This window comes from Streptomyces sp. NPDC059785 (assembly GCF_042732375.1).
Classification (GTDB): Bacteria; Actinomycetota; Actinomycetes; order Streptomycetales; family Streptomycetaceae; genus Streptomyces.
Window position 1 is genome coordinate 1 of sequence record NZ_JBHWHV010000065.1, and the last position, 56,964, is coordinate 56,964.

Consider the following 56,964-nt stretch of genomic DNA (forward strand, 5'->3'; position numbering starts at 1 on the left):
ACCACGTCACCCGGCTGAAGGAGCTCGGCCAGCTCATCGATCGTGGACTGGGTCGCCGCACCGGCCGGGACCATCACCCACACCACACGCGGGCCTTCGAGCTTCTCGACCAGTTCACCGAGGCTGCCGACGTCGGCGAGGTCGGGGTTGCGGTCGTAGCCGAGGACGGTGTGGCCCGCGCGGCGTATCCGCTCGCGCATGTTGCCGCCCATCTTGCCGAGGCCGACGAGTCCGAGCTGCATGTCTTTCACTTCTTCCGGAGAGTGCGGTACGCGGCGACGAGGGCCGCGGTGGAGGGGTCGAGACCGGGCACGTCGGTGCCCTCGGTGAGCGCGGGCTCGACGCGCTTGGCGAGCACCTTGCCCAGCTCGACGCCCCACTGGTCGAAGGAGTCGATGTTCCAGATGGCGCCCTGCACGAACACCTTGTGCTCGTAGAGCGCGATGAGCTGGCCGAGGACCGACGGGGTCAGCTCGCCCGCCAGGATCGTCGTGGTGGGGTGGTCGCCCTTGAAGGTGCGGTGCGGCACCTGCTCCTCGGGCACGCCCTCGGCGCGCACCTCCTCGGCGCTCTTGCCGAAGGCGAGCGCCTGGCCCTGCGCGAACAGGTTGGCCATCAGCAGGTCGTGCTGCGCCTTCAGGTCGTCGCTCAGCTCGCCCACCGGGTTGGCGAACCCGATCAGGTCGGCCGGAATGACCTTGGTGCCCTGGTGCAGCAGCTGGTAGTAGGCGTGCTGCCCGTTGGTGCCGGGCGTGCCCCAGACCACAGGGCCGGTCTGCCACTGCACGGGGTTGCCGTCGCGGTCCACCGACTTGCCGTTGGACTCCATGTCGAGCTGCTGGAGGTAGGCGGTGAACTTGGACAGGTAGTGCGAGTACGGCAGCACCGCGTGCGACTGGGCGCCGAAGAACGAGCCGTACCAGACGCCCAGCAGACCCAGGAGGAGCGGCGCGTTCTGCTCGGCCGGTGCGGTGCGGAAGTGCTCGTCCACGGTGTGGAAGCCGTCGAGCAGCTCCCGGAAGCGGTCCGGGCCGATGGCGATCATCAGGGACAGCCCGATCGCCGAGTCGAAGGAGTACCGGCCGCCGACCCAGTCCCAGAACTCGAACATGTTGTCCGTGTCGATGCCGAAGTCCGCCACCTTGCCGGCGTTCGTCGACAGCGCCACGAAGTGCTTCGCGACGGCCTCCGAGCCGGCCTTCAGCTCACCGAGCAGCCAGTTGCGCGCCGAGGTGGCGTTGGTGATCGTCTCGATGGTGGTGAAGGTCTTCGAGGCGACGATGAACAGCGTCTCCGCCGCGTCCAGGTCGCGCACGGCCTCGTGCAGGTCGGCGCCGTCCACGTTGGAGACGAAGCGGACCGTCAGACCGCGGTCGGTGAAGGCCCGCAGCGCCTCGTACGCCATCGCCGGGCCCAGGTCCGAGCCGCCGATGCCGATGTTGACCACGTTCTTGATGCGCTTGCCGGTGTGCCCGGTCCACGCGCCGGAGCGGACGCGGTCGGCGAAGTCCGCCATCTTGTCGAGCACGGCGTGCACGCCCGGGACCACGTTCTCGCCCTCGACCTCGATCACCGTCTCGCGCGGGGCGCGCAGCGCGGTGTGCAGCACGGCCCGGTCCTCGGTGACGTTGATCCGCTCGCCGCGGAACATCGCGTCCCGCAGCCCGAACACGTCCGTGGCCACGGCCAGCTCCTGGAGCAGCGCCAGGGTCTCGTCCGTGATCAGGTGCTTGGAGTAGTCGATGTGCAGGTCACCGACGCGCACGGTGTAGCGGTCCGCGCGCCCGGGATCGGCGTCGAACAGCTCACGCAGGTGCGGGCGCGGCAGGTCCTGCGCACGGTGGTCCTCCAGGGCCGTCCACTGCGGACGGTGCGTGAGCAGGGGTGAGTCAGGCATGACGGGGGATCTCCTCCGAGCCCTCGCCCCGCAGGGCGACGGCGTACATCTCGTCCGCGTCGAGGCGGCGCAGTTCCTCGGCGATCAGCTGGGCGGTGGTGCGCACCTTCAGCGCCAGGGTGCGCGAGGGCTGGTGCGGCAGCGACAGGGTGGCCAGCGGGCCCTCCGGGCGGTCGATGACGATCTCGCCGCCCGGGGTGCCCAGGCGCACGGCCGTGACCACGGGCCCGCCGGTGACGACCCGCTCCACCTTGACCTTCAGCCGGGCCTCCAGCCAGCGGGCGAGCAGTTCGGCGCTGGGGTTCTCCGCCTCGCTCTCCACGGCGGCCGAGGTCACGTCGGTGCGGGCCTGGTCGAGCGCGGCGGCCAGCATCGAGCGCCACGGCGTCAGCCGCGTCCACGCCAGGTCGGTGTCGCCCGGCGCGTAGGAGGCGGCGCGGTCCGCGAGCGCGTCGAGCGGCGACTCGACCGCGTACATGTCGGTGATCCGGCGCTGGGCGAGCGCGCCCAGCGGGTCCTTGGCCGCGTCGTCCGGCGCGTCCACCGGCCACCACACGACGACCGGCGCGTCGGGGAGCAGCAGCGGCAGCACGACGGAGTCGGCGTGCCCGGCCACCTCGCCGTACATGCGCAGCACGATCGTCTCGCCGGTGCCGGCCTCGGAGCCGATGCGCACCTCGGCGTCGAGCCGCGACTGGGTGCGGTCGCGCGGGGTGCGGGCGTGCCGCTTGATCACGACCAGGGTGCGTGAGGGGTGCTCCCGGGAGGCGTCCTCGGCGGCCTTGATCGAGTCGTAGGCGTTCTCCTCGTCGGTCACGATGACCATCGTCAGGACCATGCCGACGGCCGGGGTGCCGAGCTCCCGGCGGCCCTGCACCAGGGCCTTGTTGATCTTGCTTGCGTTGGTGTCCGTCAGATCGATCTTCATGGCCTGCGCCAGCTCCGTCCGTCTCGTGCGAGCATCTCGTCGGCTTCCTTCGGACCCCAGGTACCCGCCGGGTACTGCGCGGGCCGGCCGTGGTGCTCCCAGAAGCGCTCGATCGGGTCGAGGATCTTCCAGGACTCTTCCACTTCCTGGTGACGGGGGAACAGATTCGCGTCGCCGAGCAGCACGTCGAGAATCAGCCGTTCGTACGCCTCCGGGCTGGACTCGGTGAACGACTCGCCGTACGCGAAGTCCATCGAGACGTCCCGGATCTCCATCGACGTGCCCGGCACCTTCGAACCGAAGCGCACGGTCATGCCCTCGTCCGGCTGGACGCGGATGACGATCGCGTTCTGCCCCAGTTCCTCGGTCGCCGTGGTGTCGAAGGGGGAGTGCGGCGCCCGCTTGAAGACGACCGCGATCTCGGTGACCCGGCGGCCGAGCCGCTTGCCGGTGCGCAGGTAGAAGGGGATGCCCGCCCAGCGGCGGTTGTCGATCTCCAGCTTCACGGCCGCGTAGGTGTCGGTGACGGAGTGCGGGTCGATGCCCTCCTCCTCGCAGTAACCGGACACCTTCTCGCCGCCCTGCCAGCCCTCGGCGTACTGGCCCCGCACGGTGTGCAGCCCCAGGTCGTCGGGGAGCCGCACCTGCTTGAGCACCTTCAGCTTCTCGGTGAGCAGCGCCTCGGCGTCGAAGGCGATGGGCTCCTCCATCGCGGTCAGCGCCATCAGCTGGAGCAGATGGTTCTGGATGACGTCGCGGGCCGCGCCGATACCGTCGTAGTAACCGGCCCGGCCGCCGATGCCGATGTCCTCGGCCATCGTGATCTGTACGTGGTCCACGTACGACCGGTTCCAGATGGGCTCGTACATCTGGTTGGCGAAGCGCAGCGCCAGGATGTTCTGGACGGTCTCCTTGCCCAGGTAGTGGTCGATCCGGAACACCTGGTCCGGCTCGAACACCTCGTGCACGATCGCGTTCAGCTCACGGGCGCTCGCCAGATCGCGCCCGAAGGGCTTCTCGATCACCGCACGCCGCCAGGAACCCTCCGGCGCGTCCGCGAGCCCGTGCTTCTTGAGCTGCTGGACGACCTTGGGGAAGAACTTCGGCGGTACGGAGAGGTAGAACGCGTAGTTGCCGCTGGTGCCGCGGGAGGAGTCCAGCTCGTCCACGGCCGCGCGGAGCTGCTTGAACGCGGTGTCGTCGTCGAAGTCGCCCGGAATGAAGCGCATGCCCTCGGCGAGCTGCTGCCAGACCTCCTCGCGGAACTCGGTGCGGGAGTGCTCGCGCACCGAGTCGTGGACGACCTGCGCGAAGTCCTGGTCCTCCCACTCGCGCCGGGCGAAGCCGAGGAGCGAGAAGCCCGGCGGCAGCAGACCGCGGTTGGCCAGGTCGTAGACGGCCGGCATCAGCTTCTTGCGGGAGAGGTCACCGGTGACACCGAAGATGACCAGGCCCGAGGGGCCCGCGACCCGGGGCAGCCTGCGGTCCCGGGGGTCGCGCAGCGGGTTGCCCCAGTCGGACTCCAGGGTGCCGTTCCCGGCGAGCCCGAGCGCCTCGGCGATGTCGGAGGAGTCGGCGCCCGTGTGGTCGGGCAGCGCGGTGGCGGGCCGCGCCGCCGCCTTCTCGCCCTTGCTCTCGGCCTTCGCGGCGGCCTTGGTGGTGGCGGCCTTGGCGGCCGTCCTCCGGGCGGCGGGTTTCTTCACGGCACCGGCCGCGGTCCCTTCCGCGGGGGTCCCGGCGGGGGTCTCGGCGGAGGTCTCGCTCTCGCTCATACGGTTTCAGCTCCCTTGCCGCGCAGGGAGGCCGCGACGGCCTCCAGCAGGTCCTTCCACGCGTCCTCGAACTTGGCGACGGCCTCGTCCTCGAGCTGGGCCACGACCTCGTCGTAGGAGATGCCCAGCGCCTCGACGGCGGCCAGGTCGGCGCGGGCCTGCTCGTAGCCGCCGGTCACCGTGTCGCCCTGGATGTCGCCGTGGTCGCCGGTCGCCCGCAGCGTGCCCTCCGGCATGGTGTTGACCGTGCCGGGCGCGACCAGCTCGTCGACGTACAGGGTGTCCTTGTAGGACGGGTCCTTCACGCCGGTGGAGGCCCACAGGGGGCGCTGGGCGTTGGCGCCGCCCGCGGCGAGCGCGGCCCAGCGGTCGCCGGGCGCCGTCGTGCCGGACACCGGCCCGAAGACGTCCTCGTAGGCGGCGTAGGCGAGCCGGGCGTTGGCGAGCGCCGCGCGGCCCTTGAGCGCCAGCGCCTCGTCGGTGCCGTTCTTCTTCAGGCGCTTGTCGATCTCGGCGTCCACGCGGGAGACGAAGAAGGACGCCACGGAGTGGATCTTCGACAGGTCGAGGCCGCTCTCCTCGGCCTTCTCCAGCCCGGCCAGGTAGGCGTCCATGACCTCGCGGTAGCGCTCCAGCGAGAAGATCAGCGTCACGTTCACGCTGATGCCGAGGCCGATGACCTCGGTGATCGCCGGGAGACCGGCCTTCGTCGCCGGAATCTTGATCATGACGTTCGGGCGGTCGACCAGCCAGGCGAGCTGCTTGGCCTCGGCGACGGTCGCCTCGGTGTGGTGGGCGAGACGGGGGTCGACCTCGATGGAGACCCGGCCGTCCCGGCCGCTGGTCGCGTCGTACACCGGACGCAGGATGTCGGCGGCGTCGCGGACGTCGGCGGTGGTCATCATGCGCACGGCCTCGTCGACCGTGACGCCGCGGACCGCCAGATCGGCCAGCTGCTCCTCGTATCCCTCGCCGGAGCCGATGGCCGCCTGGAAGATCGACGGGTTGGTGGTGACGCCGACGACGTGCTCACGCTCGATCAGCCCGGCGAGGTTGCCGGACGTGATCCGCTCGCGCGACAGGTCGTCGAGCCAGACGGAGACGCCTGCGGCGGAGAGGCGGGCGAGGGCCCCCGCGGCGGCGGTTGCTTCGGTGGTCACAGTGATCATCTTCTTTCTTGCGTGCTGATCAACCGCGCGCGGCGGCGAGGGATTCCCGCGCGGCGGCGGCGACGTTCTCGGCGGTGAAGCCGTACTCGGTGAAGAGGGTCTTTGCGTCGGCGGAGGCGCCGAAGTGGTCGAGGGAGACGATGCGTCCTGCGTCACCTGTGAAGCGGTACCAAGTCAGGGCGACGCCCGCCTCGACCGCCACGCGGGCCTTCACTGTGGGCGGAAGGACACGCTCCCGATAGTCCGCGGGCTGCTCCTCGAACCACTCCACGGACGGCATGGACACCACCCGGGTGCCGACGCCCTCCGCCTCCAGGAGATCGCGGGCCGCGACGGCGAGCTGCACCTCGGAGCCGGTGGCGAGCAGCACGACGTCCGGCGTCCCGGTGGAGGACTCCCGCAGGACGTAGCCGCCCTTCGCGGCGTCCGGGTTCGGCTCGTACGTCGGCAGGCCCTGGCGGCTGAGCGCGAGCCCGTGCGGGGCCGGCTTCTCCGCGTGCCGCCGGAGGATCTCGGCCCAGGCGATCGCGGTCTCGTTGGCGTCGGCCGGGCGGACGACGTTCAGGCCGGGGATGGCGCGCAGGGAGGCCAGGTGCTCCACCGGCTGGTGGGTGGGGCCGTCCTCGCCGAGGCCGATCGAGTCGTGCGTCCAGACGTACGTCACCGGGAGCTGCATCAGTGCGGAGAGGCGGACGGCGTTGCGCATGTAGTCGGAGAACACCAGGAAGGTGCCGCCGTAGATGCGGGTGTTGCCGTGCAGCGCGATGCCGTTCATCTCGGCGGCCATGGAGTGCTCGCGGATGCCGAAGTGGATCGTGCGGCCGTAGGGGTCGGCCTCCGGCAGCGGGTTGCCCTCCGGCAGGAACGAGGAGTTCTTGTCGATGGTGGTGTTGTTCGATCCTGCCAGGTCGGCGGAGCCGCCCCACAGCTCGGGCAGCACACCGCCGAGCGCCTGGAGCACCTTGCCGGACGCCGCGCGGGTCGCCACGGACGTGCCCGGCTCGAAGACCGGCAGCGCCTCCTCCCAGCCCTCGGGGAGCTGACCGGCCACGACCCGGTCGAAGAGCCGCGCCCGCTCCGGCTGCGCACCGCGCCACTCGGCGATCCGCTTGTCCCAGGCGGCGTGCGCCTCGGCGCCGCGGTCCAGAGCGGTACGGGCGTGGTCGAGGACCTCCGGCTCGACCTGGAAGGACTGCTCCGGGTCGAAGCCGAGGACGCGCTTGGTGGCCGCGATCTCCTCGGCGCCGAGCGCCGAACCGTGGGACGCCTCGGTGTTCTGCGCGTTCGGCGCGGGCCAGGCGATGATCGTGCGCATCGCGATGATCGACGGCCGCTCCGTCTCGGCCCGCGCCGCTTCGAGCGCGGCGTACAGGGCGTGCACGTCGATGTCGCCGTCGGCCGACGGCTCGATCCGCTGCACGTGCCAGCCGTACGCCTCGTACCGCTTCAGCACGTCCTCGGAGAACGCGGTCGCGGTGTCGCCCTCGATCGAGATGTGGTTGTCGTCGTAGACGAAGACGAGGTTGCCGAGCTTCTGGTGGCCCGCGAGGGAGGACGCCTCGGCGGAGATGCCCTCCTCCAGGTCGCCGTCGGAGACGATGCCCCAGATCATGTGGTCGAAGGGGGACTCGCCCCCGGGGGCCTCCGGGTCGAACAGACCGCGCTCGTAGCGGGCGGCCATCGCCATGCCGACGGCGTTCGCGACACCCTGGCCGAGCGGTCCGGTGGTCGTCTCCACACCGGCGGTGTGCCCGTACTCGGGGTGGCCGGGGGTCTTCGAGCCGTGCCGGCGGAACGCCTTCAGGTCGTCGAGGCCGAGCTCGTAGCCGGAGAGGAAGAGCTGCGTGTAGAGGGTCAGCGAGGTGTGGCCGGGGGAGAGGACGAAGCGGTCGCGGCCGGTCCACTCCGGGTCGGCGGGGTCGTGACGCATCACCTTCTGAAAGAGGGTGTACGCCGCCGGGGCGAGGCTCATCGCGGTGCCCGGGTGTCCGTTCCCGACCTGCTGCACGGCGTCGGCCGCCAGCAGACGGGCGGTGTCGACGGCACGGCGGTCGAGTTCGGTCCACTCGAGGCGGTGCTCGGAAGTCTGCGTACTCATCTTCAAGAAGTCCTCGATAACGGGCGGCTACCAGCTCTGACGTGTTCAAACTTAAAAGTCTGACTTTTGCCGGGGAAGGTGCCCCTGTGTCAGCCTTCGGTGAAAGTGGGACATCGCATGCAGGACAGAGCCGACGCGAGAGGGACATGAAAGACAGAACGACCCATGACCGGACCGGAGCGACGGGCCCGCTCCGGACCGGGGCGACGAGTCCGCTCCGCACCGGGGCCGGGGGCGGGGACGCGATAAGGACCTTCGCCTTCCCCGCCGACCTCAGCGTGTCCGGCGTCGGCATGCAGGTGGGCCCCATGGGCGAGGGCCGCGTCTGGCACGCGGACGCCCCCCTGGAGCGGGTGCACCGCATCGACTTCCATGTGGTGATGCTCTTCCGTCGGGGACCGGTCCGTCACATGATCGACTTCGCCGAGTACGAGGCCCGCGCCGGGGAGCTGCTCTGGATCCGCCCAGGCCAGGTACACCGCTTCGCCAAGTCGGACGGGTACCGCGGGACGGTGCTGACCATGCAACCGGGTTTTCTGCCCCGCGCGACCGTCGAGGCGACCGGCCTCTACCGCTACGACCTGCCGCCGCTGCTGCGCCCCGAGCCGCAGCAGCTCGTCGCGCTGGAGCACTCCCTCGCCCAGCTCGAGCGCGAGTACGTCGACAACGTCACGCTGCCGCTCAGCCTGCACACCTCGGTGCTGCGGCACACGCTGACCGCGTTCCTGCTGCGGCTCGCCCATCTCGCGGCGAGCTCCGCCCAGGCGGCCCAGGGCCGGACCGACACCACCTTCACCCGCTTCCGGGACGCCGTGGAGCAGGGGTTCGTCACCAACCACAGCGTCAGCGCCTACGCCGACGCGCTCGGTTACTCCCGCCGCACCCTGGTCCGCGCCGTGCGCGCGGCGACCGGCGAGACCCCGAAGGGCTTCATCGACAAGCGGGTGGTCCTGGAGGCCAAACGGCTGCTCGCCCACACGGAGCTGCCCATCGGCCGCGTCGGCGCGGCCGTCGGCTTCCCCGACGCCGCCAACTTCTCCAAGTTCTTCCACCAGCACACGGACCTGACCCCGGCCGCGTTCCGGGCCGACATGCGCTGACTACGCTGAAAGGGGCGGGCCGCCGGGCCCGCCCCTTTTGTGGTCGTGCCGGCCGCCGTCAGTGGCCGAACTCGAACCAGTTCACGTTCACGAAGTCGGCCGGCTGGCCGCTGGTGAAGGTGAGGTAGACGTCATGGGTGCCGGTGACGCCGCTGATGTTCGCCGGGACCGTCTTCCAGCTCTGCCAGCCGCCCGTGTTGCTCAGCGCGAAACTGCCGACCGGAGTGGCGGTACGGGAGTCGAGACGCACCTCGACCAGACCGCTGACGCCGGTCGCCGCACCGCTCGCCACCCGGCCGCGGAACTGGGTGGCCGCCGTGGAGCCGAAGTTGACGCCCTTGTAGAGCGCCCAGTCGCCGTTGGCGAGGCTGCTCAGGTTCTGGCCGCCGCCCGAGTCCGTGGTGGTCTCGGTGGCCACCCCGCTCTGGCTGTCGTACGACTCGCCCTGGATGGCGCTGTAGGCGTCGCGGTTGCCGGTCGGGGGAGGCGTGGTGCCGCCGCCGGTGGTGGACTGGAGCACCTGCACGTAGTCGACGGTCATCGGGACGCCCGGGGTGGTGGCGCTGTCCGGGCCGCCGCCGAAGGCGTCCACGAAGCCGCCGCCCATCGCCACGTTCAGGATGATGAAGTAGCCGTGGTTGGTGGCGTTGGCCCAGGTGGTCGCGTCCACCTGGTTGGCGCGCACGGTGTGGAAGTTCTGCCCGTCGACGTAGAAGCGGATCTCCTCCACGCTCGTCGAGCGGTCCCACTCCATGCCGTACGTGTGGAAGCCGGACTGGCAGGTCGAGCCGGGACACGCGGTGCTGCCGCCGATGCCGGTGGTCTCGTTGCAGGGGCCGCCCGGGTTGGTGCCGCAGTGCATGGTGGACCAGACGGTGTTCAGGCCCTGGACGTTCTCCATGATGTCCAGCTCGCCGACGGCCGGCCAGTTCTGGTAGTTGCCGCGGTAGGGGGCGCCGAGCATCCAGAACGCCGGCCAGTAGCCGCGGGCCGCGGTGCCGGTCACGTTCGGCATCTGGATCCGGGCCTCGACGCGCAGCTTGCCGCCCGCGGCCGGCTGGAAGTCGGTGCGGTTGGTCTCGATGCGGCCCGAGGTCCAGTTGCCCGAGGAGTCCCGCCGCGGGGTGATGCGCAGATTGCCGTTGCCGTCCAGCGCCACGTTGTCCGTGCTGCTGGTCATGTTCTCTATCTCGCCGGTGCCCCAGTTGGTGGGGCCGCCGGGGTAGCCGTGGCCGGTGTCGTACCGCCAGTTGGTGGTGTTGACGCCGGTGCCCGCAGTGCCGTTGAAGTCGTCCAGGAAGACCTGGGACCAGCCGGAGGGCGGGGTGGGCGCGGACGCGCTGGCCGGGAGCGTGGCCGCGCCGGCGGCGGCCGCCGCCAGGCCGAGCGTGCTGAACACGGCGATCAGCGCCCGCCGGAGCGGGGCACGTCTGTGCCGGCCGGAGGAGCCGGTGTTGCCGGGGGTATCACTCATGGGTGCCTCTTCAGGTACGGAGTGAGGTGCGGGGGTGTGGGGAGAGAGCCGTTTGAGAGCGCTCTCATGAGAGGTGCGCGGCCAATGTGCTCTCTGTCACTCCGATCGTCAAGAGATAAAGCCGACAAAGTCGTTGCGGGGTGCGGGAGTTCACAGCGTGAATACAGCGAGAGGGTCGCGAGAAAGGAGAAAAGGGCCCTGCCGTGACGGCAGGGCCCGAAGGCGGGAGAAGCGCCCTAAAGCGCGCTGCCCGCTTTCCAGTCCGTCCAGGAGAGGTTCCAGCCGTTGAGGCCGTTGGACGCGGACACCGTGTCGTCGCCCGAGTTCTCCACCACGACGACGTCGCCGAGCATCGAACTGTCGTAGAAGGCGTAGCCCGGCACCGACTTGTCGCCCGCGCCCTTGGTGTCCTGAAGGCCGATGCATCCGTGACTGCTGTTGGTGGAGCCGAAGACGGACGACGAGGCCCAGTAGTTGCCGTGGATGAACGTGCCCGAGGTGGTCAGGCGCTGGGCGTGCGGCACGTCCTTGATGTCGTACTCGTCGCCGAGACCGACGGTGGAGGACTCCATCCGCGTCTCCTTGAACCGCTCGCTGATCACCATGATCCCGGACCAGGTGGTGTGGTCCGCGTCGCCGCCGGTGACCGGATAGGTCGCGAGCTCGCTGCCGTCCCGCCGCACCGTCATGGTCTTCGCCGCCAGGTCCACGGTGCTGATCTGCTCGCGGCCGATGTGGAAGGTGACGTCCTTGGACTGGGAGCCGTAGACCCCGTCCGCGCCCTCGACGTCCTTCAGCCGCAGACTCAACGTGACTTTCGTGCCGGCCGCCCAGTACTGCTCGGGCCGGAAGTCCAGGCGGGTGTCGCTGAACCAGTGCCCGACCACCTCGACGGCCGGGCTCGCCGTCACCGTGATCGCCTTCTCCACCGCCGCCTTGTCGGTCACGGCCTGGGTGAAATTGATGGACACCGGCATCCCGACGCCCGAGGTCGAATTCGCTTCCGGCGTGAAATATCCCACGAAGGTCTCCGAGGGATTCTTCGTGGTGAAGGACGCCGTCTGCTCGTCCTCGCCCTCGGGTTTCACGGTGACCGTGTATTTCGTGCCCGAGTAGGGGTTGTCGTCCGACGTCCACGTCGTCTTGGCGTCGTCGAAGGACCCTTTCAGGGACGAGCCGTCGTTGCCGGTCACCTTCACGGTGGCCAGCGTGCCGTCGTCCACCGTCACCTCGACCGGGCTGGTGAAGCCGGCCTTCTTGCTCCCGTCGGCCGGTGTGACGGTCACCGTGGCCGCTTTGACCTGCTGCTTCTTCGTACTCGCGGTCGTCGTGCCGCCGGTCGCGGCGGAGGTCTCCGAGGCGTCCGCCGAGGCGCTGCACCCCGTCAGCGCGACGGCCGGTACGGCGCCGAGGGCGGCGAGCACCCCGCGCCGGGACAGCCGTCCGCGCCCGCCCGGCCGTCCGGGCTCGTTCGATGTCTGGGGGACGCCCACGGCACGCCTTTCTTCGATGACCACAGGGGAAGCGGCGGAAACGGTCACCGAAGACCGCGCCGCCGGCTGCCGATCGTGCGCCGCTTTCCTGGGTTGATTCTTTGAATCCGAGGGCAGCCGCCTGAGATTCCTGTGAAGAAGCCCTGAGAGACGGCCTGAACCGCGGTTGTCCGGGGGCCGCGGATCGTGAACAGAGTATGAAGGCACGGCCGGTGCGCTGAGTTTCCGGTGAGATCCCCGTCTCCGGTATCGCTTCCCCACCAGTCCGGTCGGAATAGTGCAGAAGGAGAGGAAGAGGGAGTTCCGCGAAGCGGCGGCGGCCGCGCGGTGACGTGAGCCGCGTGGCGGTGAGTGTCGTGCGGGGTCGAGTGCCGCCCGGCGGCAAGCGTCGCGCGGCGGTGAATGCCGTGCGGGGTCGAGTGCCGCGTGGCGGCAAGCGTCGCGCGGCGGTGAATGCCGTGCGGGGTCGAGTGCCGCACGGTGGCGAATGTCGCGCGGGGTGCATGTCGCTGAGCGGGTCCCAGTAATCGACGCCGGAGGTATACGTGAATTCAGTCCGCAAGCGGCACACCGTGGCCGTCGTCGGAGCGGGGGCGGCCGGCACCCTGACCGCCATCCAGCTCTGCGAGACCGCGACGCGCCGCCGGACGCCCCTCGACCTCGTACTGGTCGACCCGGCCCCGGAGGCCGGACGCGGCACCGCCTACGCCACCCCCGACCCCCGCCACCGGCTCAACGTGCCCGCGGGCGGCATGAGCTGCTACCCCGACGACCCCGGCCACTTCACCCGCTGGCTCTGCCGGCACGGCGAACCCACCGTCACCGGCGCAGACTTCGCGACCCGCTACCGTTACGGCGCCTACCTGGCCGACACCCTCGGCCAGGCCGTCGTCCGCGCCCACGGCACCGTCGCCGTACGCCGGCTGCGCACCCTCGCCGAGAGCTGTACCGGCACCCCCGACGGCCGGGCTGAACTGCGCCTCGCCGACGGGGGCCGCCTCACCGCGGACAGCGCGGTCCTCGCCACCGGGCCGGGACCCGCCGACGCCGCGTGGGCCCCGCCGGAGCTGCGCGCCGCCGAGCGCTTCATCGGCACACCGTGGGCGCCGGGCGCGCTGGACGGACCGCTGGCCGACAGAGGGGACGGCGGCGCGGCGGGCGGCCCGCCCGCGAGCACCGCGGGCGTACCGGCGGGCTCCCTCCCCGGTACCGCGGGCGTACCGGCCGGCTCCCGCCCCGGTACCGCGGACGTGCTGCTCGTCGGTACCGGGCTGACGGCTGTCGACCTGGCCCTGACGCTGGACCGGCCGGGCCGCACCGTGTACGCCGTCTCGCGCGGTGGCCTGCTGCCGCAGCCGCACGCGCTCACCCCGGCGGGCGTCATGGACCTCCCCGAGGACCTGGACGACAGCCGTTCGCACGAGGGCTCGGACGGCGGCTGCCCGCCCGAGGGCGCGGGCGGGGGTTCGGGCGGCGCTCGTCTGCCTGGAGGTGGTTCGGGCGGCGCTCGTCTGCCTGGGGGTTCGGGCGGTAGTCGTCTGCCGGAGGGCTCGGACGGCACTCGCCTGCGCGCGGGCGCGGGCGGCAGTCGTCTGCCTGGGGGTTCGGGCGGTAGTCGTCTGCCGGAGGGCTCGGACGGCACTCGCCTGCCCGCGGGTTCGGGCGGCAGTCGTCTGCCTGAGGGCTCGGGCGGCGGTCGTTTGTCCGACGGCTCGGGCGGCGGTCGTTTGTCCGACGGCTCGGGCGGCGGTCGGCTGCCCGCTCTGCGCAGGACCGTGTACCGGCACATCAGCCGTGCCGTGCGCATCCACGGCGACTGGCGTCCCGCCCTGGACAGCCTGCGCCCGCACACCGCCCGGCTGTGGCACAGCCTCACCCCCGGGGAGCGGGCGGAGTTCCTGGCCTGCGAGGGCGCGCTGTGGAACACCCACCGGCACCGGATGGCGCCCGCCACCGCCGAGTCGGTGCTCCGCGCGCGCACCGCGCGGCGGCTGCGCGTGCACACCGGCACGGTCACCGGCGCCGCCGTCCGCGCCGACGGCTCCCTCGACGTACGGCTCTCCGACGGCCGTACCCTCCACGTCGGCTGGGTGATCGACTGCACCGGTCCCGGCCGCCGCCCCGGCGGTCCGCTCTGGCGGTCGCTGCTCGACTCCGGCGCCGCGGTCCCCGGCCCGCTCGGCATGGGCGTCGCCACCCGTGACGGCCGGCTCGTCGACGCCGCCGGACGCACGGACCTGCCCGTGTACACCCTGGGCGCCCCGCGCCGCGGCGAGCTGTGGGAGACCACCGCCGTACCGGAGATCCGCGTCCAGGCCGCCGCGCTGGCCGAGGAGTTGCTCGCCTCCCCGGCCCGTCCCGCCCGCGCGACGCGCCGCCCGCGCCGCCGCCCCGTCGACACGCACGGCCTCGCCCTGTCCACCCACGCCGAGGCTGCCGCCGCCCACCGCACCGGACTCGACCGGGTCCTGAAGGTACGGGCCGGCGCCGAGGACGCCTTCGCCCGCGCGGTCGCCCTCGACCCGGGCTTCGCCCTCGGTCACGCCGCGCTGGCCCTGCTCGGCCACGAGTGCGGCGCCGCCGTCGACGTGCCCAGGGCCCTCGCCGATGCCCAGCGCTCCGCCCGGGAACGGGCCGACGCACGCGAGCGGTCCTTCGTCGACGTCGTCACCCGGCGCGTCCACGGCGACGGCGGGGACGCCGCCCTGCTCGGCCACCTCGACGCGTACCCCGGCGACGCGCTCGCCCTGGCCGTCGCCGTCCCCACCATCGCCTTCTCCGGTGTCAACGACCTGGACGACGACTACGCGCTACGGCTGCTGGAGCGGACCTCGCCCGCCCACGACGGGCACTGGTTCCACACCTCGCTGCTCGCCTTCCTCCGCCAGGGGCAGGGCCGCCTGCACGAGGCGGGCGAACTCGCCCACCGCGCACTGGCCGTGGAACCCGCCTCCGGACACGCCGTGCACGCGCTCGCCCACGTCCACTACGAGTCCGGGGCGCACACGGCGGGCCGCGACTGGCTGGACGGCTGGATCTCGGGACAGGGCAGGGGAGCGGTCCACCGGGCGCACTTCTCCTGGCACGTCGCCCTGCACGAACTCGCCCTGGACGACCCCGCGGCCGTACGGAAGCGGTGGTTCGCGCAACTCGCGCCGGGCCGGGTGACCGGCGTACGGGCCCTGGTCGACTCGGGTTCGCTGCTGTGGCGGGCCCGGCTCAGCGGCAACTGGCGCGGCCCGGTGCCCGCCGCCGACGTCCTGGAGACCGTCGCCCGGGACATCGTGGAGCGGCCCGCCACCGCGTTCACCGCGCTGCACGCCGCGGTCGCCCTCGCCGCCGCCGGCGACCTGCCTGCCCTGCGCCGGCTGCGCGACCACGCGCGCGGCGCCGACCCGGTGCAGCGCGAGATCATCGTCCCGCTCTGCGAGTCCTTCGCCGCGCTCGTCGAGGAGCGCTTCCAGGAGGCCGCCCGCGGCCTCGACGCGCTGCTGCCGGTACTCCGCAAGGTCGGCGGCAGTGCCGCCCAGCGCGAGGTGGTCGAGGAGACCCTGCTCTATGCCCTGGTCTCGGCGGGCCGCTGCGGTGCCGCGCGCCGATTGCTCGACGCGCGGCTCGACCGGGGGGCGGCGCCCCGGGACCGGCGGCTGCGGGCGGCGCTGCCGGGCTGACGGCGGACGGCGGACGGCGGACGGCGGACGGCGGCGCAGGGGCCCGGCACACGCAAGGTGCCGGGCCCCGGCGTCGTACCGAACCTGTGTACCGCCTGTGCGCACCCTGCCCGACCTGGCGAAACGAAGTGTTCATACCCTGTGCATGGCCTTGCGGCGAATGCCCCGGAGACCATCGGTTCACCATGCCCGTTCGTCACCGTCGCAGCTTCTCGCCATGCCCGCTTCGCCGTCGCCCGCCGCCGTTCAGGAGACCGCATGCCCAGCCGCCGCCGCTTCCTCGCCGGTTCGGCCGCCGCCCTCGGTGTGGGCGGGGCGGCCGTGGCGTGCCGGGCCGGTGACGGTGAGGCGGCCACGCCGGTCCGGCGGCAGCCGGGCCAGGGGCAGAAGGTCAAGGCGTCCGCCGTCCCGGCGATGCAGCCCCTGCCGGCCCGCCCCAACTTCGTGGTGATCGTCGCCGACGACCTCGGGTACGGCGAACTCGGCGTCTACGGCCAGAAGTTGATCGACACCCCGCGCATCGACGCCCTCGCCGCCGAAGGGCTGCGGTTCACCGACGCCTACGCGGCGGCGCCGGTCTGCGCCCCGTCGCGCTGCTCACTGCTCACCGGTCTGCACAGCGGCCACTCCACGGTGCGGGAGAACCCGAGGGGCCCGAGCGGCCAAGGCGCCCTCGCCGAGAGCGACTTCACCTTCGCCGAGGCGCTGCGCGCCCGCGGCTACCGTACGGGCATCATCGGCAAATGGGGCTTCGGCCCCGAGCGGGCCGGCCAGCCGAGCCACCCCAACTCCCGCGGCTTCGAGGAGTTCTACGGCTACCTCACCCACCGCCACGCGCACGAGTACTACCCCGAGTACCTGTGGCACAACGGCAGCCGAGAGGACATCCCCGCCAACCGCGGCGGCGCCCGCGCCGTCTACGCACCCGACCTCGTCGAGCAGCACGCGCTCGCCTTCCTCGACGCGCACCAGGACGAACCCTTCCTCCTGTACCTCGCCCCGACGCTGCCGCACGCCCCCAGCCGCGACCCCCACCTCGGCCGGTACGCCGACGCGCCCTGGCCCCGCGCCGACCGGGCGCACGCCGCCCAGGTCACCTCCTTCGACACCCTGGTCGGCAAGGTCGCCGACCGGCTCACCGCCCTCGGCGCCGCCGACCGCACCCTCGTCCTGGTCACCAGTGACAACGGCCCGCACGAGGAGGGCGGCACCGACCCCGAGCTGTTCGACGCGGGCGGCCCGCTGCGCGGCTACAAACGCAATCTCTACGAGGGCGGCATCCGCGTCCCGCTCATCGCCTGGTCGCCGGAGAGCGTGCCGTCCGGCACCACCGACCGGCCCACCCCGCTCACCGACCTGCTGCCCACCCTCGCCGACCTCGCGGGCGCGCCCGCCCCGTCCGACCTCGACGGCCTCTCCCTCGCCCCGCTGCTGCGCGGCGCCACGGCGGACACCGCCCGCCACGACCACCTGTACTTCTACCGGAACCACAGCGAAGCCACCCCGCGCGCCGACGCCGTCGACGGCGGCCGGGCGCGGCGCCTCGCGGAGGCGCTGCGGCGCGGGGACCTCAAGGCGGTGCGGTTCGCGCCGGGGCGCGACCGCGACGTGCCCGACGACCGCTGGGACGTCGAGCTGTACGACCTCGCCAAGGACCCCGGCGAGGAGCACGACCTCGCCGCGGCCCGGCCCGCCGACGCGGACGCGCTGGTGCGGCTGATGCGGGGGTCCTGGGCGGACGGCTACGAGCGGGAGGGTTTCGGGGTCACGCTGCGAGTGGAGCGTGAGCAGAGCCGGTTGCGGGTGACGGCGACCCTCGTCAACGGCTCGTCCCGGCCGTGGGCCGCCGTCCGGCTCGGCCTTGCCGTGCCGGACGGCTGGCGGGCCCGCGCGCTCGGCGCCGTGACCGCAGACCGTCTCGCGGCGGGGGCGCGGTGCGCCGTCAGCTGGACGGTGACTCCCGCGGTGGGCGCCGGTGCCGCGTCGGTCACCTGCCGCGGTACGGCGCGGTACGCCGGGGCGGCGGTCGCGTACGAGGCCAGTGCCGACGTGCCGGCGGCAGCCTGAGCGTTCCGCCGGACTGCCGCGATCCGCAGCCGGTCGACCGCGGCGCCGTTGTGGCTGGTCGCGTAGTTCCCCGCGCCCCTATGCGGGCGCTCCCGGTCGCCACCCCAGCGCCCGCGACATGCCCCGGCCCGCCAGGCGCACCGCCGGGATCAGTACCGGTACTTGGGCGTTGTCATGCGGTACCACCACTGACACGGCCGCGGTCACCTTGCCGTCCCCGTCGCGCACCGGTGCCGCCACCGACAAGGCGTCGTCGGTGACCTGACGGTCGCTCACCGCCACGCCGGTGCGCCGTACTTCGGCGAGCGCCCGGCGCAGCCGTACCGGATCGGTGAGCGTGTGCGCGGTGAAGGCGGCGAGCGGGGCCGCCGCATAGGCGTCCTGGAAGTCCGGGGCGCCGTGGGCGAGCAGGGCGAGGCCGACGCCCGTCGCGTGCAGGGGCCAGCGGGCGCCCACCCGGATGCGGACGCCGACCGAGGAGCGGCCGGCGATCCACTCGATGTAGACGACCTCGGTGCCGTCCCGCACCGCGAGCGCGACGTTCTGGTGCGTGGCCTCGTACAGGTCCTCGAGGTACGGCAGCGCGACCTGGCGCAGGCCCAGTCCGCGGGGTGCGAGGGCGGCGAGTTCCCACAGCCGCAGCCCCACGTGGTAGACGCCGGACTCGTCGCGTTCCAGGGCGCCCCACCGGGTGAGGGCGCCCACGAGCCGGTGCGTCGTGCTGAGCGCGAGCCCGGCGCGGCGGCTGATGTCCGTCAGGGAGAGCGCCGGATGGGCGTGGTCGAAGGCGGCGAGCACGGCGAGGAGCCGGCCCGGCGCGGAGCGCGCGGACGCCGGCGGGACGGCATCGGCGGTCATCGGCGGTCGTCGGTGGTCATCGGCGGTAGTCGGCGCGGCGTCAGCCGAGCTCGGCCTCGGCGACGCGTCGCAGCAGCGTGTGCAGCGTCTCCCGCTCGGCTCCGGTCAGCGGCGCGAGCAGGTCGTTGGTCACCCGCAGCCCCGCCTCGTCGGTGTCGCGCAGGAACGCCCGGCCGTCCCCGGTGAGGACCACGATCCGGCTGCGGCGGTCGTCGGGGGAGGGGCGGCGTTCGGCGAACCCGAGCCGTTCCAGGTCGTCGACCAGGCCGACGATCGCGCTGGGGTCGTAGCCGAGCCGTGTGCTCAGCTCCCGTTGCAGCGCGCCCTGCGAGCCGGCGAGGAAGCGCAGCAGCGCGTAGTGGCGCAGCCTCAGCCCGGATTCCTGGAGAAACGTGTTGAAGACCTGTCCGGAGCGCAGGCCGAGCCGGTACAGCAGGTAGCCGGTGTCCGCGTGCAGTCCCCGCATCCACGGTTCCTGAGCGTCGATCGGAGCGTCGATCGGGGCTGCGCTCCCGGTGTCGGTGGCGGCGTGCGGCTGGCGGGCGATGGCGGGCTCCCTGGGCAGGGCCCCCGGGCGGGGGCGGAGGTGCGTACAGGGTCCAGCATGGCGCACGGCCCGGTCGGCAACAACTATTGACGGCGACAATTATTGTCCCTAGCTTCGATCTCGCGACGGTCGTCCCGCCCCGACGGCGGCGGCCGGCCCGTTCCCCGGCCCCCGCGCCCGTACCCCGTACTCCGCCCGAAGCGCGCTCTCCTCCCGAAGGGACATTTCCCCGTGCCCAGCATCGATCTCACCGGCAAGGTCGCCGTGGTCACCGGCAGCGGCCGCGGCCTCGGCCTCGCCTACGCACACGCCCTGGCCGCCGCGGGCGCCTCCGTCGTCGTCAACGATCTCGACGAGACCGTGGCCGGACAGGCCGTCAAGGACATCACCGAGGCGGGCGGCAGCGCCGTTGCCGAGGCCGTCGCCGTCGGCACCGCCGAGGCCGCCGACCGGCTGGTCCGGCGTGCCGTCACGGAGTTCGGGCGGCTGGACGTTCTGGTGACCAACGCGGGCATCCTGCGCGACAAGGTCCTGTGGAAGATGACCGACGACGACTTCGACGCCGTGGTCACCACCCACCTCAAGGGCACCTTCACCTGCGCCCGCGCCGCCGCCGTACGGATGCGCGAGCAGGGCGAGGGCGGCAGCCTGATCCTGGTCGGCTCCCCGGCGGGCCAGCGCGGCAACTTCGGCCAGACCAACTACGCCGCCGCGAAGGCGGGCATCGCCGCCATGGCCCGTACCTGGTCGATGGAGCTGGCCCGCGCGAACATCACCGTGAACGCCATCGTGCCGGTGGCCGCCACCGCGATGACCGAGACCATCCCCGCCTTCGCCCCGTACGTCGAGGGCATGAAGCGGGGCGAGCCGCTGCCCGGGTTCCTGCGCAGGGGCGAGGGCTTCGGCACGCCGGAGGACTGCGCGGCCCTGGTGCCCTTCCTCGCCTCCGACGCCGCCCGGGAGATCACCGGACAGGCCATCGGCATCGGCGGCGACAAGGTGGTTCTCTGGTCGCACCCGCAGGAGATCAGGGCGGCCTACGCGGACGGCGGCTGGACCCCGGACGCCCTCGCCGACGTCTGGCCCGCCTCCCTCGGCGCCGAGCCGCAGACCGTCGGCATCCCCGCCCCGAAGCTCCCGGAGGCGTGAGCGCCATGACGTCCCTCAACGTCGAGGACCTCGTCGCGATCGACGTGCACACCCACGCCGAGGTCTCCTCGAGGGGCCACTCGTCCCTCGGCGAGGAACTGCACGCCGCCTCCAGCGCCTACTTCAAGGTGGCGGGCAAACGGAAGCCGACCCTGGAGGAGACGGCCGCCTACTACCGCGAGCGGAAGATGGCCGCCGTGATCTTCACGGTCGATGCCGAGTCCGCGACCGGCACCGCGCCCGTGCCCAACGAAGAGGTCGCCGAGGCCGCCGCCGCCAACCCGGACGTACTGATCCCCTTCGCCTCCATCGACCCCTTCCGCGGCCGGGCGGGCGTGCGGCAGGCCCGCCGCCTGGTCGAGGAGTACGGGGTGAAGGGCTTCAAGTTCCACCCCAGCATCCAGGGCTTCTTCCCCAACGACCGCTCGGTGGCGTACGCGCTGTACGAGGTGATCGAGGAGACCGGGGCCATCGCCCTCTTCCACACCGGCCAGACGGGCATCGGCGCCGGGGTGCCCGGCGGGGGCGGCATCCGGCTGAAGTACTCCAACCCCCTGCACGTGGACGACGTGGCCGCCGACTTCCCGCATCTGAAGATCATCCTGGCGCACCCCTCCTTCCCCTGGCAGGACGAGGCCCTGGCCGTCGCCACCCACAAGCCGGGCGTGCACATCGACCTGTCCGGCTGGTCGCCCAAGTACTTCCCGCCGCAGCTCGTCCAGTACGCCAACACCCTGCTCAAGGACAAGGTGCTCTTCGGCTCCGACTACCCGGTGCTCACCCCGGACCGCTGGCTCGCGGACTTCGCGAAGCTGGAGATCAAGGACGAGGTCCGCCCGAAGATCCTCAAGGAGAACGCCGCCCGTCTGCTCGGCCTGACGCAGGCATAAGGAGGGTCATGCGCAACGAGGGACTGGGGTCGTGGCCCGCCCGCCGGGCCCGCAAGACCCCGCACCGCACCGCCCTGATCCACGAGGACACGAGCCTCACCTACGCCGGACTGCACACCCGCACCACCCGCCTCGCGCACGCCCTGCGCGCCCTGGGCGTCCGCCGCGGCGACCGCGTCGCCTTCCTTGGCCCCAACCACCCCGCGTTCCTGGAGACGCTCTTCGCGGCGGGCGTCCTCGGCGCGGTCTTCGTTCCCCTCAACCCCCGCCTCGCCGGACCCGAGATCGCCTACCAGCTGCGCGACTCGGGCGCCAAGGCCCTGATCCACGCACCGTCGTCGGCCGCGCTCGTCGCGGGCCTGCCGGGCCACGCCGACGTCCGTACGTACATCGAAGTCGGCGCGGAGTACGAGGAGTTGATCGCCGCGGCGGACGGCGAGCCGGTCGATCAGACCGTCGCCGCCGACGACACCTGCCTGATCATGTACACCTCGGGAACCACGGGCCGCCCGAAGGGCGCCATGCTCACGCACGCCAATCTCATCTGGAACGCCGTCAACGTCCTCGTCGACCACGACCTGGCCGCCGACGAACGCGCCCTGGTCTCCGCGCCGCTCTTCCACACCGCGGGCCTGAACATGCTCACCCTGCCGGTGCTGCTCAAGGGCGGCACCTGCGTCCTGGCGGCGTCCTTCGACCCGGGCGGCACCCTCGACCTGGTCGAACGGCACCGGATCACCTTCATGTTCGGCGTGCCCACCATGTTCGACCAGGTGGCCCGCCACCCCCGCTGGGCCGCCGCCGACCTGTCCTCGCTGAGGCTGCTCACCTGCGGCGGCTCACCCGTACCGACCCCGCTCATCGCCGCGTACCAGCGGCGCGGCCTCACCTTCCTCCAGGGCTACGGCATGACCGAGGCCGCGCCCGGCACCCTCTTCCTGGACGCCGAGCACGCCGTCGCCAAGGCGGGCTCGGCGGGCGTGCCGCACTTCTTCAGCGACGTACGGGTGGTACGGCCCGATCTGACGCCCGCCGCGCCCGGCGAGACCGGCGAGGTGATCGTCCGGGGGCCGCACGTCATGCCCGGCTACTGGGGGCTGCCCGAGGAGACGGCCGCCGTGTTCGCGGACGGCTGGTTCCGCAGCGGCGACGCCGCCCGGGTCGACGAGGACGGCTACGTCTTCATCGTCGACCGCATCAAGGACATGATCATCTCCGGCGGCGAGAACATCTACCCGGCCGAGGTCGAGGACCTGCTCCTGGCCCACCCCGACGTGGTCGAGTGCGCCGTCATCGGCGTCCCGGACGACAAGTGGGGCGAGGTGCCGCGCGCCGTCGTGGTCCTGCGCGACGGCGCGGAACCCGACCCGGACGGCCTGCTCGCGTCGCTGGCCGGACGGCTCGCCAGGTACAAGATCCCCAAATCCGTGGTGGTCGCGGACGCGCTCCCGCGCACCGCCTCCGGAAAGCTCCTCAAGTCCCGCGTCCGCACCCGCTACGGCACCACGTCCCCGAACTCATCGGACAGGAACGGCACATGACCCTCACCGTCAACGGCATCGACGAACTGAAGAAGCTCGCCGGCGGCGACCTCGGCACCAGCGAGTGGATCGAGGTCACGCAGGAGCGCATCGACACGTTCGCCGACGCGACCGGCGACCACCAGTGGATCCACGTCGACCCCGAGCGGGCGGCGAAGGGACCCTTCGGCGGCCCGATCGCGCACGGCTACCTGACCCTCTCCCTCTTCATCCCGCTCTTCACCGGCCTGCTGGAGGTGGAGGGGGTCGCCACGAAGGTCAACTACGGCCTCGACAAAGTGCGCTTCCCCGCCCCGGTGAAGGCCGACTCGCGCATCCGCCTCGCCGCCCGGCTCGCCTCGGTCGACGACGTACCCGGCGGAGTGCAGATCGCAGTGGACGGCACGATCGAGATCGAGGGCGGCGCCAAACCGGCCGCCGTCCTGCGCAGCCTGTCCCGCTTCTACGCCTGACCGCGCCCGCTCCGACCGCGCCCGACGCGATTCGCCTTGGCGTGACCGGCCGCACGAGTGATCATGGCAGGACGGTCGATCACGACAGGGCGAGGCGAGGCGGGAGCGGTATGAAGCTGACGATTCTGGGCGGCGGCGGATTCCGGGTGCCGCTCGTGTACGGGGCGCTCCTGAAGGACCGGGGCGAAGGCCGCGTCACCCGGGTCGCGCTGCACGACGTGGCCGCTGACCGGCTCTCCGCCGTGGCCCGGGTCCTCGCCGAACAGGCCGCGGGCGACCCGGACGCGCCCGAGGTGACCGCCACCACCGACCTGGACGAGGCGCTGCGCGGCGCCGACTTCGTCTTCTCCGCGATCCGGGTCGGCGGCCTCGAAGGCCGGGCCGAGGACGAGCGGGTCGCGCTCGCCGAGGGCGTCCTCGGCCAGGAGACCGTCGGCGCGGGCGGCATCGCGTACGGACTGCGCACCGTGCCGGTCGCCGTGGACATCGCCCGGCGCGTCGCCCGGCTCGCCCCCGACGCCTGGGTCATCAACTTCACCAACCCGGCGGGCCTGGTCACCGAGGCCATGTCCCGCCACCTCGGCGACCGGGTGATCGGCATCTGCGACTCCCCGGTCGGCCTCGGCCGCCGGATCGCCCGGGTGCTGGGCGCCGACCCGGCCACGGCCTGGATCGACTACGTGGGACTCAACCACCTCGGCTGGGTACGCGGACTGCGCGTCGCGGGCCGCGACGAACTCCCGCGGCTGCTCGCCGACCCGGCGCTGCTCGGCTCCTTCGAGGAGGGCCGGCTCTTCGGGCCCGACTGGATCCAGGCCCTGGGCGCGGTGCCGAACGAGTACCTGCACTACTACTACTACAACCGCGAGACCGTACGCGCCTACCAGGAGGCCGAGCGTACCCGCGGCGCCTTCCTGCGCGACCAGCAGGCCGCCTTCTACGAGGAGACGCGGCACCCGGACACCGCCGCGCTGGCCGCCTGGAACCGCACCCGCGCCGAGCGCGAGGCGACGTACATGGCGGAGAACCGGGACGCGGCGGGCGCGGGCGAACGCGAGGCCGAGGACCTGTCGGGCGGCTACGAGAACGTCGCGCTCGCCCTGATGCGGGCCATCGCCCGCAACGAGCGCGCGACCCTGATCCTCAACGTCCGCAACCGCTCCACGCTCGCGGAGCTGGACGCGGACGCCGTGATCGAGGTGCCGTGCCTGGTCGACGCGGGCGGCGCGCACCCCGTGGCCACCGCCCCGCTGCCGGACCACGCCGCGGGCCTGGTCCGCTCGGTCAAGGCGGTGGAGCGCGAGGTGCTGGCAGCGGCGGAGTCCGGCTCCCGTTCCACCGCCGTCAAGGCGTTCGCGCTGCACCCGCTGGTCGACTCGGTGAACGTCGCCCGCCGCCTGGTCGACGGCTACACGGCGGTCCACCCGGGGCTCGCCTACCTGCGCGGGTGAGCGAGCCCCGGGCACGTCAGCCGGTGAAGCCGGCCGTGATGGACGTGAACTGCCAGGTGTTCTGGCTGATCCCGGAGCAGTTGCTCACCACGCCGCCGCCCGGGCAGGGCCGGTCGCGGTTGACCGACCAGAAGGCGAGCCGGGCGAGGTGGTGCCCGTTCGCCCAGTCGCGGATCTGCTGCCAGATCGCCGGGGTGGTGTTCTCCTGCTGGTCGCTCAGCCCGTTCATGCCGGAGATGCCCATGTGCGCGTAGGCCGTCGCGTCGTCCCAGCCGAAGACCGACTTGAGCTTGGTCTTCAGACCCTCGGACGCGTTGACCGTGTTGCCGTACATGTCGGAGCCGCCGCCGAAGTCGAACGGCATGATCGTGAAGACGTCGATGCCCGCGTTCAGCGCCTTCGCCTGCTCGATGAGCCGGTTGCCCCAGGAGGTCGGACCGGTGGTGGACGTCCCGAAGGTGACGATCGTCTTCAGGCCCGGGTTGTTGGCCTTGACGGTCTTCAGGGCGGTCAGGATGCGGTCCTGCACAGTGGCGTTCTCGAATTCGTCGGTGTTCTCGACGTCCATGTCGATCGTTTTGAGGCCGTAGGCGTCGATCACCTTCTGGAGCGCCCCGGCCAGCGCGGCGGCGGAGGAGCAGTTGGCGCCGAGCTTGCTGCCGGACCAGCCGCCGAACGACGGGACGATGTCACCGCCCGCGGACCGGATCGAGTTGATGACGCTCTGGTCGGTGCCGCCGGTGAGCGGCCTGCTGCCGTCCCAGGCCGGGTTGCAGCCGCCCTGGTCGAGCATGAACGCCATGGTGTACCACTTGACGCCGGTCGCGCTCATCACCGAGGTGGCGCTCGGCGGATCGCCCCAGCCGAGGTAGAGGTACGGCGCGGCCTGCTTGAAGCCGGTGCCGCCGCTGCCCGCGTCCGTGGTCACGGCGACGGAGTTGGAGGCCGGTGAGGTGTTCCCGGCGGCGTCCCGGGCCTTCACGGTGAAGGTGTAGGCGGTGCTCGGCGAGAGACCGCTGACCGTCGCGCTCGTACCGGACACGGTCAGCACCTGATTGGTGCCGCTGTAGACGTCGTACGCGCTCACGCCGGTGTCGTCCGTGGCCGCGTTCCAGGCCAGCGAGACGCTCGACGAGGTCTTGCCCGTGGAGCGCAGGCTCGTCGGAGCGGTGGGCGCCTGGGTGTCGGAGCCCCCGCCGCCCGGCCCGTCGAGGCTGATGTCGTCGGCGTAGTAGGTGCCCTGCGCGTACCAGCCGTGCGTGTACACCGTGACGCTGGTCTGCGCGGCACCGGTGGTGAAGGGCACGGTGAGCTTGCTGTACGCGGTCGGCGAGGTGGTCCACGTCGAGGCGCCGCCGTCGACGCCCAGGTAGACGTAACTGCCGCGCACCCAGCCGGTCAGGCTGTACGCGGTGTTCGGCCGGACCGCGACGGTCTGGCTGCACTTGGCGATGTCACTGGAACCGACGGCGCCCGCGAGCGCCTTGGAGCCGCCGTGCACCGGAGTGGAGACGACGGAGCCGGCGGAGCCCGTACAGCTCCAGGGCGTCAGGCTCCCGGACTCGAAGCCGGGGTTGGACAGGACGTTGGCCGCGTGGGCCGTGCCGGGCCAGGCGACCGCCCCGGCCAGGGCCAGGGCGGCGGAGCCGAGCAGCGCGAGCAGCCGGCGTCCGGAGCGTGTGAAGGGTCTTCCGAGCGATGAGACGCGCACGCGATCTCCCTGAGGAATGGGGGGTGTTCGGGAGGTGCGCAACCAAGTTGGTGTGGACCAATCCGGCTGTCAAGAAGCTGTGCGCATATTGGTCCGGACCAGTCCGGGGGAGTCCGCCGGGGGAGTGCCGGGGCACACCAGGAGCGCCGGGGGCTTCGCCGGGCCGCCTTGTCGTCGCACGGGCACCTGTGTTCTTGTGTTCCCGATCGAGTGCGCGCCGTGAACGGGAGGGGAGCGGGAGTGGAGTCGACGGCCGGCCGCCCGGGACATCTGCTGGCCATCAGCGATCTGCACATCGGATACGCCGAGAACCGCGCCCTGGTCGAAGCGATGCGCCCCACCTGTGACGACGACTGGCTGCTGGTCGCGGGAGACGTCGCGGAGACCGTGGCCGAGATCCGCTGGGCGCTCGCCACCCTCGCGGAACGCTTCAGCAAGGTGATCTGGGCACCCGGCAACCACGAGCTGTGGACGCCCCCGAAGGACCCCGTCACCCTGCGCGGCACCGCCCGCTACGAGCACCTCGTCGCCCTCTGCCGCGAACTCGGCGTCCTCACCCCCGAGGACCCCTACCCCGTCTGGGAGGGACCCGGCGGACCCGCCGTCGTCGCACCCCTCTTCCTCCTCTACGACTACTCGTTCCTGCCGCAGGGCTGCGTGACCAAGCACCAGGGACTGGCCTACGCCGAATCGACCGGGGTCGTCTGCACCGACGAGTTCCTGCTCCACCCCGACCCGTACCCGAGCCGGGATGCCTGGTGCCGGGCCCGGGTCGCCGAGACCGAGCGCAGACTCGCCGAACTGCCCGGGGAACTGCCCACGGTGCTGGTCAACCACTACCCGCTGGACCGGCACCCCACGGACATCCTGCGCTACCCCGAGTTCGCCATGTGGTGCGGCACCCGGCTGACCGCCGACTGGCACCGAAGATTCCGCGTGGCGGCGATGGTCTACGGCCATCTGCACATCCCGCGGACCACCTGGCACGAGGGCGTCCGCTTCGAAGAAGTGTCGGTGGGCTACCCCCGTGAGTGGCGGGGGCGTCCGGGACCACCGGCAACGCTGCGCCGCATTCTGCCGATGGAGGTCAAAACCGGTGATCGAGGAGCTGCTCCCGGAGTCGGTCGTGGCCGTGGAGGCACACGGTGACGACGGGACCGGGCCGGCCGCGCTGTACCCGGAGGAAGAGGCGCTGATCACGCGGGCCGTGGCCAAACGGCGGCGCGAGTTCACCGCCGTGCGCGGCTGCGCCCGGCGGGCCATGGAGAAGCTCGGCGTACCGCCGCAGCCCGTCCTCACCGGCGAGCGCGGGGCCCCGCGGTGGCCCGCGGGACTGGTCGGCAGCATGACGCACTGCGACGCGTACTGCGCCGCCGCGCTCGTCCCCGCCACCGACCTCGCCTCGCTCGGCATCGACGCCGAACCGCACGCCCCGCTGCCCGAGGGCGTCCTCGACTCCATCGCCCTGCCCTCGGAACGGGAGCGGCTGCGCCGGCTGACGGCGGACACCCCTGGCATCCACTTCGACCGGCTGCTGTTCAGCGCCAAGGAATCCGTCTACAAGGCCTGGTTCCCGCTCACCCGGCAGTGGCTGGACTTCTCCGAGGCGGACATCGCCCTGCGCACCGACCCGGCCGTACGGGAGGGCGTCGGCTCCGGCGGCTTCAGGGCCGAACTCCTCGTACCGGGACCGCTGGTCGGCGGCGCGCGCGTGGCCGCCTTCCACGGCCGCTGGACCGTCCAGCGCGGCCTGCTCGCGACCGCCGTCACGGTGGAGCACGGCGCACCCCCGGAAAAGAGCTGACCGGCGCCGGTCAGCCCGGGTCGGGGCACCAATGATGGAGGAGCCGGAAGAACGCCTCCTCGTTCCCCGCGAGTCCCGCCTCGGCCAGCGCCCGCTCCGCCTCCGCGAGCGCGGCGGGCGGCACCACCACGGGCCCGTGCCCCTCGGCCGGACCGTCGAAGGCGGCCCGGACGGTGTGCAGGAGCCGCAGATAGGCCTGGACGGCGGCGCGTTCGTGATCGGTCAGTACGGCTGTCTGCATCGGACGGCTCTCCCCGGGTCGTCGACTGATCCAAGCGGCACCCGGCGCATGGACGCGCCCGGCACGACACCAGCTTGCCGCCCACCACTGACATCGCCCCTCCACCGCCCGCCCGGCCGCCCGCTCAACGGAGCCGAAACCTGACCGAAATCCCCGGTGAGAAACGGCTTTTACGCTGGAAGGAAGCGGAGTGAGAAGGCCGGGGGCCGTCTCGGCGGCGGCCGGCGGAACGGGAGGCGCACCGTGCCCCGACGTACCGTCCTGGCTGCCCCGGCGTACCCCGCGGCTGCGCCCGGTGGCCGACGGAGAACTCCGGCTGCGCCACCGCGTCGTGCACGGCTACCGCCGCGCCTACCGCCTCGCGGGCCAGGGCCCGCCGCTCGTCCTGATCCACGGCATCGGCGACTCGTCGGCCACCTGGGCCGGACTGATCCCCGACCTCGCCCGCACTCACACCGTGATCGCGCCGGACCTGCTCGGCCACGGCGCCTCCGACCGGCCGCGGGCCGACTACTCGGTGGCCGCGTACGCGAACGGGGTACGGGACCTGCTGGCCACGCTGGACATCGAGTCCGCGACGCTCGTCGGCCACTCCCTGGGCGGCGGCGTGGCGATGCAGTTCGCCTACCAGTTCCCCGAGCGGACCGAGCGGCTGATCCTGGTCAGCGCGGGCGGCGTCGGCCGCGAGGTCAACCCCGTCCTGCGGGCGATCACCCTGCCCGGCGCCCACCTGCTGCTGTCCCTGCTGCGGCTGCCGGGCATGCGGTTGCAGGTGGAGCTCTTCGGCCATCTGATGCGGCTGCTCGACACCGACCTCGGGCAGGACGCGGCGGAGCTGCTGAACATCGTGGACGCGCTGCCCGACCGGACGTCCCGCAGCGCCTTCGTCCGTACGCTGCGCGCCGTCGTCGACTGGCGCGGGCAGGCGGTGACGATGCTCGACCGCTGCTACCTCACCGAGGGCATGCCGACGATGCTGCTGTGGGGCGACCGCGACGGCGTGGTCCCGGTGCGGCACGCGTACGGCGCGCACGAGGCGATGCCGGGCAGCCGGCTCGAGATCTTCGAGGGCGCCGGCCACTTCCCCTTCCACCGCGACCCGGCCCGCTTCCTCGCGCTCGTCGAGGAGTTCACGGCAACCACGCCACCGGCCGACTGGAGCCCCGAGCACTGGCGCGAGCTCCTGCGGGCGGGCGGCCCCACCACCCAGGACCACACGCCGGACCTCAGGGAAGCGAGCGAACGCAGCGCGACATGAACGCGCCGCCCGCCCTCACCCCTCGGGCCGCCTGACGCTCTCCAGGAGCATGTCCAGCCACTCCGCGACCTTGTCCCGGTGCTGGTCGGTGGGGAGCTGCGCGGCCCGCCAGGCGATACCGCGCACCCCGTGGTCCTGGAGCAGCCGCTCCAGCGGGTCGTCGGCACGGGCCGCCGCGCGCTCCTGGTCGGCGAGCCGGTGCAGCAGCTCCTGCTCGGTCCGCTGCAAAGCGCTCGCGAGAGCCTCCGGGTCCTCGGCCGTGAGGAAACCGGCGTGCACGCGGAAGAAGCGCTGGATGGCGTCGCAGTGCTCCATGGTGGGCCGCCGGTCGCCGTTGATCAGCGCCCCCGCCTGCTGCCGGGACATCCCGGCGCCGTCGGCGATCTCCTGCTGGGTGTACCGGCGTCCGCCGGGCTTGAGCCGGGTGCGCCGCAACAGCCCGAACCGCTGAAGGAAGCGCTGTTGCAGATCGGGTTCCCCGGCGGGCCGCCCGTCCAGCAGGGCGGTGACCACGGCCTCCGGAACACCGGACTCGGCCGACAGCCGCCGGACGTCGAAGACCTCGCCGTGCTCGGCGCCGAGCCGGTCGGCGAGCGCGGTGACCCGTGCCACGACGGCAGGCAGCACAGCCGTCGCCGCGCCCGCACCGCCGAAGCCTCCGGTCACCGACAGATCTCCTACATCTCTCTCAGGTCTTTCACATGATGTTCGGGAATCACCCGGGAGAGTAGCCGCTTGCTCGAACCCGCAGCCAGGTCTCGCCACAACTGTGGCGGGATCCGGCCGTCAACAGGCGCCAAATGCCACGATAGTTGACATGGCTCCGCCCGGGGCACGAGGATCAAGGAGCCGCGTGAAGGCCGCATAGGCAAGAGGGGTGACCTCCCGATGGCGTACCAGGCAGGAGGGCAGCGGTCGCAGCCGCGGCCCGTCCCCGAGAGTCTCGAGGCTCAGGCGTATCTCCAGGACTACGCCGCACTCCTCGACGCGCTCGCGTTCCCCTCGGTCGTGTTCGACCACCGCTGGGACGTCGTCCTGTCGAACGCCGCGTTCACGTCACTTTTCCAGGACATCGGCCCCCACCCGACCGCCATGCCGGGCGACAATTTCCTCCGCTTCGTCCTCTTCCACCCCGACGCGGGCCGGGTCCTCGGCGAACACGAGTCGAGCTGGGCCCTGCCGATGCTGGCCCACTTCGCGGCCGCCGTGGAGCGCCACGGCCAGGATCACGGACTCCAGTCGATACGCCGGGACATCGCCCAGGACCCGATCATGGACGCCGCCTACCGACAGGGCCTGCCGCACTGGATCAGAGCCGTCGGCGAGGACGCGGTCGAACACGACGGCGCGGTACGCCCCGTACTCCACCCCGACCCCCGCTGGGGCCGCACGGACTGCCGCGTGATCCGCGAGACCCCCAAGGCCCTGGAGAACATGGGCTACACCCGCATGACCCTGGTCCTGCGCGAACCCCGCCCCACGGCCGCCCCCAGCCGCCTGCGCACCAGACCGGGCACCCCGCACCTGCGCATCGTCTGAGCCGCCGCCCGCGCTCCGCGCGGACGAGGGCTTTGGCCGCGGAGTCCACGACGGTCGGCCCCGACCCACCACGGTCCCCGGCGTACCACGGACAACCGTCAGCCGGCGCACCCACGGACGCCCGGCACCCGCATGACCAGCACCAACGGCACCCCGTCGCAAGGACAGAACCGCATCCCCCCACGATCCACGGTCCGCGCCCCGGCCAGCAGCCCCCCGAAGTCCGGCCCCTTGGTCAGCGACCCGGCCAGATGCCCCGGATCGGCGGACGCCGCGACCCGCCCACGCGCGTTCACCAGATGCGCCGCCCCCGGCAGCCGTTGCAGCAACGGCAGCACGGCCCCTTCGAAGTGCCGCAGATACACATCGGCGGCGGCGACCCCCACGAACCGCCCCGCCACCCGCACCGGAGCCGACAACGTCAGGCTGTACTCGTCGGAGCAGAGGTAGTCCACATAGGGCCCGGCCACCGCCCGCTGCCCACTGTCGCGCGGCAGCGCGAACCAGTCCCAGTGCGTGTAGTCGGAGTAGGCGGAATGCGCCGGATCCAGATCGAGCAGCAGCGGCCGCAGATCACCCCCGGCGTCCGTCTGCCACCACTCCAGCCAGGCCGGTACGTCCCCGAGCAGCCCCGGAGCCGCGACGAACCCGAGTCCGGACACCAACTCCTGCCGAGTGAGCCGCAGATGGAGCCCGGGCCGCAGCCCCGCCAGATCCGCGGTCACCGGAACACGCCCCCGCACCGCCACCCGCTCCAGCAGCGCGGCCGTATCGGCGGCCGTCTCGGCGACCGCGCCGAACACGGCCTCGATCGCGGACCGGACCCGCGCGGCGACGACGGCCTCGGGCGCCTCGGATGTCGCGGTCACGGTGCCGACGGAGCCGGGATTCTGGCGCAAGGACTGGCCTCCAGCACGACGGGAACCGAATACGGCGCCGCTGCCGGGCCGACGCTCCGGCCGGGCCGGTGGGCAGGCCGGACGTGTCCCTACAGGGCAAGACGGCGAGCGACAAGCCGCGCCGTCGACTGCTGCACGCACTGCTCGGCCAGCTCCCTGGCCCTCTCGTGCGCCCCATCCTGCACCGCCGAGATTACGGAGCGGTGTCGCTGGGCGACTTCTTCACGATATTCGTCGTCCCCGAGCACGAGACACAACAGAGCGCCCACTTCCGTCTGGAGGGCGATCTGCTCGCGGGTGAGCCGGGCGGACTGCGCGGCGGCGGCCAGCTCCACGTAGAAGCGGCCGTAGACCCGGCTGCGCCCGGCCGCGTCCTCGGCCTCCGCCAGCTCGTCCAGGGTGCGCCGCAACTGCTGGAGATCGTCGGGCTCGGTGCGCTGGGCGGCCAGCCGGGCGGCGGCGCCGGACACCGCGGCCCAGTGGTCGCCGAGGTCCCGCAGCTCCTCGGTGCTCCAGCCGGCCAGCCGTGCCCGCAGCCGCTCCTCGCCCGGCACGTCCGGGACGGAGACGAAGCTGCCGCCGCCGCGCCCCCTGCGGGTGGTGACGAGCCCCTGCTGCCGCAACGCCATGAGCGCCTCGCGCAGGGTCACGGTGGACACCCCGAGGCGGCCCGCCAGCTCGCTCTCACCGGGCAGTTGCTCGCCCTCCGCGAGCAGCCCGAGCTCTATGGCGTCGCCGATCCTGCGCACGACCGTCTCGACCCGGGCGACGTTGGCCACCGGGGTGAAGACGGCACCGCGGGCACCCAGACCGCTCCGGGCGAGGTCCCCCCGGACAACGCCGTCCCGGGCGAGGCCGCCCCGGGCGCCACCGCTCCTGCCGTCCCTGCGCTGCTGTTCCACCGGCACCACCTTGTGCGTTGACTCAAGCTTTACCTTAAGGGGGCCTTGAGCTTTGAACTATAACTTCATATCTTTTCGATCTGCGCCCGGCCGTCCCCATCTCCCGGGCGCGGTCAGCGAGTTCATGCACCAGAAAGGTTCCGGACCATGGTCATGGAGGCAACCGCGATCAGGCTGCGGGACCTGCGGAAGTCGTTCGGCGAGACGACCGCCGTGGCCGGCGTCGATCTCGACGTACGCGACGGGGAGTTCTTCTCGATGCTCGGCCCGTCCGGCTCGGGCAAGACCACCGTCCTGCGGCTGATCGCCGGTTTCGAGACTCCCACCGAGGGCCGGATCGAGCTGGCCGGACAGGAGGTGACGGGTCTCGCCCCCTTCGAGCGGGACGTGCACACCGTCTTCCAGGACTACGCGCTGTTCCCGCACATGACGGTGGAGCAGAACGTGGCGTACGGCCTCAAGGTCCGCAAGGTGGCGAAGGCGGAGCGGCTGGTACGGGCCCGCAAGGCGCTGGCCGACGTACGCCTCGAAGGGTTCGGCAAGCGGCGCCCCGACCGGCTCTCCGGCGGCCAGCGCCAGCGCGTGGCCCTCGCCCGCGCGCTCGTCGGCCGCCCCGGGGTCCTGCTGCTCGACGAACCGCTGGGCGCGCTCGACCTCAAGCTGCGGGAGCAGATGCAGGTCGAACTCAAGGCGATCCAGCGGGAGGTCGGCATCACCTTCGTGTTCGTCACGCACGACCAGGAGGAGGCCCTGACGATGAGCGACCGCATCGCCGTCTTCAACCAGGGCCGCATCGAACAGGTCGGCACCCCGGCGGAGATCTACGAACGCCCGGCCACCCCGTTCGTCGCGGGCTTCGTCGGTACGTCCAACCTGCTGGCGGGGGAGGCGGCGCGTCGCGTCGTCGGTGCTGCGGGGACGTACAGCATCAGGCCGGAGAAGATCCGGATCCTGCTCCAGAAGCCCGAAACCCGAACCACGACCGAAACCCGAACCACGACCGAAGCCCGAACCACGACCGGAACCGGACCCACGACCGAGACCAGAACCGAGCCTGACCAGCAACAGCACATGACAGCAGCCGGCACCGTCGCGGAAGCCGTCTACCTGGGCGACACCACCCGCTTCCTGGTCGACCTGGACGCAGGCGGCCGCCTCACCGCACTCCAGCAGAACCTGGAGACGTCCTCCGAAGACATCGCCGCACTGCGCGGCGCCCCGGTCACCCTCCAGTGGCACCGCCGCCACGCCTTCCGCGTACCGGAAACGGGCTGACCCCCGCTGACCCCTGCGCGCTCACGCCAGACCCGATCCAGACCCGATCCAGACCCCTCACGCCCCTCACGTAGGGAGAACGTCGTGCGCCTCAACCGAACCCTCCTGGCCGCCGCCGCGGTCACGGCCCTGATGACGGCCACCGCCTGCGGATCCTCCGACTCGGGCGGCTCCTCGGCCACCGGCTTCACCCCGCCCGACCTCGAACAGCAGTCGAAGCAGGGCAAGGCCGAGGGGCAGGTCAACCTCATCGCCTGGGCCGGTTACGTGGAGGACGGCTCGAACGACCCGAAGGTGGACTGGGTCAGCGACTTCGAGAAGCAGACGGGCTGTCAGGTCAACTCGAAGGTCGCGGCCAGCTCCGACGAGATGGTCAAGCTGATGAAGACCGGCCAGTACGACGCCGTCTCCGCGTCCGGCGACGCCTCCCTGCGCCTGATCGCCTCCGGCGACGCCGCGCCCGTCAACACGGACCTCGTACCGAACTACAAGGACGTCTTCAGCGGCCTGAAGAAGCAGCCCTGGAACTCCGTCGACGGCCAGTCGTACGGCATCCCGCACGGCCGCGGCGCCAACCTCCTCATGTACAACACCAAGCAGGTCACGCCCGCCCCCACTTCCTGGTCCGCGGTCTTCGACGACGCGGGCGCCCACCAGGGCAAGGTCACGGCGTACGACTCCCCGATCTACATCGCGGACGCGGCGCTGTACCTGAAGGAGACGAAGCCCGGGCTGAAGATCGAGGATCCCTACGCGCTGGACCAGAAGCAGTTCGACGCGGCGGTCGATCTGCTGAAGAAGCAGAACGCGAACATCGGCGAGTACTGGGGCGACTACCTCAAGGAGGTCTCCGCGTTCAAGAGCGGTGACTCCGTGGTCGGCACCACCTGGCAGGTCATCGCCAACCTCGCCGAGGCCGAGGGCGCGCCCGTCAAGGCGTTCCTGCCCGACGAGGGCGCCACCGGCTGGTCCGACACCTGGATGCTCGCGACGAAGGCCAAGCATCCGAACTGCGCCTACAAGTGGCTCGACTGGATCATCTCGCCGAAGGTCAACGCGCAGGTGGCCGAGTACTTCGGGGAGGCGCCCGCCAACGCGAAGGCGTGCCAGGAGACCAGCGAGGCGACCTTCTGCGACACCTATCACGCGGACGACGAGAGCTACTGGAAGCGCGTCGCGTTCTGGAACACGCCCATCGAGCAGTGCCTCGACGGCCGCGAGGACGTGAAGTGCGTGCCGTACGCGAAGTGGGTGCAGGCGTGGACCGAGATCAAGGGGTGACCGCACGCCCATGACCACGCGAGTCCCCCCACGGCCCACCGCCGGACGCACCCCCGTCCGGCGGCTGGCCGGAACCCTGCACCGGCGCCCCCGCCTGCGCCTGACCCTGCTGCTGACCGCCCCGCTGCTGTGGCTGGCCGTGCTCTACCTCGGCTCGCTGGCCGTCCTCTTCGTCTCCGCGTTCTGGACGACGAACTCCTTCACCTCCGAGGTGGTGCAGGTCTGGTCGACGGACAACTTCCGCGAGCTGTTCACGACGCCCGTCTTCCGGCAGGTGATCCTGCGCAGCGTCGGCGTGGCCCTCGCCGTCACCGTGCTGTGCGCCGTGATCGCCTTCCCGCTCGCCTTCTGGACCGCGCGCATCGCGAGGCCGAAGTGGCGCCCGCTGCTCGTCGTCGCGATCCTCACCCCGCTGTGGGCCAGCTATCTCGTCAAGGTGTACGCGTGGCGGCTGATCCTCTCCGAAGGGGGGCTCGCCGACTGGATGCTGGCCCCGTTCGGCGCGGCGGGACCGGGTTACGGGCTGACCGCGACGGTCGTCGCGCTGACATACCTCTGGCTGCCTTACATGATCCTGCCGATCCACACGGCGCTGGAGCAGTTGCCCGACAGCCTGCTCGACGCGTCGGCCGACCTCGGCGCGCGGGCCGGGCGGACCTTCCGCTCGGTCGTGCTGCCGATGGTGCTGCCGTCCGTCGCGGCGGGCTCGGTGTTCACGTTCTCGCTGAGCCTCGGCGACTACATCACCGTGCAGATCGTCGGCGGCAAGACCCAGCTCATCGGCAATGTCGTGTACTCGAACATCGAGCTGAACCTGCCCATGGCCGCGGCGCTCGGCACCGTTCCCGTCGCGGTCATCGTCGTGTACCTGCTGGCCGTGCGGCGTACGGGCGCGCTCAGCAGCCTTTGACGTCACAACCGGTGCACCGACGCCGGCCCCGAGGAGGCACCGTGCAACTCACCCGTCCCGCGCGGATCGCGCTGCGCGCCGCCGCCGCGCTCGGCTTCGCCGTCATCTACCTCCCGCTCGCGCTCGTCCTGGTCAACTCGCTCAACCCGGACCGCAGCGCGAGCTGGCCGCCGCCCGGGCTGACCGTGCACTGGTGGTCGGTCGCGTGGGAGAACGAGGGCGCCCGCGCGGCGCTGTGGGTGTCGGTCAAGGCGGGGCTCGGTGCCACGGCCGTCGCCCTGGTCCTCGGCACGCTGATCGCGTTCGCCGTGGCCCGGCACCGGTTCTTCGGCCGGGACACGATCTCGTTCGTGGTCGTGCTGCCGATCGCCCTGCCGGGCATCGTCACGGGCATCGCGCTCAACTCGGCGTTCGGTACGGTGCTGGAGCCGCTCGGCGTCGGGCTCGGCATGTTCACCGTGGTCGTCGGCCACGCCACGTTCTGCATCGTCGTCGTCTTCAACAACGTGGTCGCGCGGCTGCGGCGGACGTCCGGGTCGTACGAGGAGGCCGCGATGGATCTCGGCGCGGACACCTTCCGGGCCTTCGCCGACGTCACCTTCCCGCTGGTCCGCTCGGCGCTGTTCGCGGGCGGGCTGCTCGCCTTCGCGCTGTCCTTCGACGAGATCGTGGTGACCACGTTCACGGCGGGGCCCGGGGTGCGGACGCTGCCGATCTGGATCTTCGAGAACATGACCCGGCCGCGGCAGGCGCCCGTCGTGAACGTCGTGGCGGCCGTCCTTGTTCTGCTCTCCGTGCTGCCGATTTACGTGGCACAACGGTTGTCCGCCGATACCGCTGGGGGGAGCCGGGTGTGACGCGTGCGGAGTGCCTGTCCGGCCGGCGGGGGTGACCGTGCGCCGTCCGGCCGGCGGGGGTGGGCGCGTGCGCCGTCCGGCCGTGGGGGTCGGGGCCGCGCCGGTACATCCGCCCGTCGATTGCGTGGTCGCCCAGCTCGCTTACTGGGCTCCCGTATCGGTACGACCACGCCCTCGACGGGCATGTGATGTACCGGCACGGCCCCTTCCGTGCGATGGCGGCTGCGGGAGCCGGGAGCCGGGAGCCGGGGGCCGGGGGCGGAGGGGCGGGTGGATTTCGTGGGTCGCTGTTTACGCAAACTGCTTGCATATCTTGCGCTATTCTTGCGGGCATGACGCGACGACTTGCTCAGGTGGCCAAGAAGGTCGGGGTCAGCGAGGCCACGGTCAGCCGGGTGCTCAACGGTAAGCCCGGGGTCTCCGAGGCCACCCGGCAGGCGGTGCTCTCCGCCCTCGACGTCCTCGGCTACGAGCGTCCCACGCAGCTGCGCGGTGAGCGTGCCCGGCTGGTGGGCCTCGTGCTGCCCGAGCTGCGGAACCCGATCTTCCCGGCGTTCGGCGAGGTGATCGGCGGTGCGCTCGCCCAGCTCGGTCTGACCCCGGTGCTGTGCACGCAGACCAAGGGCGGTGTCTCCGAGGCGGACTACGTGGACCTGCTGTTGCAGCAGCAGGTCTCCGGCGTGGTCTTCGCCGGCGGGCTGTACGCCCAGGCGGACGCGGAGCACGACCACTACCGGCGGCTCGCCGACCGCAAGATCCCGGTGGTCCTGGTCAACGCCTCCATCGAGGATCTGGGTTTCCCCGGTGTCTCCTGCGACGACGCCGTGGCGATGGAGCGGGCCTGGCGCCATCTGTCCTCGCTCGGTCACGAGCGGATCGGGCTGGTGCTCGGGCCCGCCGATCACGTGCCGTCGAAGCGCAAGCTCGCCGCGGCCCGTGCCTTCGGCGCCGAGTTGCCCGAGGAGCGCGTGGCCCGCGCCATGTTCTCCCTGGAGGACGGGCAGGCGGCCACGGCCAGGCTGCTGGACCGCGGGGTCACCGGCATCATCTGCGCCAGCGACCCGCTCGCCCTGGGCGCCGTCCGTGCCGCGCGCCGCAGGGGGCTCGGGGTGCCCGCCGACGTATCGGTGGTCGGTTACGACGACTCCGCGTTCATGAACTGCACCGAGCCCCCGCTCACCACGGTCCGGCAGCCCATCGAGGCCATGGGCCGGGCCGCCGTCGAGCTGCTGAACGTCCAGATCGGCGGCAACCCCGTGCCGGCGGAGGAGCTGCTCTTCGAGCCGGAGCTGGTCGTTCGGGGGTCGACCGCGCAGGCGCCGCGCAACTGAGGGGGGTAGGGGCGGGTTGAGGTTCGCCGAAGAGGTGAGTGAGTCGGTCGCCACTAAGATCCAGCTGGCTGTCGAATAATTACAGATTACGCGCGACATCTTGCGGTCGTGCGTCTCCCGGTGCTTGAGTGTGCGGCGCCAGCACGGCCGCACACCGCCCGGTGTGCCGCCGTGGGCCTTCCATGTGCCTGCCCAAAAGGGGTCCACCGATGAGAAGCACCGGGTTCCGTCGCACCTGTACCGCGCTCGTGGCCTCGGCCCTCACGCTCTCCGCCGTGAGTGCCTGCGGTTCCGACGACGACGAAGCCGCGGGGGGCAAGACCCGCATCACCGTCAACTGCATGCCGCCCAAGAGCGCCAAGGTCGACCGCGGCTTCTTCGAGGAGGACGTCGCCGCCTTCGAGAAGCAGAACCCGGGCATCGACGTCGTGCCGCACGACGCGTTCCCCTGCCAGGACCCCAAGACCTTCGACGCCAAGCTCGCCGGCGGCCAGATGGAGGACGTGTTCTACACGTACTTCACCGACGCCCGGCACGTCGTGGACATCAACCAGGCCGCCGACCTCACGCCGTACCTCAAGGAACTCAAGAGCTACGACACCATCCAGAAGCAGCTGCGGGACATCTACACGGTCGACGGCAAGGTCTACGGGATTCCGCGCACCGGTTATTCCATGGGGCTCATCTACAACAAGGCGCTCTTCGAGAAGGCCGGGCTCGATCCCGACAAGCCCCCGGCCACCTGGGACGAGGTGCGCGCCGATGCCAAGAAGATCGCCGCGCTCGGTGGTGGCACCGTCGGATACGCCGACTACAGCGCCCAGAACCAGGGCGGCTGGCACTTCACCGCCGAGATGTACTCGCAGGGCGGCGATGTCGTCAGCGCCGACGGCAAGAAGGCCACCGTCGACACCCCCGAGGGCAAGGCCGTGCTCCAGAACCTCAAGGACATGCGCTGGGCCGACGACTCCATGGGCAGCAAGCAGCTGCTCATCATCAACGACGCCCAGCAGATGATGGGGTCGGGCAAGCTCGGCATGTATCTCGCCGCGCCCGACAACATTCCGATCCTCGTGAAGGAGAAGGGCGGCACTTACAAGGATCTGGCGCTGGCTCCTATGCCCGGCGGCGAGGGGACGCTCATCGGGGGCGACGGCTATATGTTCAGCAAGAAGGCCACTCCGGAGCAGATCCGGGCCGGGCTCAAGTGGCTCGACTTCATGTTCCTGACGCCCGGGGACGGGTTCCTCGGTGACTACGCCCGCGCAAAGAAGAACGACGCGCCCGTGGGCCTGCCCGAGCCGCGCCTGTTCACCGGCGCCGCCGACGAGAAGGACCAGCAGGTCAAGAAGGCCAACGCCAATGTGCCGGTGGAGAACTACCAGCCCTTCCTGGACGGCAACCAGAGCCTTGAGATGAAGATCGAGCCGCCGCAGGCCCAGCAGATCTACTCCGTCCTCGACGGCGCCGTCTCCGCCGTCCTCACCAAGAAGGACGCCGACATCGACCAGCTGCTGAAGGACGCCTCCGGCAAGATCGACTCCATTCTGGCCAGGGGCTGACACCGCCCATGAAGACCGCAGCAGACACGGTGACACCCCCTCCGGTGGTCGTCGGGCCGCCGGAGGCGGTGCCGCCGGCCGGGCGCCGGTCCGGCAGCCCCTGGCGGCGGCGGCTCGCCGAGCAGGGCCGCGCCTACGCCTTCCTCGCCGGTGGCCTGCTCTGTTTCGCGCTGTTCTCCTGGTATCCGGCGATCGGCGCGGTCGTGATCGCCTTCCAGAAGTACACGCCCGGATCCGACCCGGAGTGGGTGGGCACCGACAACTTCACCCGCGTCTTCGACGACCCGGAATTCGGAGCCGCCTGGCGCAACACGTTCACCTTCACCGCCCTCGCCCTGCTCATCGGGTTCGCCGTGCCTTTCGTCATGGCGCTGGTGCTGAACGAGCTCCGGCACGCTCGGGCGTTCTTCCGTGTCGTTGTGTATCTGCCGGTGATGATTCCGCCTGTGGTCAGTGCCCTGCTGTGGAAGTGGTTCTACGATCCGGGGGCCGGACTCGCCAACGAGGCACTGCGCTTCGCGCACCTGCCCACCTCCAACTGGTCCAACGGCGCCGACACCGCGCTCATCTCCCTGGTGATTGTTGCCACTTGGGCCAACATGGGCGGCACCGTCCTGATCTACCTGGCCGCCCTCCAGGGGATACCGGGCGAGCTGTACGAGGCCGCCGAACTCGACGGTGCCAATCTGCTCCAGCGGATCCGGCATGTGACGATTCCGCAGACACGGTTCATCGTTCTGATGCTCATGCTGCTTCAGATCATCGCCACCATGCAGATCTTCACCGAGCCGTTCGTCATCACCGGCGGCGGTCCGGAGAACTCCACCGTCACCGTCCTCTACCTCATCTACAAGTACGCCTTCCTCTACAACGACTTCGGCGGCGCCTGCGCCCTCAGTGTCATGTTGTTGGTGCTGCTCAGCGCCTTTTCGGCGGTCTATCTGCGGCTTACCCGTTCCGAAGGCGAGGACTGAGGGCCCATGAGCACGCGTACTCTCGTTTCCCCGCTCACGCTGGCCCGCCCCCGCGGCAAGGCCGTGTACTGGGCCGTCTTCACCGGCGTGGTGCTGCTTTTCGTCCTCGCCTTTCTCTTTCCCGTCTACTGGATGGTCACCGGTGCCATGAAGTCGCCGGACGAGGTGGCACGGACGCCTCCTACGTTCGTGCCCGAGCGGTGGGGCTTCAATGGTTACCGCGATGCCTGGGAGCAGATGGACCTGCCCACCCATCTGTGGAACACGGTGGTACAGGCGTCCGGCGCCTGGCTGCTCCAGCTCGTGTTCTGCACCGCCGCCGCGTACGCCCTGTCCAAGCTGAAGCCGGCCTTCGGCAAGGTGATCCTCGGCGGCATCCTGGCCACCCTGATGGTCCCGGTGCAGGCCCTGGTCGTACCGAAGTACCTGACCGTCGCCGATCTGCCGCTCATCCACACCAGTCTGCTCAACGACCCGCTGGGTATCTGGCTGCCCGCTGTCGCCAATGCCTTCAATCTGTACTTGCTCAAGCGGTTCTTCGACCGGATTCCGCGTGACGTCCTGGAGGCCGCCGAGATCGACGGTTCCGGGAAGCTGCGCACCCTCTGGTCGATCGTGCTGCCCATGTCCCGGCCCGTTCTCGGCGTCGTGTCGATCTTCGCGCTCGTCGCCGTCTGGCAGGACTTCCTCTGGCCTTTGATGGTCTTCTCCGACACCGACCAACAGCCGATCAGCGTGGCCCTCGTCCAGCTTTCGCAGAACATTCCGCTGACCGTGCTCCTCGGCTCCATGGTGATCGCCAGCATCCCCATGGTCGTCATGTTCCTGGTGTTCCAGCGGCACATCATCGCCGGCATCGGCGCGGGCAGCACCAAGGGCTGACGTCGACCTCTTCCCGTACTTCTTCTGAAAGGTAGGCACCGTGGGACAGCCCTCTGCCCGCACGCACGACGACTGGTGGCGCTCCGCCGCCATCTACCAGGTGTACGTGCGCAGCTTCGCGGACGGCGACGGCGACGGCACCGGCGACCTCGCGGGCGTCCGCGCCCGGCTCCCGTACCTCGCCGAACTCGGCGTGGACGCCCTCTGGTTCACCCCCTGGTATCTGTCGCCGCTGGCCGACGGCGGTTACGACGTCGCCGACTACCGCGTCATCGACCCGGCCTTCGGCACCCTCGCCGAGGCCGAGAAGCTGATCGCCGAGGCGCGCGAGCTGGGCATCAGGACCATCGTCGACATCGTGCCCAACCATGTGTCCGACCAGCACCCGTGGTTCCGGGCCGCGGTGGCGGCCGGGCCCGGCAGTCCGGAGCGGGAGCTGTTCCACTTCAGGGCGGGGCGCGGCGAGAACGGGGAGCTGCCGCCCAACGACTGGCCCTCGCAGTTCGCCGGCTCCACCGAACCCGTCTGGACCCGGCTGCCCGACGGCGAGTGGTACCTGCACCTGTTCACCCCCGAACAGCCCGACCTCAACTGGGCGCACCCGGCCGTGCGGCAGGAGCACGAGGACGTCCTGCGGTTCTGGTTCGAGCGGGGGGTGGCCGGGGTGCGGATCGATTCCGCCGCGCTGCTCGCCAAGGACCCCGCGCTGCCGGACTTCACCGAGGGCCGCGGCCCCAGCCCGTTCGTCGACCGCGATGAACTGCACGACATCTACCGCGCCTGGCGCGCGGTCGCCGACGAATACGACGCGATCTTCGTCGGCGAGGTCTGGCTGCCCGACAGCGAGCGCTTCGCCCGCTATCTGCGCCCCGACGAACTGCACACCGCCTTCAACTTCTCCTTCCTGGCCTGCCCCTGGGACGCGGAACGGCTGCGCACCTCGATCGACGAGACCCTCGCCGAGCACGCCCCGGTCGGCGCCCCCGCCACCTGGGTGCTGTGCAACCACGACGTGACCCGCACGGTCACCCGCTACGGCCGCGCCGACACCGGGTTCGACTTCACCGCCAAGGAGTTCGGCACCCCGACCGACCTCGAGCTCGGCACCCGCCGCGCCCGCTCGGCGGCCCTGCTCTCCCTGGCCCTGCCCGGCGCCGTCTACGTCTATCAGGGAGAGGAGCTGGGGCTGCCCGAGGCGGACATTCCGCGCGAGAGCATTCAGGATCCGATGCACTTCCGGTCCGGCGGGACCGATCCGGGGCGCGACGGCTGCCGGGTACCGCTGCCCTGGGAGGCGGGGGCCCCGTACGCCGGGTTCGGCGGTGAGCCGTGGCTGCCGCAGCCCGCCGGCTGGGCCGCGTACGCCGCCGACCGGCAGGGGGAGGACCCCGCCTCGATGCTCAGCCTCTACCGGGCCGCCCTGCGCCTTCGGCGCTCCGCGGCCGGGTTCGGCGACGGGCCGCTGACCTGGCTGCCCGCGCCCGAGGGTGTCCTCGCCTTCGACCGCACCGACGGACTGCGGTGCGTGGTCAACCTCTCCGGCACCCCGGCCGAGCTCCCCGCGCACACCTCCGTACTGCTCACCAGCGGCCCGCTCGACGCGGAGGGCCGCCTTCCCCAGGACACGGCGGCCTGGCTGCGCGCCTGAGAGTCCCTGTACGGACTCCGGCCGCGGCCCGGTCGCCGGCTCCGCTCCGCTGTCCCGGCACTCCCACTCGACCCCACGCGAAAGGGACCAGCAATGTCCAGAACCGCAAGACACCTGCCCGTCGCCGCGACCGCCGCGGCCGTCACCCTCGCCGCCGGGCTGCTCGGCACCACGGCCGGTACGGCGCGGGCCGCCGCCGCGGCGGCCGGTGCCGAACTGCCCTTCACCTCCGTCGAGGCGGAGTCCGCCACCACCACGGGCACGAAGGTCGGGCCCGACTACACGCAGGGCACGCTCGCCTCCGAGGCGTCCGGGCGTCAGGCCGTCCGGCTCACCTCGGGGCAGCGCGTCGAGTTCACCGTGCCCCGCGCCGCCAACGCGGTGAACGTCGCCTACAGCGTCCCTGACGGACAGTCGGGCACTCTCGACGTGTACGTCAACGGCACCAAGCTCGCCAGGACCCTGACCGTCACCTCCAAGTACTCCTACGTCGACACGTCCTGGATCGCCGGGGCCAGGACGCATCACTTCTTCGACAACGCCCGGCTGTTGCTCGGGCAGAACGTGCAGGCCGGTGACAAGGTCGCCGTCCAGGCCACCGGCACTCAAGTCACCGTCGACGTAGCCGACTTCGAGCAGGTGACCGGTGCCGCCGCCAAGCCCGCCGGTTCCGTGTCCGTCACCGACAAGGGCGCCGACCCCAGCGGCCAGGGCGACTCCACGCAGGCGTTCCGCGACGCCGTCTCCGCGGCCCAGGGCGGCACCGTGTGGATACCGGCGGGGGAGTACCGGATCACGTCCTCCCTCAGCGGCGTGCAGAACGTGACTCTTCAGGGTGCGGGCAGCTGGTACTCCGTCGTGCGCGGCTCCCGCTTCATCGACCAGAGCAGTTCGTCCGGCGGCGTCCACCTCAAGGACTTCGCCGTCATCGGCGAGGTCACCGAACGGGTCGACTCCAACCCGGACAATTTCGTCAACGGCTCGCTCGGGCCGAACAGTTCGGTCTCCGGGATGTGGATCCAGCACCTCAAGGTCGGGCTCTGGCTGACCGGGAACAACGACAACCTCGTGGTGGAGAACAACCGGATCCTCGACACCACCGCCGACGGCCTCAACCTCAACGGCAACGCCCGCGGCGTCAGGGTCCGGGGCAACTTCCTGCGCAACAACGGCGACGACGCCCTCGCCATGTGGTCGCTCTACGCGGCCGACACCAACAGCAGTTTCGAGAACAACACCATCACCCAGCCGAACCTCGCCAACGGCATCGCGATCTACGGCGGCACCGACATCTCGGTCAAGAACAACCTGGTTGCCGACACCAACGCGCTCGGCAGCGGCATCGCCATCTCCAACCAGAAGTTCCTCGACCCGTTCTCGCCGCTCGCCGGGACCATCACCGTCTCCGGCAACACCCTCGTGCGCACCGGCGCCATGAACCCCAACTGGAACCATCCGATGGGCGCGCTGCGCGTCGACTCCTACGACAGCGCCATCGAGGCGACGGTCAACCTGACCGACAACACGTTCACGGACAGCCCGTACAGCGCCTTCGAGTTCGTCTCCGGCGGCGGCCGCGGCTACGCGGTCAAGAACGTCACCGTGAACGGTGCCACCGTCGACAAGGCCGGTACGGTCGTCGTGCAGGCCGAGGCCCAGGGCGCCGCGAAGTTCAGCAACGTCAAGGCCGGCGGCGTCGGCTCGGCCGGCGTCTACAACTGCCCCTACCCGACCGGTTCCGGCACCTTCGCGCTCACCGACGGCGGCGGCAACTCCGGCTGGGACAGCACCTGGTCGGACTGCTCCAGCTGGCCGCAGCCCGGCGCGGGCAACCCGGACCCCGACCCCGGCCGCAACCTCGCCCAGGGCCGCCCCGCCACCGCCACCGGCTCCCAGGACGTCTACACCCCGGGCAAGGCCGTCGACGGTGACGCCAACTCGTACTGGGAGTCCGCGAACAACGCGTTCCCGCAGGCGCTGACGGTCGACCTCGGCTCCACCCAGGCGGTACGCCGCCTCGTACTGAAGCTGCCCCCGGCCACCGCCTGGGGAGCCCGCACTCAGACCCTCTCCGTGCAGGGCAGCACGGACGGCTCCTCCTACTCCACCGTCGTGGCCTCGAAGGACTACCGCTTCGACCCGGCCACCGGGAACACCGTCACCGTGGCCCTGCCCAGCGGCACCAGCCTGCGCCACCTGCGGCTCAACGTCACCGCCAACACCGGCTGGCCCGCCGCCCAGTTCAGCGAGGTGGAGGCGTATCCGACTCCTTGACGGGCCCACCCGTCCCGCGCTTCGCCGCCTGGATCTGCTCGTACACATGGGTGCGCAGTTCGGCGAAGCGCGGGGCGACGCGGGTGTGGAGCTGGTCGCGGTCGGACGGGAGGTCGACCTCGAGCTGCTCCTGCACGACCGTGGGGGAGGCCGACAGGACGAGGACGCGCTCGCCGAGGTAGACGGCCTCGTCGATGTCGTGGGTGACGAACAGGATGGTCATCCCGCGCTCCCGCCACAGCCGGCGCACCAGGTCCTCCAGATCGGCGCGGGTCTGGGCGTCCACCGCCGCGAACGGCTCGTCCATCAGCAGCACCTCCGGCTCGTACGCGAGCGCGCGGGCGATGGCCACCCGCTGCTGCATTCCGCCGGACAGCTGCCACGGGTACGCGCCCGCGGCGTCCGCGAGGCCCACCGAGGCCAGCGAGTCGGCGACCAGCTCCCGGCGCCGCGCGGTGCTCAGCCGCTTCTGTTTCAGCGGCAGTTCGACGTTCTCGCCGACCCGCATCCACGGGAACAGGCTGCGCCCGTACTCCTGGAAGACGAACGCCATCCCCGGGGGCGGCCCGGCGACCCGGTCGCCGCCGAGCAGGACCTCGCCGCCGGTCGGCGCGAGCAGCCCCCCGACGCACTTCAGCAGGGTCGTCTTGCCGCAGCCCGAGGGCCCGACGAGACAGACCAGTTCGCCGGTGTCCACGGTGAAGGTCAGGTCGCGGACCGCCTCCACCCGGCGGCCGGACCCTTCGTAGACCTTGCGCAGGCCGCGGACGTCCAGGAGCGCGTGCATCGATGAGGTGCCCTTTCGCGAGTTCACTCAAGACCGCCGGGAGGATGCGCGCAGACCGTGGTACCAGCCGAGGACCCGCCGCTCGACCAGCTGGAAGACGGCCGACAGCAGGAAGCCGAGCAGCCCCAGGACGAGGATCCCGGTCCACATGTCGGGGATCGCGAAGCCGCGCTGGAACTGGACGATGGTGAATCCGATCCCGTTGCTGGCCGCGAACATCTCGCTGATCACCATGAGGATGATCCCGATCGACAGGGCCTGCCGCAGCCCCGCGAAGATCTGCGGGCTCGCCGAGCGCAGCACCAGGTGCCGCAGCCGGGCGGCGCCCGTCACCCCGTACGAGCGGGCCGTCTCCGCCATCACCGGGTCGACCGCGCGCACGCCCTCGACGGTGTTCAGCAGGATCGGCCAGACGCAGCCGCTCGCGATCACGGCGATCTTCATCGTGTCGCCGATGCCCGCGAACAGCATGATGACCGGCACCAGCACCGGCGGCGGCACCGCCCGCAGGAACTCCAGGACCGGTTCGCACACCGCCCGCACCGTGCGGTGCAGGCCGATGACCGTGCCGAGCGCGACGCCGATCAGCGCGGCGCTCGCGTAACCGGCCGCCAGCCTGAGCACGCTCGGCAGCACGTCCTCCCGCAGCCGCTCGCCCGTCCACACGTCCGGGAAGGTCCGCAGGATGGTGCGCAGCGGCGGCCAGTACACATCGGTGCTGCCCGACGACGCGAACCACCAGCCGGTGACGAGCAGCACCGGCAGCGCGACGAGCAGCAGCAGCCGCAGCAGGAGACGCTTCACACCGCCACCTCCCCGCGCACCGAGTGGTGCCAGGCCAGCGCCCGCCGCTCCACCGTCCGGGCCCCCACGTTGATCAGCAGCCCGAGCAGCCCGGTGACCACGACGAGCGCGTACATCTCCGGCACCGCCTGCGAGGTCTGCGCCACCGCGATTCGCGCGCCGAGCCCCGGCGCCCCGATCACCAGCTCCGCGGTCACGGCCAGGATCAGTGCGACGGCCGCGGCCAGCCGGACCCCGGTCATGACGTACGGCAGCGCGGTCGGCCACAGCACGTGCCGCACCCGCGCCCAGGTGCCCAGACCGTAGGAGCGGGCCGTCTCCTCCGCGACCGGGTCGACGTCCCGCACCCCGTACAGCACCTGGATCAGCACCTGCCAGAACGAGGCGTACACCACGAGCAGCAGTACCGACCTGAGTTCCGTGCCGTACAGCAGCACGGCGAGCGGGATCAGCGCGACCGACGGGATCGGGCGCAGGAACTCGACCGTCGAGGCCGTCGCCTCCCGCAGGTACGGCACCACCGAGACGACCACCCCGATGACGACGCCCGCCGACACCGCGATCGCCAGGCCCAGCGCCCAGCCGGTCAGGGTGTCGCCGAGCGCCGTCCAGAACGCCCCGTCGGCGATCTCGCCGCCGAGCGCCCCGGCGATGCGGTCGGCCGGCGGGAAGTACTTCTCATCGACCAGACCGAGCCGCGGCACCGCCTCCGCGAGCACGAGGAAACCCGCGAACCCGGACGCGCCCAGCACGGCGTGACGTACGTTCACGGAAGCAGCTTGTCCAGGTCGGGCGCGGACTCGATCAGGCCGTCCTCTTCGCTCAGCTTCGCGAGCTGCTCGATCGAGGCGCGGTCCGGCTCGGCCGGCCACTTCGGCAGGGTCACCTTCTCCAGGGTCGCCGCCGGGATCTTGGTGTACGTGGTGACGATCTCGCGGGCCTCGTCCGGGTGCGCGCTCGCGTACGCCAGGGACTCGGCCGTGGCCTCCTGGAACTTCTTCACCACGTCCGGGTTCTTCTGCGCGTACTGCGTCGAGGCGAAGTACATCGACACGGTGAGGTCCGGCGCGACGTCGACGAACGACGAGGCGATCTCGGTGCCGCCCTGCGCCTTGATGGCGGCGAGCGCCGGTTCCACCGGCATGGCCGCGTCGATCTGCCCGCTGTCGAGGGCCGCGGGCATCTGGTCGAAGGCCAGTTCGACGAAGTTCACCTTGTCCGGATCGCCGCCGTCCTTGCGCACCGACTGGCGGACCGAGGTCTCGATGATGTTCTTCAGCGTGTTGACGGCGACCTTCTTGCCCTCCAGCTCCTTCGGCGACTTGACGGAGCTGCCCTTGCCGACCACGAGGGCGCCGAAGTCCTTGCCCTCCTCGCCCGTCGAGGCGACGGCGTTCACCACGGCCTTCACCGGCACGTTGTGGGACTGGGCGATGAACAGCGAGGTCATGTTGGACAGTCCGAACTGGAACTGGCCGCTGGTGACCCCCGGCACGATCGCCGCGCCGCCCTGCGCGTTGGTGATCGACAGCTTCAGACCGCGTTTGCTGTAGAAGCCCTTCTTCTGCCCCAGGTAGACCGGTGCGACGTCGACGATGGGGATGAGCCCGAGCTTGACGGTGGTGGTGCCGCCGGACGCCTCGCCGGACCCGTCGGAGGAGTCCGACGAACCACAGGCCGACGCGGCGACCAGGACAGTGACGGTCGCTAGACCGATGAGCAGACGACGCATGGTCCCCCCTGATCACGGTGCGGACAGGTTGTGCGCAGACAGCACACATGTGCTCGGCGCGAACGTAGAGCGTGGCCGGTTATGGGTCAATGCCCTTGCTGCGCACGGTCGTTGACAGTTGCCAAAGCGTGCTCATAGCGTGCGCCCTGCGCACCACTGTGCGTCCCCAGGGAGGCGACGATGCCTGCTGCTGCCCGCGAATCGCATTTCGTCCGGTCCTTCGAGCGCGGCCTCGCCGTGATCCGCGCGTTCGACGCCGACCATCCGGAACTCACCCTCAGCGAGGTGGCCCGAGCCTGCGACCTGACCCGGGCGGCGGCCCGCCGCTTCCTGCTCACCCTCGCCGACCTGGGGTACGTGCACACCGACGGCCGCATGTTCCGGCTCACCCCGCGCATCCTGGAGCTCGGATACGCCTATCTGTCGGGCCTCACGCTGCCCGAGCTGGCCGAGCCGTTCCTCGAGCAACTGGCCGCGCAGGTGGGGGAGTCGTCCTCGCTGTGCGTCCTCGACGGCGACGACGTCGTGTACCTGGCACGGGTCCCGACCCGCCGCATCATGACCGCGGCCATCACCGTCGGCACCCGCTTCCCGGCGCACGTCACCTCCGTGGGCCGGGTGATCCTCGCGCATCTGCCGGACGCCGAGATCGACGCCCGGGTGGCCCGCACCGAGCTGCGCCCGCTGACCTCGCGCACGCTGGTCTCGCCCGACCTGTTCAAGGCCGAGCTGCGGCGGATCAGGCGCCAGGGGTACGCGATCGTCGACCAGGAACTGGAGGAGGGGCTGCGCTCGGTCGCGGCCCCGGTGCGCGACCGGGAGGGCGAGGTGGTGGCGGCCGTGAACATCCCGGTGCCCGCGAGCCGCGTCTCCGTGGAGTCCGTCCGCCGCGACCTGCTGCCCCATCTGCTGGCGACGGTGGCCCGCCTGGAGGCGGACCTGCACGTCACAGGTCGAGCACGAGCCGCTTCCCCCGGCACCGGGACACGCAGATGAGCATCGTCTCGCCGGCCGCCCGCTCCGCGTCGGTCAGCACCGAGTCACGGTGGTCCGGCACACCCTCCAGGACGTCCGTCTCGCAGGTCCCGCACGTGCCCTCGGTGCAGGAGTACAGCACCTCGGTGCCCGCGGCCCGCACCGCGTCGAGGACGGAGACACCGGCCGGGACGGTCACCGTGCGCCCGCTGCGGGCCAGTACGGCGTCGAAGGCGCCGTCCTGCCGCTCCTCCGCTTCCCGGGGCCGGAAGCGCTCCAGACGCAGCCGCCCGGCCGGGCACCGCTCCTCCACCGCGCTCAGCAGCGGCTCGGGACCGCAGCAGTAGACCAGCGTGTCGTCGGGCAGGCCGGTGAGGACGGAGCCGAGGTCGAGCAGCCCGGTCTCGTCCTGCGGGGCGAACGTCACCCGGTCCCCGTAGCGGCTCAGCTCCCCGGTGAACGCCATGGAGGCCCGGGTGCGCCCGCCGTACAGCAGGGTCCAGTCGGCGCCCGCACCCTCCGCCGCGGTGATCATCGGCAGGATCGGGGTGATGCCGATGCCGCCCGCGACGAAGCGGTAGCGCGGGGCGGCGGCCAGCGGGAAGTGGTTGCGCGGCCCGCGCACGCGGAGCGTGTCGCCCGTGCCCACCCGGTCGTGCACCCGGGCGGAGCCCCCGCGTCCGGCCGGCTCGCGCAGCACCGCGATCCGCCAGCCGCTCCGGTCCGCCGGATCGCCGCACAGCGAGTACTGCCGCTCGACACCGGGCCCGAGCAGCACGTCGATGTGGGCGCCGGGCTCCCAGCCGGGCAACTCGTCGCCGAGCGGATGCCGGAGGACCAGGGCGAGCACTCCGTCGCTGACGAACTCGCGCTCGGCCACGATCAACTCGGTTTCGTACGCGGTCATGATCCCAGTCCTGGTGAGGTGGAGGTGTGGCCCTGGGGATGGGCGAGCATCCACTCCCACATCAGCACCGGGTCCTGGTCGGTGTGCTCGGCGCCGCAGTGGCAGGTGCCGTGCAGCAGATCGGTGCCCGGCAGCCAGTCGACGCGGTAGATCTCGCCGCCCAGGGAGGGGCGTGGCGTGCTCACTGAACCCGCTCCACGGGCTTGTCGCCCTCCTCGGCCAGCCGGGACAGGATGCGGCGGGCCGCGAGACCGCCGGTGTCGATGTTGATGCTCAGCTCCTGGTATCCGGTCCGCTCGGTGCCGAGCGCCCGCTGGAGCAGGTTGAGCGCGTCGACGTCCTGCATCACGACGGTGTGGTTGAACTCCCGCAGGAACTCGGTGACTTCACCGTCCTCGCGGGCGAAGTCGCGGGAGACCGCCCAGAAGTCGTACACGTGCCCGTCGCCGGACGGTGTGATCGCGTACGTGATCTCCACGTGGAACGCGTGCGGATCGCTGCCGTCCGCCTCGGGCAGCACCCCGGTCGGGGCGATCCTGCTGTGCAGCAGATACAGGCACGGGGCGTGGTACTCGATGTCCTGCCAGCGGGTGATCCGGCCCTCGATGCCGGTGGAGCGGGCGTAGAACGGCGGGCACGCGGCGTCGTCCATGTGCCGGCTGACCCGTACGATGCCGGCGCCCTCGTCGACCTCGGTGGTGATCGGCGTCTCGGCGACCTCGGGCGTACCGATGTAGCCGCCGTGCAGATAGGTCTCGTGGGAGAGGTCGAGGAGGTTGTCGACGAGGAGGCCGTAGTCGGCGTCGATGGGCTCCATGCCGCGCACGGTGACCCACTCCGGGTCGGCCAGGTGCGTGGCCCGCGGAATGGTCAGCGGGTCGGCGAGCGCGGGGTCCCCGATCCAGACCCAGACCAGTGAGTCCTGCTCTGCCACGGGGTACGCGGCGACGCGTGCCGTCCGCGGAATCCGTTTCTGCCCCGGCACGTACACGCAGGTGCCCGTGGTGTCGTACGTGAAGCCGTGGTACCCGCACACGATCCGGTCGCCGTCGAGCCGGGACTCGGAGAGAGGGAAGCGGCGGTGCACACACCGGTCGGCCAGTGCCACGGCCGTACCGTCCTCCTCGGTGCGGTAGAGCACGAGCGGCTCGCCCAGCACCGTCCGCCCGAGCAGCTCACGCCCGACCTCGTGCGTATAGGCGGCGACGTACCACTGGTTCCTGGCGAAGGCGGTCATGTGCGGCATCGTTGCGGCTCCCGTCCCGTTCGGCGGGACGACGGTGCCCCGCGTGCCGTGGCTGGACCCAGGGTCGTGACGCCCGCACCGGCCCGGCAAGGCGGCTTCCGCCAGACGGAAGGCTCTCGGGTCAGCGCCGCAGCTCCCCGTGGGCGGTTTCCGGCAGACGGAGGTAGACGGTCGAGGAGATCAGGCAGAGGAGGGCCACGTAGCAGGGGAACAGGAGGGAGTGGCCCAGGTCCTCGAAGAGGGTGCCCACGTACGGGGCCGTGCCGCCGAAGAGGGCGACCGTGAGGGAGTACGGGAAGCCGATGCCCGCCGCGCGGACCCGGGGCGGGAAGACCTCCGCGTTGACCGCGGCGGAGATCGAGGTGAAGCCGGTCAGCAGGACCATGCCGGCGCACTGGACGAGGAGCAGTACGGCGAAGGAGTCGTCGAGGGCGTGCAGCAGCTCCACGCTCAGCAGGGCGAAGCCGAGGCCGAAGAAGAGGAGCGGGGGGCGGCGTCCGAGGCGGTCGGAGAGCAGGCCGCCGAGCGGCTGGAGGAGTCCGAAGAAGGCCAGGGAGAGGGTGCCCGCCAGGAGTGCGTCCGACTTCTCGATGCCGCCGTGCAGTTCCGCGTACGTCGGCAGGTACGAGGTCCAGGTGTAGTAGGCGAGGGTGCCGCCCGCGGTGATGCCGCAGATGAGGAGGGACTCGCGCGGGTGGTCGCGCAGCGCGTCGAGCAGACCCGGGCGCGGCCCGCGCCGCTGCTCGGCGCTGCGGGTCTCCTGGGCGCCCCGCCGGATCCACAGGCCGACGAGACTGAACACGGCGCCGAGCACGAACGGCACCCGCCAGCCCCAGCCGTTCATCTGCCCGTCGGTGAGGGTGGCGACGAGCAGCGCGGCGATCCCGGACGCGATCAGCTGTCCGGCGGTGGTGGAGACGTACTGGAAGCTGGAGAACAGGCCGCGTCTGCCGGGCCGGGCCGACTCGACGAGGAAAGTGGTGGAGGCCGCGAACTCGCCGCCGACGGAGAGCCCTTGGAGCAGCCGGGCGAGGACCAGGACGACGGGGGCGAGCACGCCGACGGCGGCGTAGGTGGGGGTGAGGCCGACCAGCAGGCTGCTGCCGCCCATCAGCAGGATGGTCGCGGTCAGCGCGGTGCGGCGGCCGTGCCGGTCGGCGATCGTGCCCATCAGCAGTCCGCCGACCGGCCGCATGAAGAAGCCCACCGCGAAGACGGCGAAGGTGGAAAGCAGCGGCACCAGGGAGCTGCCGGACCCCTTGGGGAAGATCTCGCCGGCGATGTAGGTGGCGAGGAAGGTGTACGCGTACCAGTCGTACCACTCCACGGCGTTGCCCACGGAGGCGGCGAGGAGCTGGCGCACGGGGCGCCGGGTGGGGGTGAGGGCGCTCTCGGTCTTGGCCATGATCGCGAATCTGCCCTGGTCCGGGAGGCCGCACACCCCCGTCTCACCTGGTGGCCGGCCGCGGTGGTGCCCGCCCCGTTGGCCTCGCGTACCGCCGGGTTTCACATGGATGCCACGGGACCCTTCCCTGTCGTTCGGTGCTCTTGGAACACTCCTTGCGCGCATGTCTCCGCACCATCCGGCCGCCCCGTCGGCCCCGTCAGGACAGAGGTCACCCAGTCATGCCCCAAGTGAACCGGCGGCGTTTCCTGCAACTCGCGGGCGGCACCGCGGCCGCGACCGCGCTGTCCGACAGCATCGCCCGGGCCGCCTCGATCCCGGCGGGCCACCGCAGCGGCACCATCGACGACATCGAGCACATCGTCGTCCTGATGCAGGAGAACCGTTCGTTCGACCACTACTTCGGCTCGCTGCGGGGCGTCCGCGGCTTCGGCGACCCCGTCCCGGCCACGACCTCGGGCGACAAGCCGGTCTGGTACCAGTCGGACGGCACCAAGGACGTGCTGCCCTTCCGCCCCGAGGCCGACGACCTGGGCCTGGCGTTCATCCAGGACCTCCCGCACGGCTGGAGCGACGGGCACACCGCCTTCAACAACGGCAAGTACGACAAGTGGGTGCCCGCGAAGTCGGCGACGACGATGGCCTACCTCACCCGCGAGGACATACCGTTCCACTACGCGCTCGCCGACTCCTTCACCATCTGCGACGCCTACCACTGCTCGTTCATCGGCTCCACCGACCCCAACCGCTACTACCTGTGGTCGGGGTACACGGGCAACGACGGGGTCGGCGGCGGCCCGGTCCTCGGCAACGACGAGAAGGGGTACAGCTGGACCACGTACCCCGAGCGCCTGGAGAAGGCCGGCGTCTCCTGGAAGATCTACCAGGACATCGGCGACGGCCTGGACGCCGAGGGCGGCTGGGGCTGGATCAACGACGCCTACCGCGGCAACTACGGCGACAACTCGCTGCTGTACTTCAACCAGTACCGCAGTGCCGAGCCCGGCGACCCGCTCTACGACAAGGCCCGCACCGGCACGAACGCGGCCGCCGGTGACGGCCTCTTCGATCAGCTCAAGGCCGACGTCGTGGGCGGCAAGCTGCCGAAGATCTCCTGGATCGCCGCTCCCGAGGCCTTCACCGAGCACCCCAACTGGCCCGCGAACTACGGCGCCTGGTACATATCCCAGGTCCTGAACGCGCTCACCGCCGACCCGGAGGTGTGGGCGAAGACGGCCCTGTTCATCACCTACGACGAGAACGACGGGTTCTTCGACCACCTGGTGCCGCCGTTCCCGCCGGACTCCGCCGCGCGCGGCAAGTCCACCGTCGACGTCGGCCCGGACGTCTTCAAGGGCGACGCGAGCCACGCCGCGGGCGCCTACGGGCTCGGCCAGCGGGTGCCCATGATCGTGGTCTCGCCCTGGAGCCGGGGCGGCTACGTCTGCTCCGAGACGTTCGACCACACCTCGATCATCCGCTTCATGGAGCGCCGCTTCGGCGTGCACGAGCCGAACATCTCGCCCTGGCGGCGGGCCGTCTGCGGCGACCTCACCTCGGCGTTCGACTTCTCCCACCGCAACGCGGGCCCCGTCTCGCTGCCGGACACCGACGGCTACGAACCGGCCGACAACGAGCGTCACCCCGACTACGTGCCGACCCCGCCCGCCGACCCCGAGCTGCCCGTGCAGGAGCGCGGTACGCGCCCGGCGCGCCCGCTCAAGTACGCGCCCCTGGTGGACGGCGCCGCCGACACCAAGTCCGGCACCTTCACGCTGACGTTCGCCTCAGGCGCCAAGGCCGGTGCCGCCTTCCTCGTCACCTCCGGCAACCGCACCGACGGCCCCTGGACGTACACCACCGAGGCGGGCAGGACCGTGTCGGACACCTGGAACTCCACGTATTCGAACGGAAGTTACGACCTCACCGTGCACGGGCCGAACGGGTTCCTGCGCACCTTCCGCGGCCCGAACGCCACGGCCGGGCCCGAGGTCACCGCCCGGCACACCGGCGACGACGTGCAGCTCACCTTCACCAACCACGGCGCCCGCACGGTGGGTCTGAAGCTCACCAGCGGCTACGGCGGACAGCCGAAGTCGTTCCGGGTGCGGCCCGGCGCGACCGTCCGGCACACGGTGGCGCTGCGGTCCGCCAAGCGCTGGTACGACCTGCGGGTGGAGTCCGACGCGGACGACACGTTCCTGCGCCGGTTCGCCGGACATGTCGAGAACGGCCGGGCGGGCGTCAGCGACCCGGCGATCGTGACCGGCTGAGACGGGTTGAAACCCGTGATTCACGTGCGACTGATTACATTCAGGCGGGCTCAAGGTAGTGTGCCCCGGTGACCACGCAATCGAACACTCCTGCTGGCTGGTACCCGGACCCGCACGGTGCGGCCCAGACGCAGCGCTACTGGGACGGCACCCAGTGGACAGAGCACACCAACGGCCCGCAGGGCGCACCTCAGCAAGTACCGCAGCAGCCCGCCGCCGCGCCCGACGCGCGTGTGCAGCGTCAGGTGCAGCAGCAGGCCGGGGTCACGGGCGGTGCCGCCGGCGGCGGCTCCCTGTTCACCGAGCCGGTCCTGGTGGTGAACCAGAAGGCCAAACTGATCGAGGTGACCAATGAGTACAAGGTCATGGATCAGAACGGCAACCAGCTCGGCTCGGTCGTCCAGGTCGGCCAGAACTTCTTCAAGAAGGTTCTGCGGTTCGTCTCCAGCCTCGACCAGTTCATGACCCACAAGCTGGAGATCCGCGACGCCTACGGGCAGCCGCAGCTTCTGCTGACGCGCCCCGCGAAGATCTTCAAGTCGCGGGTGGTCGTGGAGCGTCCCGACGGCCAGCCGGTCGGCGAGATCGTGCAGCAGAACATGATCGGCAAGATCAACTTCGCGATGAACGTGAACGGCCAGCAGGTCGGCGCGATCAAGGCGGAGAACTGGCGGGCCTGGAACTTCGCCATCGTCGACCACGCGGACAACGAGGTCGCCCGGATCACCAAGACCTGGGAAGGTCTGGCGAAGACCATGTTCACCACGGCGGACAACTACGTCCTCCAGATCCACTACCAGCTCCCCGAGCCGCTGCTGAGCCTGGTCGTGGCGACCGCCCTGACGGTCGACACGGCGCTCAAGCAGGACTCCCGCGGGCTGGGCTGAGCCCCAAGGACGATCGACGGCGGCGGCCGGAACCCCTCGGTTC

General features: G+C 71.4%; 47 protein-coding genes and 1 pseudogene. 25 read left to right on the forward strand and 23 right to left on the reverse strand.

The genetic code is table 11. The annotated features are described in order from the left end of the window. The 6 genes and pseudogenes from ACFV6E_RS35140 to tkt all read right to left on the reverse strand — a co-directional run. Positions 1-380, reverse strand: a 380-nt coding sequence (locus ACFV6E_RS35140) for an NAD(P)-binding domain-containing protein (protein ID WP_385467246.1), incomplete at its 3' end; no start/stop codon positions are given. Next, positions 269-1,897: pseudogene (gene pgi / locus ACFV6E_RS35145) on the reverse strand (glucose-6-phosphate isomerase); the annotation flags it as partial. The pseudogene pgi and the gene ACFV6E_RS35140, both read right to left, overlap by 112 nt. Beyond that, complete coding sequence (opcA, locus tag ACFV6E_RS35150) at positions 1,890-2,825, reverse strand: glucose-6-phosphate dehydrogenase assembly protein OpcA (protein WP_385165507.1); 936 nt, start codon at positions 2,823-2,825, stop codon at positions 1,890-1,892. The pseudogene pgi and the gene opcA, both read right to left, overlap by 8 nt. Beyond that, positions 2,822-4,597: a glucose-6-phosphate dehydrogenase gene (gene zwf, locus ACFV6E_RS35155; RefSeq protein ID WP_385467249.1), complete on the reverse strand. Its 1,776-nt coding sequence runs from the start codon at positions 4,595-4,597 to the stop codon at positions 2,822-2,824. The genes opcA and zwf overlap by 4 nt, the downstream gene beginning before the upstream one ends. After that, positions 4,594-5,766, reverse strand: a complete 1,173-nt coding sequence (tal, locus tag ACFV6E_RS35160) for a transaldolase (RefSeq protein WP_385467252.1) — start codon at positions 5,764-5,766, stop codon at positions 4,594-4,596. Before tal ends, zwf begins: the two co-directional genes overlap by 4 nt. Positions 5,767-5,785: 19 nt before the next feature. After that, complete coding sequence (gene tkt / locus ACFV6E_RS35165; protein WP_385467255.1) at positions 5,786-7,864, reverse strand: transketolase; 2,079 nt, start codon at positions 7,862-7,864, stop codon at positions 5,786-5,788. A gap of 146 nt (positions 7,865-8,010) precedes the next feature. On the opposite strand from tkt, the gene ACFV6E_RS35170 reads away from it, so the two are divergent. After that, positions 8,011-8,964 carry a helix-turn-helix domain-containing protein gene (locus tag ACFV6E_RS35170; protein ID WP_385165497.1) on the forward strand — a complete coding sequence of 318 codons (954 nt, stop codon included), beginning with the start codon at positions 8,011-8,013 and terminating at the stop codon, positions 8,962-8,964. Positions 8,965-9,022: 58 nt separating this feature from the next. Here the strand turns inward: ACFV6E_RS35170 and ACFV6E_RS35175 are convergent, their stop codons facing one another. Both ACFV6E_RS35175 and ACFV6E_RS35180 read right to left on the reverse strand, forming a co-directional pair. Next, entirely contained in the window at positions 9,023-10,438 is a 1,416-nt protein-coding gene (locus tag ACFV6E_RS35175; protein ID WP_385165494.1) for a glycoside hydrolase family 16 protein, read from the reverse strand. A gap of 236 nt (positions 10,439-10,674) precedes the next feature. Continuing rightward, positions 10,675-11,931, reverse strand: a complete 1,257-nt coding sequence (locus tag ACFV6E_RS35180; RefSeq protein ID WP_385165492.1) for an Ig-like domain-containing protein — start codon at positions 11,929-11,931, stop codon at positions 10,675-10,677. A 545-nt stretch (positions 11,932-12,476) separates the two neighbouring features. Between ACFV6E_RS35180 and ACFV6E_RS35185 the strand changes: the two genes are divergently transcribed. Beyond that, positions 12,477-15,602 carry an FAD/NAD(P)-binding protein gene (locus ACFV6E_RS35185; RefSeq protein ID WP_385467258.1) on the forward strand — a complete coding sequence of 1,042 codons (3,126 nt, stop codon included), beginning with the start codon at positions 12,477-12,479 and terminating at the stop codon, positions 15,600-15,602. Positions 15,603-15,860: 258 nt separating this feature from the next. Further along, entirely contained in the window at positions 15,861-17,669 is a 1,809-nt protein-coding gene (locus ACFV6E_RS35190) for a sulfatase-like hydrolase/transferase (RefSeq protein WP_385467261.1), read from the forward strand. 78 nt (positions 17,670-17,747) lie between these two features. Here ACFV6E_RS35190 and ACFV6E_RS35195 read toward each other — a convergent pair whose 3' ends face one another. Continuing rightward, positions 17,748-18,527 (reverse strand): IclR family transcriptional regulator, encoded by a 780-nt coding sequence (locus ACFV6E_RS35195; protein WP_385467264.1) that lies wholly within the window; start codon positions 18,525-18,527, stop codon positions 17,748-17,750. Positions 18,528-18,567: 40 nt separating this feature from the next. Then, positions 18,568-18,993: a MarR family winged helix-turn-helix transcriptional regulator gene (locus ACFV6E_RS35200; protein WP_385165482.1), complete on the reverse strand. Its 426-nt coding sequence runs from the start codon at positions 18,991-18,993 to the stop codon at positions 18,568-18,570. A gap of 312 nt (positions 18,994-19,305) precedes the next feature. Between ACFV6E_RS35200 and ACFV6E_RS35205 the strand changes: the two genes are divergently transcribed. The 5 genes from ACFV6E_RS35205 to ACFV6E_RS35225 all read left to right on the forward strand — a co-directional run bounded on the left by ACFV6E_RS35205 (position 19,306) and on the right by ACFV6E_RS35225 (position 24,557). Beyond that, positions 19,306-20,223 carry an SDR family oxidoreductase gene (locus ACFV6E_RS35205; RefSeq protein ID WP_385165479.1) on the forward strand — a complete coding sequence of 306 codons (918 nt, stop codon included), beginning with the start codon at positions 19,306-19,308 and terminating at the stop codon, positions 20,221-20,223. Positions 20,224-20,228: 5 nt separating this feature from the next. Beyond that, positions 20,229-21,113 (forward strand): amidohydrolase family protein, encoded by an 885-nt coding sequence (locus ACFV6E_RS35210; protein ID WP_385165476.1) that lies wholly within the window; start codon positions 20,229-20,231, stop codon positions 21,111-21,113. An 8-nt stretch (positions 21,114-21,121) separates the two neighbouring features. Next, on the forward strand, positions 21,122-22,654 hold the full coding sequence (locus ACFV6E_RS35215) for a long-chain fatty acid--CoA ligase (RefSeq protein ID WP_385467267.1): 1,533 nt from the start codon (positions 21,122-21,124) through the stop codon (positions 22,652-22,654). Then, positions 22,651-23,106, forward strand: coding sequence for a MaoC family dehydratase (locus ACFV6E_RS35220; RefSeq protein WP_385165472.1), 456 nt, complete (start codon positions 22,651-22,653; stop codon positions 23,104-23,106). The genes ACFV6E_RS35215 and ACFV6E_RS35220 overlap by 4 nt, the downstream gene beginning before the upstream one ends. Before the next feature lie 110 nt (positions 23,107-23,216). Beyond that, positions 23,217-24,557, forward strand: a complete 1,341-nt coding sequence (locus ACFV6E_RS35225) for a 6-phospho-beta-glucosidase (protein WP_385467270.1) — start codon at positions 23,217-23,219, stop codon at positions 24,555-24,557. A 16-nt stretch (positions 24,558-24,573) separates the two neighbouring features. Here the strand turns inward: ACFV6E_RS35225 and ACFV6E_RS35230 are convergent, their stop codons facing one another. Further along, the gene (locus ACFV6E_RS35230; RefSeq protein WP_385467273.1) at positions 24,574-26,268 is read right to left on the reverse strand and encodes a carbohydrate binding domain-containing protein; all 1,695 of its coding nucleotides are present in this window, start codon (positions 26,266-26,268) and stop codon (positions 24,574-24,576) included. Positions 26,269-26,508: 240 nt separating this feature from the next. Here ACFV6E_RS35230 and ACFV6E_RS35235 point away from each other — a divergent pair, with 240 nt between their 5' ends. Further along, complete coding sequence (locus ACFV6E_RS35235) at positions 26,509-27,417, forward strand: metallophosphoesterase family protein (RefSeq protein ID WP_385165463.1); 909 nt, start codon at positions 26,509-26,511, stop codon at positions 27,415-27,417. Beyond that, positions 27,365-28,072, forward strand: coding sequence for a 4'-phosphopantetheinyl transferase (locus ACFV6E_RS35240; RefSeq protein ID WP_385165460.1), 708 nt, complete (start codon positions 27,365-27,367; stop codon positions 28,070-28,072). The genes ACFV6E_RS35235 and ACFV6E_RS35240 overlap by 53 nt, the downstream gene beginning before the upstream one ends. Before the next feature lie 10 nt (positions 28,073-28,082). Here ACFV6E_RS35240 and ACFV6E_RS35245 read toward each other — a convergent pair whose 3' ends face one another. Then, positions 28,083-28,313 (reverse strand): hypothetical protein, encoded by a 231-nt coding sequence (locus ACFV6E_RS35245; protein ID WP_385165457.1) that lies wholly within the window; start codon positions 28,311-28,313, stop codon positions 28,083-28,085. 265 nt (positions 28,314-28,578) lie between these two features. Here ACFV6E_RS35245 and ACFV6E_RS35250 point away from each other — a divergent pair, with 265 nt between their 5' ends. Continuing rightward, positions 28,579-29,571: an alpha/beta fold hydrolase gene (locus ACFV6E_RS35250; protein ID WP_385467306.1), complete on the forward strand. Its 993-nt coding sequence runs from the start codon at positions 28,579-28,581 to the stop codon at positions 29,569-29,571. Positions 29,572-29,586: 15 nt separating this feature from the next. Here the strand turns inward: ACFV6E_RS35250 and ACFV6E_RS35255 are convergent, their stop codons facing one another. Beyond that, positions 29,587-30,237, reverse strand: coding sequence for a helix-turn-helix domain-containing protein (locus tag ACFV6E_RS35255; RefSeq protein ID WP_385165451.1), 651 nt, complete (start codon positions 30,235-30,237; stop codon positions 29,587-29,589). Between the two features lie 222 nt (positions 30,238-30,459). Here ACFV6E_RS35255 and ACFV6E_RS35260 point away from each other — a divergent pair, with 222 nt between their 5' ends. After that, positions 30,460-31,110: a hypothetical protein gene (locus tag ACFV6E_RS35260; RefSeq protein WP_385467276.1), complete on the forward strand. Its 651-nt coding sequence runs from the start codon at positions 30,460-30,462 to the stop codon at positions 31,108-31,110. Positions 31,111-31,208: 98 nt separating this feature from the next. Here ACFV6E_RS35260 and ACFV6E_RS35265 read toward each other — a convergent pair whose 3' ends face one another. Both ACFV6E_RS35265 and ACFV6E_RS35270 read right to left on the reverse strand, forming a co-directional pair. Continuing rightward, complete coding sequence (locus tag ACFV6E_RS35265; protein WP_385467279.1) at positions 31,209-31,979, reverse strand: cache domain-containing protein; 771 nt, start codon at positions 31,977-31,979, stop codon at positions 31,209-31,211. Between the two features lie 119 nt (positions 31,980-32,098). After that, positions 32,099-32,818 (reverse strand): FadR/GntR family transcriptional regulator, encoded by a 720-nt coding sequence (locus ACFV6E_RS35270; protein ID WP_385165514.1) that lies wholly within the window; start codon positions 32,816-32,818, stop codon positions 32,099-32,101. Positions 32,819-33,064: 246 nt separating this feature from the next. Here ACFV6E_RS35270 and ACFV6E_RS35275 point away from each other — a divergent pair, with 246 nt between their 5' ends. The 10 genes from ACFV6E_RS35275 (at position 33,065) to ACFV6E_RS35320 (ending at position 45,905) form a co-directional block, all read left to right on the forward strand. Continuing rightward, positions 33,065-34,186: an ABC transporter ATP-binding protein gene (locus ACFV6E_RS35275; protein ID WP_385467309.1), complete on the forward strand. Its 1,122-nt coding sequence runs from the start codon at positions 33,065-33,067 to the stop codon at positions 34,184-34,186. A gap of 84 nt (positions 34,187-34,270) precedes the next feature. Beyond that, positions 34,271-35,467 carry an ABC transporter substrate-binding protein gene (locus tag ACFV6E_RS35280; protein ID WP_385165444.1) on the forward strand — a complete coding sequence of 399 codons (1,197 nt, stop codon included), beginning with the start codon at positions 34,271-34,273 and terminating at the stop codon, positions 35,465-35,467. Positions 35,468-35,477: 10 nt separating this feature from the next. Beyond that, positions 35,478-36,377: an ABC transporter permease gene (locus ACFV6E_RS35285; RefSeq protein WP_385467282.1), complete on the forward strand. Its 900-nt coding sequence runs from the start codon at positions 35,478-35,480 to the stop codon at positions 36,375-36,377. Between the two features lie 41 nt (positions 36,378-36,418). Beyond that, entirely contained in the window at positions 36,419-37,234 is an 816-nt protein-coding gene (locus ACFV6E_RS35290; protein WP_385467284.1) for an ABC transporter permease, read from the forward strand. A gap of 332 nt (positions 37,235-37,566) precedes the next feature. Next, on the forward strand, positions 37,567-38,565 hold the full coding sequence (locus tag ACFV6E_RS35295; protein ID WP_385467286.1) for a LacI family DNA-binding transcriptional regulator: 999 nt from the start codon (positions 37,567-37,569) through the stop codon (positions 38,563-38,565). A gap of 209 nt (positions 38,566-38,774) precedes the next feature. Continuing rightward, on the forward strand, positions 38,775-40,127 hold the full coding sequence (locus ACFV6E_RS35300; protein ID WP_385165435.1) for an ABC transporter substrate-binding protein: 1,353 nt from the start codon (positions 38,775-38,777) through the stop codon (positions 40,125-40,127). Between the two features lie 8 nt (positions 40,128-40,135). Next, positions 40,136-41,101, forward strand: a complete 966-nt coding sequence (locus tag ACFV6E_RS35305; RefSeq protein ID WP_385467288.1) for a carbohydrate ABC transporter permease — start codon at positions 40,136-40,138, stop codon at positions 41,099-41,101. A gap of 6 nt (positions 41,102-41,107) precedes the next feature. Next, positions 41,108-41,983 carry a carbohydrate ABC transporter permease gene (locus ACFV6E_RS35310; RefSeq protein ID WP_385165430.1) on the forward strand — a complete coding sequence of 292 codons (876 nt, stop codon included), beginning with the start codon at positions 41,108-41,110 and terminating at the stop codon, positions 41,981-41,983. A 40-nt stretch (positions 41,984-42,023) separates the two neighbouring features. Continuing rightward, positions 42,024-43,631 carry a glycoside hydrolase family 13 protein gene (locus ACFV6E_RS35315; protein ID WP_385467291.1) on the forward strand — a complete coding sequence of 536 codons (1,608 nt, stop codon included), beginning with the start codon at positions 42,024-42,026 and terminating at the stop codon, positions 43,629-43,631. 93 nt (positions 43,632-43,724) lie between these two features. Then, positions 43,725-45,905 (forward strand): discoidin domain-containing protein, encoded by a 2,181-nt coding sequence (locus ACFV6E_RS35320; protein ID WP_385467294.1) that lies wholly within the window; start codon positions 43,725-43,727, stop codon positions 45,903-45,905. Here the strand turns inward: ACFV6E_RS35320 and ACFV6E_RS35325 are convergent. Genes ACFV6E_RS35325 through ACFV6E_RS35340 form a run of 4 tightly spaced genes read right to left on the reverse strand, consistent with a single transcriptional unit; the run spans position 45,874 to position 49,228 of the window. Then, positions 45,874-46,692: an ABC transporter ATP-binding protein gene (locus ACFV6E_RS35325; RefSeq protein WP_385467297.1), complete on the reverse strand. Its 819-nt coding sequence runs from the start codon at positions 46,690-46,692 to the stop codon at positions 45,874-45,876. The two genes, ACFV6E_RS35320 and ACFV6E_RS35325, sit on opposite strands and share 32 nt — an antisense overlap. A 27-nt stretch (positions 46,693-46,719) precedes the next feature. Beyond that, positions 46,720-47,496 (reverse strand): ABC transporter permease, encoded by a 777-nt coding sequence (locus ACFV6E_RS35330; protein ID WP_385165420.1) that lies wholly within the window; start codon positions 47,494-47,496, stop codon positions 46,720-46,722. Beyond that, complete coding sequence (locus ACFV6E_RS35335) at positions 47,493-48,266, reverse strand: ABC transporter permease (RefSeq protein WP_385165417.1); 774 nt, start codon at positions 48,264-48,266, stop codon at positions 47,493-47,495. Before ACFV6E_RS35335 ends, ACFV6E_RS35330 begins: the two co-directional genes overlap by 4 nt. Then, positions 48,263-49,228 (reverse strand): ABC transporter substrate-binding protein, encoded by a 966-nt coding sequence (locus ACFV6E_RS35340; protein WP_385165415.1) that lies wholly within the window; start codon positions 49,226-49,228, stop codon positions 48,263-48,265. The genes ACFV6E_RS35335 and ACFV6E_RS35340 overlap by 4 nt, the downstream gene beginning before the upstream one ends. A gap of 180 nt (positions 49,229-49,408) precedes the next feature. Here ACFV6E_RS35340 and ACFV6E_RS35345 point away from each other — a divergent pair, with 180 nt between their 5' ends. Continuing rightward, positions 49,409-50,224 carry an IclR family transcriptional regulator C-terminal domain-containing protein gene (locus ACFV6E_RS35345; protein WP_385165412.1) on the forward strand — a complete coding sequence of 272 codons (816 nt, stop codon included), beginning with the start codon at positions 49,409-49,411 and terminating at the stop codon, positions 50,222-50,224. On the opposite strand, the gene ACFV6E_RS35350 is transcribed toward ACFV6E_RS35345, so the two are convergent. The 4 genes from ACFV6E_RS35350 to ACFV6E_RS35365 all read right to left on the reverse strand — a co-directional run bounded on the left by ACFV6E_RS35350 (position 50,175) and on the right by ACFV6E_RS35365 (position 53,761). Then, positions 50,175-51,110, reverse strand: a complete 936-nt coding sequence (locus ACFV6E_RS35350; RefSeq protein ID WP_385165409.1) for a PDR/VanB family oxidoreductase — start codon at positions 51,108-51,110, stop codon at positions 50,175-50,177. The two genes, ACFV6E_RS35345 and ACFV6E_RS35350, sit on opposite strands and share 50 nt — an antisense overlap. Continuing rightward, positions 51,107-51,295: a hypothetical protein gene (locus ACFV6E_RS35355; RefSeq protein ID WP_385165407.1), complete on the reverse strand. Its 189-nt coding sequence runs from the start codon at positions 51,293-51,295 to the stop codon at positions 51,107-51,109. Before ACFV6E_RS35355 ends, ACFV6E_RS35350 begins: the two co-directional genes overlap by 4 nt. Beyond that, positions 51,292-52,356 (reverse strand): Rieske 2Fe-2S domain-containing protein, encoded by a 1,065-nt coding sequence (locus tag ACFV6E_RS35360; RefSeq protein ID WP_385165405.1) that lies wholly within the window; start codon positions 52,354-52,356, stop codon positions 51,292-51,294. The genes ACFV6E_RS35355 and ACFV6E_RS35360 overlap by 4 nt, the downstream gene beginning before the upstream one ends. Before the next feature lie 121 nt (positions 52,357-52,477). Beyond that, positions 52,478-53,761, reverse strand: coding sequence for an MFS transporter (locus ACFV6E_RS35365; protein ID WP_385467300.1), 1,284 nt, complete (start codon positions 53,759-53,761; stop codon positions 52,478-52,480). 221 nt (positions 53,762-53,982) lie between these two features. On the opposite strand from ACFV6E_RS35365, the gene ACFV6E_RS35370 reads away from it, so the two are divergent. Continuing rightward, positions 53,983-56,034, forward strand: coding sequence for a phosphocholine-specific phospholipase C (locus ACFV6E_RS35370; protein ID WP_385467303.1), 2,052 nt, complete (start codon positions 53,983-53,985; stop codon positions 56,032-56,034). Positions 56,035-56,102: 68 nt separating this feature from the next. Further along, entirely contained in the window at positions 56,103-56,921 is an 819-nt protein-coding gene (locus ACFV6E_RS35375) for a phospholipid scramblase-related protein (protein ID WP_385165399.1), read from the forward strand. Positions 56,922-56,964: the final 43 nt, after the last annotated feature.

Excerpts from the sequence above, each read along its gene's own strand:
- ACFV6E_RS35345 (WP_385165412.1), top strand. The coding sequence starts at position 49,409 with ATGCCTGCTGCTGCCCGCGAATCGCATTTCGTCCGGTCCTTCGAGCGC.
- ACFV6E_RS35350 (WP_385165409.1), bottom strand. The coding sequence starts at position 51,110 with ATGACCGCGTACGAAACCGAGTTGATCGTGGCCGAGCGCGAGTTCGTC.
- ACFV6E_RS35170 (WP_385165497.1), top strand. The coding sequence starts at position 8,011 with ATGAAAGACAGAACGACCCATGACCGGACCGGAGCGACGGGCCCGCTC.
- ACFV6E_RS35190 (WP_385467261.1), top strand. The coding sequence starts at position 15,861 with ATGCCCAGCCGCCGCCGCTTCCTCGCCGGTTCGGCCGCCGCCCTCGGT.
- zwf (WP_385467249.1), bottom strand. The coding sequence starts at position 4,597 with ATGAGCGAGAGCGAGACCTCCGCCGAGACCCCCGCCGGGACCCCCGCG.
- ACFV6E_RS35295 (WP_385467286.1), top strand. The coding sequence starts at position 37,567 with ATGACGCGACGACTTGCTCAGGTGGCCAAGAAGGTCGGGGTCAGCGAG.
- ACFV6E_RS35215 (WP_385467267.1), top strand. The coding sequence starts at position 21,122 with ATGCGCAACGAGGGACTGGGGTCGTGGCCCGCCCGCCGGGCCCGCAAG.
- opcA (WP_385165507.1), bottom strand. The coding sequence starts at position 2,825 with ATGAAGATCGATCTGACGGACACCAACGCAAGCAAGATCAACAAGGCC.
- ACFV6E_RS35300 (WP_385165435.1), top strand. The coding sequence starts at position 38,775 with ATGAGAAGCACCGGGTTCCGTCGCACCTGTACCGCGCTCGTGGCCTCG.
- ACFV6E_RS35365 (WP_385467300.1), bottom strand. The coding sequence starts at position 53,761 with ATGGCCAAGACCGAGAGCGCCCTCACCCCCACCCGGCGCCCCGTGCGC.
- ACFV6E_RS35305 (WP_385467288.1), top strand. The coding sequence starts at position 40,136 with ATGAAGACCGCAGCAGACACGGTGACACCCCCTCCGGTGGTCGTCGGG.
- ACFV6E_RS35325 (WP_385467297.1), bottom strand. The coding sequence starts at position 46,692 with ATGCACGCGCTCCTGGACGTCCGCGGCCTGCGCAAGGTCTACGAAGGG.
- ACFV6E_RS35225 (WP_385467270.1), top strand. The coding sequence starts at position 23,217 with ATGAAGCTGACGATTCTGGGCGGCGGCGGATTCCGGGTGCCGCTCGTG.
- ACFV6E_RS35220 (WP_385165472.1), top strand. The coding sequence starts at position 22,651 with ATGACCCTCACCGTCAACGGCATCGACGAACTGAAGAAGCTCGCCGGC.
- tkt (WP_385467255.1), bottom strand. The coding sequence starts at position 7,864 with ATGAGTACGCAGACTTCCGAGCACCGCCTCGAGTGGACCGAACTCGAC.
- ACFV6E_RS35275 (WP_385467309.1), top strand. The coding sequence starts at position 33,065 with ATGGAGGCAACCGCGATCAGGCTGCGGGACCTGCGGAAGTCGTTCGGC.
- ACFV6E_RS35310 (WP_385165430.1), top strand. The coding sequence starts at position 41,108 with ATGAGCACGCGTACTCTCGTTTCCCCGCTCACGCTGGCCCGCCCCCGC.
- tal (WP_385467252.1), bottom strand. The coding sequence starts at position 5,766 with ATGATCACTGTGACCACCGAAGCAACCGCCGCCGCGGGGGCCCTCGCC.
- ACFV6E_RS35210 (WP_385165476.1), top strand. The coding sequence starts at position 20,229 with ATGACGTCCCTCAACGTCGAGGACCTCGTCGCGATCGACGTGCACACC.
- ACFV6E_RS35245 (WP_385165457.1), bottom strand. The coding sequence starts at position 28,313 with ATGCAGACAGCCGTACTGACCGATCACGAACGCGCCGCCGTCCAGGCC.
- ACFV6E_RS35340 (WP_385165415.1), bottom strand. The coding sequence starts at position 49,228 with ATGCGTCGTCTGCTCATCGGTCTAGCGACCGTCACTGTCCTGGTCGCC.
- ACFV6E_RS35200 (WP_385165482.1), bottom strand. The coding sequence starts at position 18,993 with ATGCGGGGACTGCACGCGGACACCGGCTACCTGCTGTACCGGCTCGGC.
- ACFV6E_RS35360 (WP_385165405.1), bottom strand. The coding sequence starts at position 52,356 with ATGCCGCACATGACCGCCTTCGCCAGGAACCAGTGGTACGTCGCCGCC.
- ACFV6E_RS35175 (WP_385165494.1), bottom strand. The coding sequence starts at position 10,438 with ATGAGTGATACCCCCGGCAACACCGGCTCCTCCGGCCGGCACAGACGT.
- ACFV6E_RS35370 (WP_385467303.1), top strand. The coding sequence starts at position 53,983 with ATGCCCCAAGTGAACCGGCGGCGTTTCCTGCAACTCGCGGGCGGCACC.
- ACFV6E_RS35260 (WP_385467276.1), top strand. The coding sequence starts at position 30,460 with ATGGCGTACCAGGCAGGAGGGCAGCGGTCGCAGCCGCGGCCCGTCCCC.
- ACFV6E_RS35195 (WP_385467264.1), bottom strand. The coding sequence starts at position 18,527 with ATGACCGCCGATGCCGTCCCGCCGGCGTCCGCGCGCTCCGCGCCGGGC.
- ACFV6E_RS35285 (WP_385467282.1), top strand. The coding sequence starts at position 35,478 with ATGACCACGCGAGTCCCCCCACGGCCCACCGCCGGACGCACCCCCGTC.
- ACFV6E_RS35320 (WP_385467294.1), top strand. The coding sequence starts at position 43,725 with ATGTCCAGAACCGCAAGACACCTGCCCGTCGCCGCGACCGCCGCGGCC.